The sequence below is a fragment of the Bradyrhizobium viridifuturi genome (assembly GCF_001238275.1).
Lineage (GTDB): Bacteria > Pseudomonadota > Alphaproteobacteria > Rhizobiales > Xanthobacteraceae > Bradyrhizobium > Bradyrhizobium viridifuturi.
This window is the reverse complement of record NZ_LGTB01000035.1, coordinates 1-57,440: the sequence shown is the minus strand read 5'-3', so window position 1 is coordinate 57,440 and position 57,440 is coordinate 1. Positions and strand designations below refer to the sequence as shown.

The following is a 57,440-nucleotide window of genomic DNA, read 5'->3' as shown; positions in this document are numbered from 1 at the left end:
TGACAGCCGATCGAGCTTCTCGATGGCGGTCGGGCCGAAGGTGAGCGGATAGCGCGCGAATTTCTCCAGCATTCTGGCATCCTCGTGTCTTGAAACTTGGTGTCTGGAACGGCGCCACACCTATCACTACCCGCGCGAAAGGTGCTCTCTAATTTGGTCTATCAGATTATCTAAGTTTGCTTGGTTTGCTTCAGGTGTTATGGTTTCTCTCGCTAAATTGGCTAATGACGAAAGATTCTTCCATGTCATCCCGGCTCGACCGCATCGACCTCAAGATGTTGAGATTGCTGCAAAAGAACGGCCGGCTCAGCAATGCCGAGCTGGCCGATCAGGTCGGCGTCAGCCCTGCGACCTGCCATCGCCGGACCCAGGCGCTGTTCGACGAGGGTTATGTCAGTAGTGTCCGCGCCATGGTGGCGCCGCGCAAGCTCGGCAAGGGCACGCTGGTCATGGTCGGCGTCGTGCTCGACCGCTCGACGCCGGAAAGCTTTGCGAGCTTCGAGCAGGCGGTGGCGAAGCTGAAATGCGTGCTCGACTGTCACCTCGTTGCCGGCGACTTCGACTACTTCCTCAAGATCCGCGCCGGCGACATGGAGGATTTCAATCGCATCCATGGCGACCAGCTGATCGCGCTGCCCGGCGTGCGGCAGACCCGCACCTTCTTCGTCATGAAGGAGGTGGTGGACAATGCGGCGCTGGAGTTTTGAGCCGACGCAAGCGAGCGGAGGTTTCGCATCGCGCGTCAACCACCCGCCGTCCCTTCCGCCGCCCCCTCGCGCCCATCCCTCGCCTTGCCGCGCAGCGCGACCTTGTCGCCGTCATAGGTGAGCGTCCAGGTCCAGGCGTCGCCGAGCCCGACATATTGGAGATCGACGACGAGGGTTCGCTCGTCCGTCCACGCGCCCTTGACGGCGCGCACACCGAGGAAGGTCGGAGCGCTCTTGCGATAGAGGCCGTCGAGGCCGATCGGTCCGTCGAAGTGACGCCGTGCGGGATCGCCGACGTTGGTCTCCACGACGTAGCGCGGGTTCTCGTCGGCAAGGAACAGCGTCAGTGTCTTGATACCGAGGTTGTTGTCGGGGAATCTGTAGGTGCGGCCCGAGATCGTGGATGCGATCGCGGGCGTCGCACCGACCTGTGTCGGCTTCTCCGTGGCGACGTCGGCGATCGCCTTTGCCAATTGCTCGGCCGCGGCCGCATCGACCGGCAGGGCCTGGTCGGATTTGACAGTGCCGGAAATCTCTTCGGCCAGCTTGCCGAACGGGCAGAAATTGCTCGCCGTCATGACCGCAACGATATCGCGCTCCGGCAGGACCATGATCACCTGGCAATGATAGCCAACCGTCATGAAGATGTGCCTGTCGGGAATGGTCCAGAACTGGTTGGCATAGCGCAGCCGCGGATCAAACCGGGCATTCATGTTCACGGTGGCATGGTTGACGGCATCGAGGAAATCCGCGGGCAGCAGCTGCTTGCCGGCCCACTCGCCGTTGCGCAGATAGAGATAGCCGATCTTCGCCATGTCGCGCGGCCGCATCATCAGGCCGAACCCGCCAATCGGGATCCGTTGCGGATCCCGCCGCCAGAACGGCTTGGTAATGCCGAGCGGGCCGAACAGCCGCTCCTCGGCATAGTCGGCGGTGTTCTTGCCGGTGAGCTTGCTGACGATCGCGGACAGCAGATGCGAGCCGCCGCTGTTGTAATAGAAGATCTCTCCGGGAGCATGCGCCATCGGGCGGTCCAGAATGAACTGGACCCAGTCCGGGCTCTTTCCCATATCGCGAAGCGACTGCTCGCGGCCGCCCTCGAACCCCTCGTCCCAGTCGAGGCCCGACGTCATGTTGAGCAGATGCTGGACCGTGATAGCCTTCTTGCGCTCGTCGACATTGGCCATGCCGCTGCGATCGGAAAAGAAATCCAGCATCGGATGATCCAGGCGGTCCAGCAGACCATCCTTGTAGGCCATCGCCAGCAGCGTCGACACCACCGCCTTTGTGGAGGAGTTGATGACGTGCGGCATGTCGGCGGTGAAGGGCGCGTAATAGGCATCGAGCACGATGCGGCCATGGCGCGTCACCAGCAGGCTGTCGAAGCTGCGCGCGGTGCCGGCCGCCACCAGCTTGGCCAGGACAGCCGAATCCATGCCCTGCTGCTCCGGCGTCGAGGCTTGCCATTGTTCCGTCGGCCAGACCGGCTCGGCGCTCTGCCCGTTTGCCGCGCCGGAATAAGCAGATGCGAGCAGGATGAGCGCGCCCAGCGCCGCAGCCCCGATCCGTGACGAAAGCCCAACGACGCGATCGACTGCCTGCATGGTCCGCCCCTGCCAGTGACCAACTCGCGCAAGGCATATACCACGAGCGGCAGCGGTCTTGTCTCACAACTTGCGGACACCGGATGACCGCGCAGCGAGAGCCGGCCCCCCCAATTCCATGTGTGATACGGCTCACGAATTCGTGGCAGAACGCCACAGCCCATAGGCGTGCGCGCGTGTTTCCGGGAGGCGCATGATGCCGTAGACTGTCCGCAGCCAACCTCGCGTCCAGCGGAGTGCCAGGCCGCCCCATTCAGACCATTGCAACGCTGCGAACGGCCCGACGTTGGTAACAAGCCGACAAAACCGGGAGTACGTCATGACGATGCGACCCGACCCCACGTTTCACGCCTCGCCCAAGCTTGCGATGGAGGCGCCGCCGGAGCAGTACGCCTATACGCTGCTGCTCAGCCCCGACTTCAAGAAGCCCGATGCGCTCGCGGTGATCGACGTCAAGCCCGGCTCCAAGACCTATGGCAAGATCGTCCATACCGTGACGATGCCGAACAAGGGCGACGAATTCCATCACTTCGGCTGGAACGCCTGCTCCTCCGCATTGTCACCGCTCACCGGGCATGCGTTCATCGAGCGGCGCTATCTCATCATTCCCGGCCTGCGATCGTCGCGCATCTACATCATCGACACCAAACCCTCGCCGCTCGAGGCCAAGATCCACAAGATCATCGAGCCGGAGGAAGTGTTCAAGAAGACCGGCTACTCGCGGCCGCACACGATCCATTGCGGCCCGGACGGCATTTACGTCTCCACCCTCGGCGGCGGCGGCAAGGACGGCACGCAAGGCCCGCCCGGCATCTTCATCATGGATTGCGAGACCTTCGACGTGCTCGGCCGCTGGGAGATCGACCGCGGACCGCAGACGCTGCACTATGATTTCTGGTGGAATCTGCCGCGCGACTACATGGTGTCAAGCGAGTGGGCGCTGCCGCCGCAATTCGAGAACGGCATCGTGCCTGAGGACCTGCTGTCGAACAAATACGGTCACCGGCTGCACTTCTGGGATCTGCGCGCGCGGCGCAACGTGCAGACCATCGACCTCGGCGCCAATCACCAGATGGCGCTCGAGGTCAGGCCTGCGCACGATCCGATCCGCGAATACGGCTTTGTCGGCGTCGTCGTCGACACCACCAACCTCGAAGCCTCGATCTGGACCTGGTGGCGCGACGGCGGAAAATTCCACGCCGAGAAGACCGCGACCATCCCGCCCGAGCCGGCGCCGAAGGAGAAGCTGCCGCCGCTGTTGCAGGGCTTCGGCGCCGTGCCGCCGCTGGTGACCGATATCGACCTGTCGATGGACGACCGCTTCCTCTACGTCTCCTGCTGGGGCACCGGCGAAATGCGCCAATACGACGTCCGCGATCCAAGGAAGCCGAAGCTTGCAGGGTCGGTGCATATCGGCGGCATCGCGCGCCGCACGCCGCATCCGAACGGCAAGGCGTTTGCCGGCGGCCCGCAGATGGTCGAGATCAGCCGCGACGGCAAGCGGGTGTACTGGACCAACTCGCTGTATTCGACCTGGGACGACCAGTTCTATCCCGACGGAATGCCGGGCGCCGAGGTCATGGCCAATGTCGGCGCCAACGGCGGGCTGGAGCTCGCCAAGGACTATTTCGTCGATTTCCCGGAGGGCTATCGCCCGCATCAGATCCGCCTCGAAGGCGGTGACTGTTCGACGGATTCGTTCTGCTATCCGTCGGTATGAGTGACGTCGATACGACGGCGATCTGGCTGTGGCTCGCGATCATCGCAAGCGGCCTCTATCACGGGATCAACCCGGGCATGGGCTGGCCGCTCGCGGTCTCCGCGGGGCTGATGGACAAATCCCCGCGCGCCGTCGTCGGCGCGCTGCTGCCGCTGTCGACCGGCCACCTTGCGGCGATGCTGCTCGTGCTGCTGCCGTTTGCGCTGCTGATCGCGCTGGCGGAATGGCAGCGCCCGATCCAGATCGCAGCTGCCATCATCATCATCGGCTTCGGCCTCACGCGTCTCGTCATTCGCCGTCACCCGCGCGCGCTGGCGCGGATACCGCCAACCAGACTGGCGCTCTGGTCGTTCGCGGTGGCGATTGCGCATGGCGCAGGGCTGATGCTGCTGCCGATCTATCTCGGCCTCTGTGCGACGTCATCAGCGCATGATGGCCACGCGGCGGCGCAACGCGTGATCGATCAGAATCTCGCGATGGCGCTTCTGGTCGCGCTCGTCCACACCGCCGCCATGCTCGCTGCCGGCGGCCTGCTGGCATGGCTGGTCTATCGCTACCTCGGCGTCAAATTCGTCGCGCGGAGCTGGTTCAATCTGGAGACGGTCTGGGCGGTCAGCCTGGTCCTTGTGGGCGCTGCAGCACTTGCCGTCAATTTCGTGGAATGGCGGTGAACTGCCCGGTCGGCCCCGTGCCCGAGGTGAGTAATCCTTTCATCCGACTTGATGGCGTGCACAAAGGGGCGCAGTCTCTCTTAACCCTTCACCGGCTGCGGGGTGGCGCGCGCGGACGCGCGGGGACGTTGATCCGCGGATGACGGTCATGAACGCCACGGCGATGAAACTGGTTGTACCGTTGCTGGCACTAGCCGCCGGCGGCACGGCGGCATTCGTGTTCGGCATCCACCGAACCCAGCTGATTCTGGGCGCGAACACGCCTCTGATGGCGACAGCACCATCCGCGCCGGCCGCTTCCGCACAGGACCAGCGCCAGACTGCGCTGGCGAAGGCACAAACCGAGACAGCGGCCCTGACCGACGCGCTCGCTGGTCCGTCGCCGGCACCCGGCGGCGATGCACTGCCGCAGTTCGACGTCGTCAATGTCGAGCCGACCGGCGAGACCGTGGTCGCCGGCAGGGCAGTACCGGGCGCAACGGTGGAATTGCTGCGCAATGGCGAGGTGCACGATCGCGCCGTGGCGGACAAGTCCGGCCAGTTCGTCATGGTGCCGCGCCCGCTCCCACCGGGAAACCACGACCTGACGCTGCGCATGACGCGTGACGGCAAGCAGGTCACCTCGAAGCAGAGTGTGGCGGTGGCGCTCGAGGCTGCGGCAAGGGAGCGGCCGATGGTGGCGCTGATGGCGCCCGACAAGCCGGTCAAGGTGCTGTCGCAACCCCCGGCCGCAGCGTCTGTTGCCGGGAAGGTGGCGATCGAGGCGGTCGAGGCCGAACCGGGTGGCAAGCTCCATGTGAGCGGCCAGGCAGCTCCCGGTGCGACCGTCCGGCTCTATCTGAACGGCAGCTTGATCACGTCGGCTGCGGCCGACCAGGCAGGGCACCTCTCGGTCACCATCAACAAGGGCGTGACGGCGGGCGACTACCAGATCCGGCTCGACGAGGTCGACCCCGGATCCGGCAAGGTCCGCGCGCGTGCCGAGGTGCCGTTCAACGTCCAGGACACGACGACCACGGCATCGATCCCGGCGCCCGCAGCGTCGTCCACGCGTGCAGGCGTGGCCACGCCACAGCTCGCGGCCGCGGCGGCTGCCACCGCATCTGACGTGAGCTCCCCCTCAGCGGTGATCGTGCCGAAGATCACGACGACCACCGTGAGCCGCGGCGACAGCCTGTGGCGGATCAGCCAACGCGCATTTGGCGCCGGCCAGCGCTACGCGGTGATCTATCGGGCCAACTCGCAGCAGATCCGCAATCCGAATTTGATCTATCCCGGCCAGGTGTTCATCCTGCCGGCACGGTAGGCCGGAACACCCCGGGCAAGCGCCGCAACACCATTTCACCGATGCCATGCCGCCATTGCAGGGGCCGCGTGAACGTCCCGCGCGCGGCAGGCCCGACATCTGGCGCAAGCGACGCGCCGCACTAGATGTGCTCGCATGCAACACCCCGCCCTTGAGGATTTCGTCGCCGGCCACCAGCGCCTGTTTGTCCTGACCGGGGCCGGCTGCAGCACCAATTCCGGCATTCCCGATTATCGCGACAGCGACGGCAACTGGAAGCGGACCCGGCCGGTCACCATCCAGGCATTTCTGGGCGAGGCGGCAACGCGGCAGCGCTACTGGGCGCGCAGCATGGTCGGTTGGCGACGGTTCGGCCGCGCGATGCCGAACGGGGCGCATCGCGCACTGGCGAAGCTCGAACAGCAAGGCCGCTGCGAGCTGCTGTTGACCCAGAACGTCGACCGCTTGCACCAGGCCGCCGGCAGCGAGCGCGTGATCGACCTGCACGGCCGGCTCGACGTGGTGCGCTGCCTCGGCTGCGGCGCCACGACCCCGCGTGAGCAGTTTCAGGGCGAGCTGGCGCGGCTGAACCCTGCCTGGCTCGCGCTCGATGCCACTGACGCGCCCGATGGCGATGCCGATCTCGAACAGGATTTTTCGTCATTCGTGGTGCCGGCCTGCGAGGCCTGCGGCGGCGTGCTGAAACCCGATGTGGTGTTCTTCGGCGAGAACGTGCCGCGCGATACCGTTGCGTCCGCGCAGGCGCATCTCGAGCAGGCCGACGCCTTGCTCGTCGTCGGCTCCTCGCTGATGGTCTATTCCGGCTTTCGCTTCGTCCGGATGGCGGAGCAGCGCGGCCTGCCGATCGCCGCCGTCAACCTCGGCCGCACCCGCGCCGACGAGCTGCTCACGCTCAAGGTCGAGGACCAGTGCGAAAGCGCACTGGCGTTCTTGCTGTAAGCAGCCGACCTCTCCACGTCATTGCGAGTCAACGGGTCGCGCGAACGCGCCCCCGATGACAGGCTCCGCGAAGCAATCCATCGTGCCGCACACGTTGAAGCATGGATTGCTTCGTCGCTGTCGCGCCTCGCAATGACGACAGGCTGGATGGTCAGCTCACGCGCGATGGCGCGGCGACTTGGCCATCGGCAAATTGGCGTTCCAGTGCGTCCAGCTGACGCTGGCGAGGCTACCGAGATCCGTCGCCAGCGGGCGGCGGGTGCGGCGCTCGTACTCGGCGATGCAGCGACCGGACTCGCCGATCTTACGCTGCAATTCGTCGATCGTCATCTGCGTCGCGCGGCCGCAATTGGCCTTGCCGAGCTGATCGACCTCGATCTGCTTCAGCGCCGCGCGCAGCTTCTTCAGCTGCGCGCGCTGCCAGGCAATGTGACTGTTGCTGTCTGCCGTCATGTGGCTGCCACCATCTTTGATCGTTGCACGCCGTTGGGAACCTCGATGTCGACCTCGAGCATCGAGACGAACTTGCCGCGATCCATCCGGACCACGACCTTGTCGGGATCGACGTCGATATGCTTGGACACCACGCTCAGGATTTCCGAGCGAAGCGTCTCCAGAAGATCGGGCGCACCGCTCCGGCCGCGCTCATGCGACAGCAGGATCTGCAACCGCTCCCGCGCGACGGGCGCCGATGCAGCGCGGCCGCCGAACAGCCGCATTACGTTCATCATGCCGCCCTCCGTCGCAGAAGCCTGTCCATCAGCCCCTTGCGCTCGACCGGCACCACCATCTCGACCGCCTCGCCCATCAGGCGGCGCACCGCGTCGGTATAGGCCCGCGCCGGCGCGCTGTTGGCAGCGTTCAGCGTGACCGGGCAGCCGACATTGGAGGCGCGCAGCACGTCCTGGCTTTCCGGGACGATGCCGAGCAGCGGCGTCGCAAGGATCTCCAGGATATCGTCGATCGACAGCATCTCGCCGCGCGCGGCGCGGCCGGCATCATACCGGGTGACCAGCAGATGCTTCTCGACCCGCTCGCCTCGCTCGGCGCGGACCGTCTTGGAGTCCAGCATGCCGATGATGCGATCGGAGTCGCGCACCGACGACACTTCCGGATTGGTGACGATGATGGCCTCGTCGGCGTAGCGCATCGCCAGCGTGGCGCCGCGTTCGATGCCGGCCGGGCTGTCGCACAGGATCCAGTCGAACTTGGTCTTGAGGTCGGCGATCACGCGCTTGACGCCCTCTTCGGTCAGCGCATCCTTGTCGCGGGTCTGCGACGCCGGAAGCAGCCAGAGGTTTTCCAGCCGCTTGTCGCGGATCAGCGCCTGCGGCAGCTTGGCGACGCCCTGCACCACGTTGATCAGATCGAACACGACCCGCCGTTCCGCGCCCATCACCAGATCGAGGTTGCGCAGGCCGACGTCAAAATCGATGACGACGACGTTCTGGCCCAATTGCGCGAGCGCCGCGCCGAGCGCGGCGGTTGAGGTCGTCTTGCCGACCCCGCCCTTCCCAGACGTCACGACCAAAACCTTGGCCATTCTCTCTCTCCTTGTAGTCAGTCGGTCAGTTCAATGGTGTGATGCGCAGCATTTCGCCCTCGAGCCACGCCTGGGCGGGCCGGTTGCGCAGGCTGTCGGAAATGTCATCCGCGGTCTGGTAGTAACCGTCGATGGCGAGCAGCTCGGCCTCGATCCTCTGGCAGAAGATCCGCGCCGCCGAGTTGCCGTTGATGCCGGCCATCGCACGGCCGCGCAGCGTGCCGTAGACATGGATCGAACCGCCGGCGACGATCTCGGCGCCGGAGCCGACCGAGCCGAGCACGGTGACATCGCCCTCGGCGAACACGATCGACTGGCCGGAGCGCACCGGGCTCTCCAGCAGCAGCGACGGCAGCTTGCTTTTGTCCTTGTTTTTTTCCTGCGCCGGCGGCGCCTTCGGCTCGACATGGGTGATCGCGCAGGCGCGGCCGCCGGTCAGAAGCGGCGGCATGTTGGCCCCGAGCTTCGATTCGTCGACGCCCTCGATACCGAGAATCCGGATATTGCGTTCACCGAGGCTGCCGATCAGATGCGCGATCGCGGCCTGGCTGAGGTCGACCGCCGAGAGGTCGAGCACGACAGGTTTACCGGTGAAGAAGCCCGGAGACTTCTCCAGCGTCGCGTCGATCTCGGCGAGCCAGGACACGACAGGCACCACCGGCGAGAAAACGAACGCAACATAGGAGCGCCCGCGCATGCGGACCTGCTGACGTGCGACCTGTTGAGTTGCGTCCATCGCCCCTGACTCGGTTGTCTTGTCGAATGGTTAACAATCGGCCCGCATGGTTAACCAAAGGTTAACGGAAGGGGGTGTTTTCACGGATTTGAAACAGGTGGCCGTTTGGCAACGCTCCCCCAGGCTGTGAGGCGCCGACGAACACAACTGCAAATGTGCGCCGCCGAAGCTCGAGCAGGTGGAGGCTCGAGAAGACCCGGGGATCCGCGAGCCCAATTTGAGCTGAATCAAATTTTCATCGGGCCGGATCACGGACAATGACGCCCCGCGTTCGCAGGATCATTTCATGGCCAAGTCCCGCTGGACCGAGATTTTGCGCTGCCCGAAGTGCCCGCGCACGGGGTACGCCGAGCTGTGCGAGATCGGTCCCTTCCGCAATCGAATCGTGCGGGTCTCGGAGGATTTCGAGATTCGCACCGACGAACGGGGCAATGATTTCCAATGCAAGTTTTGCAAATTGCCAGCCCTGCCATGACGGCGGATGCCTTGGCTGGCATCCGCCGTTTCGGCATTCGGGGCCGACTTTCAGTCGAGCGATGCCGATCAACGCCGGGCTGACGGCGCTCGCTCGGTCTGCATGGATGCATCGAACACCGCGCGGCATGACGGGCTGAGCTGCTCGACCTGGGCGGCCATGCAATCCCTGATTCTGCTGCGGTTCGGAATGTAGGCGCCGCACAGGCGGACTGCGTCGCCCATGCACGCCTGACGCTGCATCGATTCGTCCGGTCCGGACTGAGCCAGGGCGGGCGTCATGGCTGACGCGATCGTTGCAGCGACAAACACGAGGGCAAGGCGAAGTTTCATGGATCACTCTCTCACTGGCAGTTGAAGTGTCGTCGAGACCGGATGTCACGACTGCGGTTTGCGGCCATTGCCGGCGGCGGATTCGCCGTCGGCTTGCGACGGCGGAAGATGCAGAAGGGTTGCGATCGTGGTGTCGAGCAGTTCGGTCCAGGCCGTCGCGGGATCGATCTCGGGCGCGAACCGGCTGAGCAGCATCGGAAAGGCCGGCGGCTGGTTGAGCGCCGCATTGAGCAAGGCAAAGAACAGCGCCGGATGGCTGCTGCGGATGATGCCTGCCGCGATGCCGGCCTGGAAAAGCTCGCGCGCGCTCTCATAGGCCGGACGCAGCAGCTTTTCGGTCACCAGCGTGGAGCGCTCAGGCGCTTCCGCGCCATGGCGAACCACGAAATTCCTCACCTGCGGATGCGCGGCATAGAACGTCGCGACCTTGACGATGAGATCGCGCAGCCGGTCGCCGAGCGACCGGCTCGTGTCGGTCGCGATCGCATGCACCTCGGCCATCACCGGCATCGCAAGCACGACGATGCGCTCTAGGCAGGCCTCCCAAAGCGCGGCCTTGTTGCCGAAATGGACGCGCACGAGATTCGGCGCGACCCCCGCCGCCGCCGCGACGCTGCGCAGGTCGGCGCCGTCGAAGCCTTGGGCGGCAAAGGCCTCGGTTGCCGCAATCAGCAGCGCCTGACGGCCGTCAGGCATGTCCTTGCTGCGGCGCCCCTTGGGCCGGGCGACCGGCGCGGTCGGTGTTTTGCTCGTCTCGGCCATCTTGTCCATATATGTTCAGTTGGACATATATGGACAAGATCTGACTATTCAAGGGGACACGCGCAACGAATCTCCGGCAGAAAACCCTTTTATCTCAGCCCATTACGCGAAACCCGGAGCAAATTTGCATTCCGCGCGCCCGCGTGAGGTCACGCTGGCCAAACAAAAGAGCCGGCGTCGATCGACGCCGGCTCTTGCGATTGCGCGTGCCTGCAGGAGCGTCTCAGCTCTTCACGTCGGCAGCCCAGGTCTTCTCGATCTGCTTCACGACGCTGTCGGGCATCGGGATGTAGTCGAGCTCCTCGGCGCTCTTGGCACCCTTCTCGAAGGCAAACTTGAAGAACTTGAGCGCTTCCTTCGAGGCCGCCTTGTCGCTCCCGTCCTTGTGCAACAGGATGAAGGTCGATGCGACGATCGGCCAGGACTTGTCGCCCGGCTGGTCGGTCAGGATCAGGTAGTAGCCGGGCGCGTTGGTCCAGTCGGCATTCGACGCAGCCGCCTGGAACGCTTCGTTGGTCGGCTGGATGGTCTTGCCGGCCTTGTTGATCAAGGCGGTGTAGGTCAGCTTGTTCTGCTTGGCATAGGCATATTCGACGTAACCGATCGAGTTCTTGGCCTGCGCGATGTTGCCCGCGACGCCTTCGTTGCCCTTGGCGCCGACGCCGACCGGCCACTCGACGGCGGTGCCGGAACCGACCTTGCTCTTCCAGTCCGGGCTGACCTTGCTCAGATAGTCGGTGAAGTTGAAGGTCGTTCCCGAACCGTCGGCGCGATGCACGACCGCGATCGCTTCGGACGGCAGCTTGGCCTTCGGGTTAAGCTTCTTGATCGCCGCATCATCCCATTTGGTGATCTTGCCGAGGAAGATGTTGGCAAGCGTCGGACCGTCGAGCACCAGATCGCCGGCCTTCACGCCTTCGAGGTTCACCACCGGCACGATCGCGCCCATGATCATCGGCCACTGCGCAAGGCCGTCCTTCTGCAGCTGGTCGGACTTCAGCGGCGCGTCGGTCGCACCGAAGGTCACGGTATTGGCTTCGATCTGCTTGATGCCGGCACCCGAGCCGATCGCTGGTAGTTCACGCTGCTGCCGGCATCCTTCTTGTAGGCGTCAGCCCACTTGGACAGCACAGGGAAGATGAAGGTCGAACCGGCACCGGTGATGTCGGCTGCGAAGCTGGGCGTAGCCATGACCACCAGACCGGCGGCCACGATCGACTTGACGAATTTCATGTTGATCTCCGTAGAAAGGCGAGAGGTCTCGCGCACTCGATGCACTCGTTAACGGCGGCACCGTTTTTCCGAACGCCGATGACGATGGGATGACAGAGACGCCTGACCTTCGACCTACGCCAAAAGTTTGAAACGGCAGGGGATACCGCTGATCCCGGTCCGCTTTCGAGCTTACGGAATGTCGTGGCGGAATCTATTCCGCCTTAATGTTGGCCGACTTGACGATCGGCCACCATTTCTCGATCTCGGCGGCCTGATGGTCGCGCAGCGCGGCGGGGGCCTGTTTGTCCGGCGGCGGGATCTCCTGCCCGAGTTCGGCGAAACGTTGCCTGACGGCGGGTTCGGCGAGCGCCGACATGACAGCCTTCGACAGCGTCGACACGATATCGGCGGGTGTGCCCTTCGGTGCCCAGATGCCGTGCCAATAGGCGATGTAGAGCCCCGGCAATCCGGCTTCATCGACCGTTGGAATATCGGGAGCCGATGCAAGCCGTGACGGCGCCGTCACCGCGAAGGCCTTCACGGTTCCGCTGCCCACTTGCGGCAGCGAGTTGGAGGCCTGATCGAACATGATGTCGATATGCCCGGCCATCAGATCGTTCAGCGCGGGACCGGCGCCGCGATAAGGCACGAAAGAGAAGTTCGTGTTCGTCAACTGCTGAAAGAACACGCCGGCGACATGCGCGCCCGATCCGGGACCTGCGGTGCCTGCCGTCGCCTTGTCGCCATTCGCCTTGAGCCAGGCGATCAGCTCCTTGAGATTCTTCGCGGGCAGATCCGGGCGGCCGATGATGAGCTGCGGCCCGCTCGCGATCAGCGCGACCGGCGCGAACTCGCGCACGTCATACTGCAGCTGATAGACCGCGCCATTGAGGCAATGCGTGCCCCAATGTCCGATCGTGATCGTTGATCCGTCTGGCGCCGCACGCGAGGCGCGCAGCCCCGCCACGGTGCCGGAAGCGCCGGTGATATTTTCGATGATGACGGGATGGCCGACCGCGTTGCGCATGTATTCGGCGAGGATCCGCGCCAGCACATCGGTCGGCCGCCGGCGGCGAACGGCACGATCATGGTGATCGGGCGCGCCATGGTTTCGCGCCCGCGCCGCGCAAAGCCAGCGGCAGCGTCGCGGCACCGAGCGCGAATTGCAGGAATGGCCGGCGAGACATGTTGGGCATGCGCGTTCCCCCTGATGCTGTCATAGAGCCGCCTGGCTAGAAGCTCCAGCCCTTCGACGCGCCCCAATCCATCATGAATTGCTCGGTCTCGCGCCCGGCGTCGGCGAGCCATGCGGTGAAGTCGGCGATCGCGCCGGCGCTTTCATTGTCGGCGAGATAGAACGAGCGGTACTCGCGCTTGCGCAATCCGAGATCGCCGAACGGCAGGCAGAGCTGGCCGGCCATCAATTCGTCGATCACCAGGAACAGCGGAAACAGCCCGATGCCGATGCGCTCGATCGTTGCCTGCAGCGCGAAGAACATCTGCTCGAACCGCAGCGTCTCCTGATCCGCGCTCATCTCGCCGCCGGCCTGCGCCAGCCAGCGCGGCCAATCATAGGGCTCGGTCAGATAGGTGATGAGGGTGTGATGCCGCAGGTCATCCGGGGTAGCGAGCCGCCCGCGCGTCAGCAGGTCGACATGGCAGACTGGCGCGATCAGCTCGGTCATGAAGTGCTGCGACATCCAGCCGACCGGCTCGCCGACATTGCCGCGGATCGCGACGTCGAACGAGCGGTCGTTGACGTTGAGCGGCCCGATCGAGGTCAACAGTCGCAGCTCGACATCGGCGCGCATGCGCTGAAACGAGGCGATGCGGCGGATCAGCCAGCGCATCGCAAAGGTCGGCGGTGCACTGACGCGCAGCACCGACGGCGAGCCGTACTGCTTCATGTCCATCGAGGCGAGCGCGAGGCGATCGAGAATCGCCGTGACCTCGCGATAATAGATCTGCCCGGCCGCGGTCAGCGTCAGTTGCGAAGGCGCGCGGCGAAACAGCTTGACGCCGAACCAGTCCTCCAGAAGCGCGACCTGGCGGCTGACGGCGCCATGGGTCACGAGCAGCTCTTCGGCGGCCTTGGTGAAACTGACATGCCGTGCGGCCGCCTCGAATGTTCGCACCGCGTTGAGCGGTGGCAACTTTCTCATGATCCTGTCGCCTCTCCGGAAGGCTCAGGAGGATAGCGTCGCGGCGTCCGGATTGTCGAGGGCGCGGACGAATTGGGCGCGGTCGAGGTCACCTTCCCAGCGCGCCACCACCACGGTCGCGACCGCGGTTCCGATGAAGTTGGTCAGCGCACGCGCCTCCGACATGAAGCGGTCGATGCCGAGCAGCAGCGCGATGCTTGCCACCGGCACATGGCCGATCGAGCCCAGCGTCGCAGCGAGCACGATGAAGCCGCTGCCCGGCACGGCAGCCGCGCCCTTCGACGTCAGCAGGCACACCACGACGAGACCGATCTGCTGCACGAGCGACATCGGCGTGTCGGTGGCCTGGGCGAGGAATACGGCAGCCATGGTCAGATAGATGCAGGTGCCGTCGAGATTGAAGGTGTAGCCGGTCGGGATCACGAGGCCGACGGTCGATTCGGCGCAGCCGGCGGCCTTCATCTTGTCGATGAAGCGCGGCATCACCGATTCCGAACCCGACAGCCCGAGCACCAGCAGCAGCTCTTCGCGGAGATAACGGATCAGCTTGAAGATGCTGAAACCCGCAAGACGCGAGACGATGCCGAGCCCGAGGACCACGAACAGCACGCAGGTGAGATAGAATACCAGCATGAAGTGCGACAGCGCGACGATCGAGCCGACGCCATATTTGCCGATGGTGAAGGCCATGGCGCCGAATGCGCCAATCGGCGCGATCCGCATGATCATGCCGATCAGGATGAACAGGATCTTCGACAGCTTCTCGATCGCCACCAGCACCGGCTTGCCGTTCTCGCCATAGCGTTGCAGGGCGATGCCGAACAGCACCGCAAAAAACAGCACCTGCAGCGTGTCGCCGCTGGTGAACGCACCACCGATCGTCGACGGGATCACGTTGATCAGGAAGCCGACCACGGTCTGCTCGTGCGATTGCGTGACGTAGGAAGCGACAAGCCGGGAATCCAGCGATTCCGGCGAGACGTGCATGCCGGCGCCGGGCCGTGCCAGATTGATCACGATCAGGCCGAGGATCAGCGCCGCCGTGGTGGCCACCTCGAAATAGATCAGGGTCTTGACGCCAATCCGTCCGGCCTTGCGCATGTCGCCGAGGCTCGCAATGCCGTGCACCACGGTGAGGAAGACGATCGGCGCGATCGCCATCTTGATCATCTTGATCAGCGCGTCGCCGAGCGGCTTCAGCGCCGCGCCAGCATCCGGCCAGAGATAGCCGACCAGCACGCCGAGCGCGATGCCGATCAGCACCTGGACATAGAGACGCGTATGCCAGGGGGCTGCTGCGACGTCGAGACGGGCAGCACCGTCATTGGTGATCGTGGACATGGGCGGCGATCCTCGGAAGTCTTGATGTTGGCCGCGCAGCAGGCAGCGTCGGCAGACGCGCCGTTGCAGCAGCGGCGCGACGTTGGCGGGCGATGGCGCGAAGCGCAAACGAGTTAAGCTCAGGCAGCGTGACCTCAGCTCACAGGCCGGTGCCGGCCGCGTGAGCCCACCTCACGCTCCGTCAGCATTACTCGTTTGCGGGCGCCTCCCCTTTGGCCGACAAGGACGGGGAAGCCGGTCCGTCAACCGGCGCTAGCTGTGAGGAACGACAATGAGCAGACTTTCGGTGGCGGTGATCGGCGCCGGCATGGGCGGACTGGCCTCGGCCGCGGCGCTGAGCCGCGCAGGCATCGATGTCACGGTGTACGAACAGGCCCAGCGCTTCACCCGGCTCGGCGCCGGCATCCAGATCGGCTGCAACGCCATGAAGGTGATGCGGGCGTGGGACCTCGAGCCGATGCTGCGCCGCGAGGCGTTCTATCCGCGCTCCTGGAACAACAAGGAATACGACACCGGCGAGGTGCGCTTCGACATGGTGTTCGGGCCGTCCGCCGAGGAGCGCTATGGCACGCCCTATCTGCTCGGACATCGCGGCGACCTGCATGCGGCACTCGCCAGCGCCGTGCCCGGCAACCTCATCCGCCTCGATCACAAGCTGACCGCAATCGAACATCGCGCCGACAGCGCGGTGGCGCTGACCTTCGCCAACGGCCATGCCACAATCGTGGATGCCGTGGTCGCCGCCGACGGCGTGCATTCCTTTGTCAAGGAGCGGCTGTTCGGCCGCGATGAGCCAAACTTCACCGGTCGCATCGCCTACCGCACCGTGTTCCCGGCATCGCTGCTCAACGGCTATCCGATCGACGACTGCACCAAATGGTGGGGGCCGGATCGCCACATCGTCATCTATTACGTCAAGCCCGATCGCAGCGAGGTCTACTTCGTCACCAGCCAGCCGGAGCCCGGCTTCACCGTGGAATCCTGGTCGGCGACCGGCGACGTCAACGAACTGCGCAAGGCGTTCGAGGGCTTCCATCCCCAGGTCCGCAAGGTGCTGGAGGCTTGCCCGTCGGTGCACAAATGGGCGCTGGTCGATCGCGACCCGCTGCCGCGCTGGAGCGAGGGCAATATCACGCTGCTCGGCGACGCCTGCCATCCGATGACGCCTTACATGGCGCAGGGCGCGGCAATGGCGATCGAGGACGCGGCGGTGCTGTCGCGCTGCCTCAGTGGCGTCGAACGCGACGGCGTCACCGAGGCCTTCCGCCGCTTCGAGGCGACCCGCAAGCCCAGAACCTCGCGCGTGCAGGCGAGTTCGCGCACCAACACCTGGCTCAAGAACCCGACCGATCCGGACTGGGTCTACGGCTACGACGCCTGGACCACGCCGCTTGCCGAGCCGGCACTGGCGTAACCGCAAGTCGAAATGGAGACAATGATGACCGACGCAAACCCCCGCGGCGAGAAGTTCGAACGCGGCCTGCAGACCCGCCGCACCGTGCTTGGCGACGCCTATGTCGAGCGCTCGCTGAAGTCGGCCGACGATTTCAACTGGCCGATCCAGAAGCTCGCCACCGAATATTGCTGGGATGAGATCTGGAATCGCCCCGACCTCGACAAGCGCAGCCGCAGCCTGCTCAACCTCGGCATGATCGCCGCGCTCAACCGGCCGCACGAGCTGAAGGTGCATATCCGCGGCGCGCTCAACAACGGGCTGAGCAAGACCGAGCTGCGCGAGGTGTTCCTGCAGATCGCGGTCTATTGCGGCATGCCCGCCGGGCTCGACAGCTTCCGCATCGCCAAGGACGTGTTCGCGGAGATGGGCCTTGTCGACTGAGGTGGCCCCGATCGTAACCGCCGCATGGCAGGACTTTGTCCGGCACGATGTGCAGGGGCCGCACGGACGGCTTAGCGTCCGTGTCGGCGGAGCGGAGCACGGCGCGCCGGCGCTGCTGTGCCATTCGATCCTGACCAGCAGCGCGATCTGGCACCGCCAGGCCCTCGCGCTTGCCGCTCGCGGCCATCGTGTGCTCGCGCTCGACAGCCGGGGTCACGGACAATCCGAGGCGCCGCGCGGGCCCTATGCCATGGATGATCTGGTCGCGGATGCGATCGCCGTGCTTGATCATTTCAGCATCGCGCGGGCGCACGTGATCGGCGTCTCGCAGGGCGGCATGACGGCGTTCGGCCTCGGCGTGCGCCATCCGGGCCGTCTCCTCAGCCTGTGCGTGATCGCAGCAAGGGCCGATGCGCCGCCGCCGTTCGCCGTCGCATGGGACGACCGCATCGCGCTGGTGCAGGCGCGGGGCATTGCGCCGCTGGCGGCGCCGACTGCGGAGCGCTGGTTCGGAGGCGCCTTTCTCGATGCGCATCCGGCGATCGCCACCGCACTGCTCGACTGCATCAACGAGACCAATCCGGAAGGTTTCGTCGGCTGTGCCCGCGCCATCCAGTCGCTCGCCTATCTCGATGGCGTGAGGACGCTGCAGGTGCCGCTGACGATGATCGTAGGCGCAAACGACCAGTTGCTGGTGCAGCCGATGACGGATCTCGCGGCGTTGCTCGATTGCCGGCTGGCCATCATTGCCGGCGCCGGCCACCTGCCCCAAGTGGACCATCCCGACGAGGTCGACGCCACGATCGAGCGGCATTTGCGCGAAGCCGCTCGGTCCGGGTGACCTCGTCCGCCGGCTCCCGGTAAAAATATCGAAAACAACCCCATGCAAAGGAGCCGGCAGCCGCCGCGATCAAATTCCGCGAACATTGGATAGTGGTCGGCCCCGGCCACGGTCATCGAACTCGCACGAAAGCGTCATCCCACCGTCAACTGGCCGCGACAAGTTGTCGCGGCCAGCGCAGGCGAATCCAATCCTACCGGAAACAGAGAGGGGCGAACTCATGAGTGGTTTTCGTGACTATTTCTCGTCGACTGCCGCGATCGCGGCGGCCATGCTCGCTTGCGGCGTCGCTGTCGCGCATGCCGATGATGACGACGGGCATTCGCAGCGACACGGCTACAAGCATGTCCTGCTGATCAGCGTCGACGGCATGCACGCCGTCGACTTGAAGCGTTGGGTCGAAAGCCGTCCCGGCGGCAACTTCGCTCAACTCACCGGCAAGGGCGTCGTCTATCCGAACGCCTACACCACCGCTCCGTCCGACAGCTATCCGGGCATGCTCGCGCAGGTCACCGGCGCCACGCCGAAGGGCGGCGGCCTGTTCTATGACGACAGCTATGATCGCACCGAGTATCCGGCCAAGGCCTTCTACACCAGCCAGGGCCTCAACGACCCCGGCTGCGTGAGCCCGGCAGGAACCGAGCTGACCAACTTCGAGGCGCTCGACAAGACCTTTGATTATTCCAGCGGACTGGTCGCCGACTACACCGCCGGCGGCACGCTCGGTCAGGTCTATACGCAGCTCGATCCCGACCACATGCAGCGCAGGCTGGTGAATGGCCAGTGCGTCCCGGCCTTTCCGCACGACTACGTGCGCACCAACACGATCTTCGAGGTCATCAAGCAGGCCGGAAGGCGCACGGCGTGGTCCGACAAGCATCCGGCCTATGAGGACCTCGCCGGCCCGTCGGGCAAGGGCCTCGACGAGCTCTTCACGCCGGAGATCAATTCGCAGGACACGATCGACATAGGCGCCCAGCCCGGCGACGACTACACCACCAGCTACACTGGCGTTCGTTCATACGATTCGCTGAAGGTGAAGGCGGTACTGAACTGGATCGACGGCTACGACGGCACGCGAACGCAGCGTCAGCCGGTCCCGGCGATCTTCGGCATGAACTTCCAGGCGGTCAGCGTCGGCCAGAAGCTCGCCAAGGCCGGCCACGCGGACAGCGACAAGTCGCTGGTCGGCGGATACGCCGACGCCAACGCGACGCCGGGCAATGCGCTCACGCTGCAGTTCCAATTCGTGGACGACGCACTCGGTAAGTTCGTCAACGAGCTCAAGGCGCAAAACCTCTACGATTCGACGCTGATCATCGTCAGCGCCAAGCATGGCCAGTCGCCGATCAACCTCGCGGATCGCGTGGCGATCTCGGATGCCCTGTACAGCAAGGCGCCCGGTTTCGGCGCCAACGGCTTCGAGATCTGCGATGACGAGGCGCTGGTCTGGTTGTCGCCGGAGCTGCAACAGGCGACCAACCCGGCGACCGGCAATCCCTATTATGCCGACGCCAAGGCCTATATTCTGGCTCACGCCGCCGATCTGCATATCCAGAAGCTGCTCGACCGCGACGAGTTGACCAAGCTCTACGAAGATCCGTTCCACAACAGCCGGGTGCCGGACTTCATCGCCATCACCGACCATGGCGTCATCTGCACGGGCGGCAGCAAGCTCGCCGAGCATGGCGGCTTCTCCAAGGACGATCGCAATGTCCTGCTGCTGGTCTCCTCGTCTCGCATCAAGCATGCGAGGACGAACGAGGAGACTACCTTCACCACCCAGATCGCTCCGACGATCCTGCGTGCGCTCGACCTCGACCCGCGCAGCCTCCAGGCGGTTCGCGAAGAGGGCGTCGAGGCCCTCAAGCTGAATGAAGACGCAGAGCGGTTCTGACCGCCGCGCACCCAAGGCCTGCCCCGGCCCATCGTGACCGGGCTGGCCGGACGGCCTCGGCCACCATATCGGCGCCCCACGGGGCGCCGATTTTTTGGATCCTGCTCTAGGCAGGAAAGCAGGCTGCCGCCGTCAGCGTGAACGGAGCCAGATTGAGGATCTGGGGAAACTGGAATTGATAATTTGCGCTCACCTGGCTGCCGCACGCCGCGGCGCTGTAGCTGAACGTCGACGACGGCAAGCTCAGTCCAAACGCCTGCTGGGTTGCGTAAGCGGCGATTGCGCTCGGGTTGTCGGTCGGACAAAGCGCGGGGTTGACGCTGGCGCATCGCGCCGTGACCGCCACAGCGTGCTGCATTCCCACCTGCGTCCACATCAATAGCCCGAACTCGATCACACCGAACAGGAACGCGAAGAAGAGCGGCGCGATCAGGCCGAATTCCAGTGCCGACGCGCCGCTCCGGTCACGCCAGAATGCGCGTTTCACTGCAACCTCGCCGTCGACTGCGTGCTGATCACATAGCTGTTCGGAACGATCTGATAGTTGATGATGGTCGAGTAGCTGCCTTGCGCAGAGACGATGGTGTATGTACCCGCCGTTCCGCCTCCGGGACACGTTCCGCCGCAGGTCATGCTGCTGACGCCCGAGTTGGTCGCGCAGCCGCAGAATTTGATCGGAACAGGCGAGGCGCTGATCACACTGGAGTTCGTCGCAGCCGCCACGGCCGTCGAGATCGCATTGGCGTCGAACCCATGCGCGATGGCATATTCGAGGCCCGCCTGCGACGAGCCCTCCACCTGCATCTTGCGGTAGATCGCAAGGCCGATATCGGTCACCGAAACCACCATCAGCGAGAGCAGCGGAACCAGCACGCCGAATTCGATCGCCGCCACGCCGCGTGAGTCATGTGCGAACCTGCGACGGAGAAATAAGCCACGCCGTTGAGAACAGCGCTCACCACCTGCCCTGCCCGTTTTCATCGTATCGCTCCAGCTTACTCGACAAGCTGCGCCGTCGCCGTACCGATGGCATTACCGCCCATCGCAGCGCAATTGACCTGGACATTGGAATTTCCGACGATCGAGATCGTATCTGCGATGATTTGCGTACAATTCGCGCTTGTGCCGTTGCCGCCACTGAAGCTCAGCGCCGCCTTCGGCAGGTAGATCGCGCCCTGCAGATTTTGCGTGCCGCCGCCCGTCAGGTTGAAGCTGCTTCCGACCGGCATCCTGCGGTCGCCATAGATTGCGATTCCCGCGGTCGTTCCGCTCGTCGGCGCCGTGAGGCTGACATTGGCGTTGCTCCCGATCGTCGCCGAGCCCCAGTTGCCGCTCGAGCCGGTAAACACCAGGGTGACGCCCGTTCCCGTGATCGTGGCGTTGCCGGCCACCGACAGGTTGGCGCCGTTGAAATAGAAGACCCCAGGATTGAACGTCAGCGTCGCGCCCGCGGCGACGGAGATGTCGCCGCAATAGCTGCCCGGGCTGAGAGTCGTCGTTCCCTTCACATTGAACTTGTTCGAGTAGTCACACCATGTCGGCATCGTGGGCGTGACGTTGGCATAGGGATCGGCGATCGCCCTGATGCCGGTCCGAATGCCGTTGGTCGCCGTGATGCTGCTGGTGCCGGAAACTCCGCCGACCACGCCAACCATGGCCGCAGATATCGTTGCCGTCCCGCTGACATTGAGCGCCGAGCTGCCGTTGGAATCGTCATAGAGGTTGCAGTTGATCAGGTTGAGCTGGGTGTTGCCCTTCACGGTCGCCGCAGGATTGGCGGTCGGATCGAGCGCCAGCACGCAGCCCGTTCCGACATTACCGAGTGCAACGGCGCGGGCCGTGACCGGTACCGCCCCGGAGCCGAACAACGCCGACAACAGCCGCGCTTGCGGCTGGCTGATGATCACCTCGACCGCCTGCGGGCTGGAGGCGAAGCTGCCCGAGGTCGGCGGCTGGTTCACAGTGACGGTGACGTTGCCGATCCCGTTCGCATAGCCGTAGAATGTCGTGACGGCGTTGGCCTCGGTGACGAGATTGGTGCCGGCGGTGGCTGCACTGACGGCCGCCGAGTCGGCCGCGCTCATCATGTTCTTGTGCTTGTAGAACCACCACGCGACCTCGGTGCCGAGCCCTGCGGTCCCGACCAGGACTGGCATCAGCAAGGCGATGATGATCGCGTAACTGCCGGATCGGTCGCGCGCAAAGCGCTTCAGGAGACCGTCCTGGCGAACTCGGCACTCATCCGGTGCCGGCCTCATTTGCGAGGATATTCCAACTTCCGCCTTCCAAATGATGAAGGCCGTCATGTTGTCCTCACGCCGCTTGTAGCAAGCTCCTCCGATTCCTACGGCATGACAGTTTAATGTCAGTTCTGCGCGATCGACGAAAATCGGGCGTGGCGCTTAACACTCCTTTAGCCAATCCGGAGGTGCCGCAGCGCGAACGACGGTGAAAGATCGCCGCGCCGTCCATGCGCGCTCAGGAGCCGAACTTCGTCCGCAGCATGGGGCCAAGGAGATTCGAGTAATCGTCCGTCCAGAGTGCGCTGGTCGGATCCGGCGACATGGCGGTCCAGTGCCGCGCCGCCTCGCCGGTATCCTCGGGCGCGCGCGCCAGCATCACCACCCGTGACGCCGTCCTGAGCGTGGTCATGACGTCGCCGGCGGGATGCCCTTCCTTGAACAGCGCGGTCAACCCCTCGGAGCGCGCGACATTAGCCAGGATCGGCGCCAGATCGAGATGACGGTTGGAGAAATGCACGAGAATACTGCCGTGCGGCGTCAGCTTCGACAGATAGCCGGCAATCGCTTCACGCGTGAGCAGGTGGACGGGAATGCCGTCGGACGAAAAGGCGTCCAGCACGATCAGGTCGTAGCGATCGGGTGAAGCCTGCAACGTCAGCCGCGCATCGCCGAGCACGAGCCTCGCCTTCGGCGCGCAGCGCGAGAGGAACGTGAACAAGGAGGGATTGCTCGCGATCCTGATCACCTCGGGATCGATCTCGAAAAAGGTCCAGCTCTCTCCACCGCGAAGATAGCAGGCGAGCGAGCCGGTCCCGAGACCGACCACCGCAACCCGTTCGAAGCTGTCCTTGCGGAGCTCGCCGGCGCCGCGCGCCGCCGCGATCCCGTCGGCCAGCGGGCTGCCCGGGTAGTAATAGCTCTGGGGCTCGGGCGCTCCTTCGACCGGCGTACCGTCCGCGTTGCGCAGCCGCTCGGCGCCATGCATCGTGTTGCCGTGGAACAGCAGCCGCGCGCTGCCGTCCGCGAGGTCGACCACCGTATGCACCCCGAAGAAGCTGCGTGCGGTCTCGATCGGGGCGAGGCCCGGACGCCAGAACGTCGTCAGCATCAGGCCCGTGATTGCCAGTCCAGCGAATGCCACCGGCCGCTGCCGCAGAAACAGCATGCAGGCCGTCAGCACGACCAGCAGGGCGCTGAACGGCAGCTCGAGGGCGGCCGGCAGCCGCAACTGAGTCACGTACCAGACCATGGCAAGCGCGATCGCTACCGCCAGCCATGGCGAGGCCTTCACCAGCGCCCGGCGCGCGCCGCCGGCGAACATGCCCGGCAGTGCCAGCAATGCGAGCGCGATCAGGATCGGATATTCGTAGTTGCCGGAAAAGATCTGCGGCGCAAGCAATCCCGCGAAGGCGCCACCCAGCACGCCGCCGAACGAGGTGCACAGGAAGAACTCCGTCAGCCGCTCCGGGTGCGGGCGCCTGGCATAGAGCTCGCCGTGGCAAAGCAGCGCCAGCAGCGCGAACACGACGAGGTGGAGCACGATCGTCGTGAGCCAGAACACCTTGGCGCCGACCAGACTGATCGCAAGCGGAGCCACGGCGAACGGCACGAGCCGTACCACGGTTGCGTGGCTGATCCACGGCCGATCGCGGAACACGACGACGAAGGTGAACAGATAGAGCGCGAGCGGAATGACCCACAGGAACGGCGCGGCCGCGACATCCGTCGTCAGATGCGCGGTGACCGCGATGACCAGCCCGGATGGAACGGCCGCAAGCGCGATCCAGCGCAGCCGGTCGGCCGCATTGACGTTCGATGTCGGCGGCGTCGGCGCCGCAATCGCAACGCCATTGCCGCGTCCGAGCACGAAGGCGACCGCCGTGACGAGGAGCGTGAGGACCGCGAATCCGACCGACCAGGCGCTCGCCTGCGTTTTCAACGTCAGCAACGGTTCGACGACGGTGGGATAGGCAAACAGGGCCGCGAACGAGCCGAGATTCGACGCGGCATAGAGCACGTAGGGATTGCTGGCCTCGCGATGGCCGCTCGCGGCGAACCAGCTCTGCAGCAAGGGCGCGCTGGCCGACAACGTGAAGAACGGCAGGCCGATCGACGCAGCGAACAGCCCGAACAGCCACAGCGCCGTTCCATCCGCCGGCGGGGCCCCCAATTCGGCGCGATCGCGATCGGCAAGGTCATCGCCGTGACGGCGAGCAGGAGCAGATGGACCAGCCCCGCGCGCTGCGGCCCAAACAACCGGCCGAGCAGATGGGCATAAGCATAGCCGGCCAGCAGCACGGCCTGGAAGAACACCATCGCCACCGACCAGACCGAAGGCGCGCCACCGAGCCTCGGCAGCACCATCTTTGCGAACATCGGTTGAATCAGGAACAGCAGCAGCGCGGACACCAGCAGTGTCGCCATACTGAGGAATGGCAGTACGCGCGTATCATCGACGGAACGCGCCGCCGCGGGCAGCGTTTGATCTGGCGAGTTCTCGACGACTGACATCCGCTGCTTCCCGCAATCCCGCCTTGCAGGGTAGCTTCGCCGCGCCTAAGCAAGCGTTAAGCGACGTTCAGGAGCGGTATCAAGCCATTGACAGTGTTCGCGCTCCGCCGGCACGCGCAGGCGCCCGTCGGCACACGGGCACGCCGCGTACGGTGTGGCGCCGACGGCCGCGGGAGACGACAGGAGACCGAACGGCCGCGCGGCGGGTCATTCATTGGGCGGCGGGCGATCTCGCAACCACCGAACCGATATTGGCCGCTACCGCTCTTGCGCCACAAGGCCCGGTGCCGCTTCGCAAGCCTGTTCGGCAAGGCCGACGGCGCCGGATGCAGGCCGCGCCAACTGCAGGCTTTGCCCGAGCTCGATGTCGAGCTCGGCCTCGTCCTTGCCGATCTCGATGCGACGCCCCTGGCTCGGAAAGCACTGCCGTGAACCCAGCTGAGCGCGGATGCTCACAATCTGCCCGTTCGGCTGTCCGGGGAAGAAGTAATACCCATCCTGATCGGTCGCGGTAGAGACGATGTGGCCGGATCCCGTCGCCGCGCGAACTTGCGCGCCCGGCACCGGCATCGAGCCGTCCAGGGTGACACGGCCGGCGATCAGCTTGGTGCCATCAGCAGCCTGCCCGTTCCCGGAGGGCCGCAAAGCCTTGAAGTTCTGTACATCGAGCGTCGTGCCCGCAGGCGCGTTCGTCAGCGATACCCTCACCTCTTTGACCTTCCCGACCGGGAGGGGAGGACGACGCCAGTCGTCGCTCTCGTCGATGAACTTTGGCCAGATCAACTGCGCCACATCGAGCGTATGCGATACCCATGTATCGAGCTTTTTCAGCCGCGGGACGGACCATGCGCTGGACGACACATGTTCGCCCGCAGGCTGGTCTTCCCGAATGGAAACCGTACCGCCATCCTCCATCAACAATTCGATCTTGAGGCGGGACCCAAGGCAGCTCTCAGCATCGTTGCCGGAGCAGCGTTTGCGAACAGCGAGTTGCAGGTGGCTCGTGTTCCAGAGCTCGAGCCGCCAGGGCTTGATGACGACGGATGCGTCGCCGGACGTCTCGGTTCCCAGGCTGATGTAGGGATCGCTCGCCGATGCGTCGGTGAATTGTCCCGATATGGCTTCGATGCTTGCGCGATCCTTCAGGGCGACCTGGCCGATGATCGGGGTCGGCGCGTGGTCGTCGACCAATGTGATCGACGTCTTGCCGGTTTCATCGGGCGGGTTGCGGGTGAATGATTGCGTTTCTTTCCCGCCGATCTTCACGGAGGCATGTTCGGGATCCGGAACGTACACCGTGAGCCCGTGAAGGTCTCGCGTCCCGGCGCGCATATCGGGCCAGGTCGTTTGCGTGACCGGATCAGTCCAGGGCGTGATCGAGATCGCGGACCCGTCAACGGCAATATGCGAAGCGATTCCGGAATGCATCACCTGGTATCGAACCCAGGTATTCGCCGGCGGCGACCAGATGCGTCGGTCGACACCGATCGAGCCGTCGAAGTCATAGACGTAGTTTGCGAACCGTCGCATCCATTTCGCGACGGCCGGCGTCACCGGCTGCTCGAGCGAGGATCGAAAAACCGCAGTTCCTTCCTCGGAGCCGAAATGGGTGTAGATCAGGCCCTTCACCTTCTTGCCGCGGTTGATCGACTGCAGGTGAGAGGCGATCAGCATCGCGAGCGCGTTGCCCTGGGACAGGTTGCAGCTCGGTCCGCAATAGAGTTCTTTCCGTTCCGCCTCGGGTATATCTGCGAGCAAAACGCGCGCCGATGCATCAAACTTGTCTTGGCTACTGGTGTCCAGCGGCGGGGGCGATGCGCGAGGCAGTTCATAGAGCTGCTGGTAGGTCGATGAGAGCGGCAACAGGCCGTGCTGAACTTCAGGTCCGTCAGGCGCGGCGAATATGTCCTTCGCGTCGGCAGCAAAATAGGACCAGACCGCGAGCACACCAAGCTTCCTCAAAAGATCGGAATGGTAGGCATGGCTCTGCTTCTGGTCTGCAAGCGCCTCATGCGTATCGACGAGCGCGGGGTTGTCGAACGCGACAAACTTCGCAAACTTTCCCGGAACGCCGAAATCCTGAATGAGCGTGTTGCCGCCGTGGGACGTCAGGATTGCCGGACGAATGTTCCAGGCTGCCAGCCAGGGAATTTCGGATAGCACCGTTTGCCGACTGAAATGATCACGTTCCACTCTTGTCAGCGAAGCGGAACACCCAGCCGCGCAGGAAGGTGCGATGAACTCGATCCTGTCGATTGACATCGCATCTACAGGACGCGCAACCCCGTTCGATCGTCGCGGGACAATCACCTCGACGATCCAGCCGAGCGATCCCACTTCAAACTGAATGTCCTGCCCGCGAGCGATGTCTCCGGGACCAAAAATGGTCAATCCACCTTTGCTGTCGTGCAACATAATTGAAAGATCGGCAGGTGGGGCCGCCGAGAAGTAAAATCTCACATTGCGGCTTGGCTGAGGAGGCAGGCCGATAGAAGACGCTGCCATGTCCAGACGCGATCGTGCCGCGGACAACTCAAGCGGTGGCTGGATCTCGGTCCGGAGGGCCAACGGACCATCCTCGTGCCAGCTATGGAAATGATCGATGTTTCCGCGGTGCCACTCCCGCAAGAGCAGGGCAAAAGTGGGTTCGGAGCCAATGCCCGAAGGAGACCGATTGAATTGTCCCGGTCCAACAAAAAAGGACGAGGACCCCTCGCTACCTTGCGGCCAAAGCGAATCCGATATCGTGAGGCCGAGTTCTTCATTGAAAAAACGATGAATGGCCGCGCCGTGCCAGGGGCGAAGCGCGTCGGTGTCCGCAGCAAAACTGACGATATGCGAAAACGGATACGGCAGCAGGCGAACCGGAGCATCCGGTTTGCCTGCATCAGCAAGCGCCGACGCCGAGCCAAGCGCACAGCATCCGACCGCGACAATCACGCGCAGAGCAAGGAGATAGGCGCCAGCCTTTTTCATCTCGGCGTATCGGACAGGATCTTGGCCAATGGCGCCGTCAGCTCCTGCGCGAGCCATTGATGTCCAAGCTTCGAGTAATGTCCGTCGAACTGAAACGTCAGCAGTCGCGGCACCTGGCCATATCGCTCGGAGAAGTTGGGGTTCACGCAGGTGTACCCATTCTTGGCGCAGTACTCGGTCACGTTCCTGACGAAGCCCTTTGCGCCCGCGGCAACCTTGGTGCCGTCGGCCAGGGTCAGCGTGGACTCACAATTGTTCCGGCACTGCGCCTGGTCCACTCCGGTATGGAATATGAAATTCTGACCGGGGTGGTGCTTCTCGATATAGGAGACAATTTCGGTCCAGTACTGGAATGCTTCCTTGCCGGGTTGCGGCATGACGTCGAAGGGCACCCTGAGCGTCTCGCCGAACGGGATTCCTTTGACGTATTCCGGGAACGTCGGCTTGGCCATGAAGACGGAAAACACCGGCGAAGCCGTCCTGAAGGTCAAGGCGCCGCTGGCGTCGTGGAGAAAATTCGGAATGGCACTGTTCTCCGGATCGAATCCCAATCCGTCGTGCAGCATCGTCGGACTGACCTGAGAGACCAGTCCCGCAAGCATCGATACCAAAGTGGCCTGAACGCCGAACTTCGAGGTATAATCTCGAATTCTCGGATAGTTCGTGCCGATGTCGCCATTGTCGGTCGCAGCGGAGATCACCTCGACACAGCGATGCAGGGCGACGCCGAGACTTTCCTCGAGAAGAATATTGACCTTCTCGAAGGGACGGACTTGCAGGGCAACCATGTCGCTGCCGCCCGTACTGGCAAGACGGACACAGTTGTCGGGATTGTCGAAAAAGCGGTCCCGATCGACGTATCCCATATTGTTCACGAATGTGGTCGAGTCGTACTCCTGCACCGTGCCGGCGCCTGGCCAGTATTGCCGGCTATGCGGCTCGTAGAACGCGGCATAGGGAGACGGCTTGCGGGCGCCATTGAACTTTGCGCGGGCTGAATCAGGAGCATGGCCGTCCTCGTTGACGTAGATCGGACGCACGTCGATGACGAGATCGTCGCGATCATAGAAAGGGACGAACCATCGGCCGAGCGTTGCGGAATGCTCGAACTCTTCGCGTCGCAGGCGAAGGGATACCGGCTTGGTCGGATCGACTGCAGTGAAGGCGAAGCTGCCGTCGGTCGCCAGCACAGTTTTCTTCGTGGCGCCCGATTCCTCCAGCAATTCGACCGACGTGTTCGGGGCAATGTCGCCCCCGACGACCTTGCCCGCCAAGGCGACACCCGTGCTGGTCGCCGGCGGCGCCGGCCGAACCAGCGCAAGCGCCTGGAAGCGCATCGTCGTCCCAGCCGCACCATCGACCTTCACGAACCATTGCGAGATCGCCTTGGTCCGGCCGCTTCTCAGGTTGAGCAGGAGGCTGGGAGGCAACGGGACGGTCACCTGATTACCGGCCAGCTTGATATCTCCGACCACCTGCGCGTTGTTGGCGCGCGTAACGATGTCATCGGGAAGGATCGGCGGAAGCAGACCTGCCGGCTCCGCGCTCTTGGCGGCCAGGTCCAATGTCCAGGCCAGGGACTGTCCGTCGTCGAGGACAAACCCGACGGTCATCTTGCCCGTCGTCGGAGGCGCCGCGAACTTGATCTGGAGATGGGTCGCGTCCTTTGCCGGCGTGAAGTCGGGGGACCAGATCAGCCATGCCTGTCCATGGGTGATCTCGAAATCCGCCTCGCTGACGCTGATCGGGCCGGAGCGCCGTTCGCGAAAATTGCCGCCGTAAATCTCGAAAAGCCCGTTCTTGCGATAGGGCCCCACGGCATCAAGCATCGCAAAGACCGGCGCGCCTTGCCCGCGATAATCACTCGCAACCGGGGCATGGTCGACGAGCGTGCCTCCGGCGCCGGCCAGCAACGACTCGAGCGTCGCGACGCGCCCGGACAGTTGCTGGAGCTCGATCTGCGCCCTCTTGTCGAGAGACGATTGCGCTGGAGCAGGCTGGGGTGGAGGTGGAGGTGGAGGCGGAATTTCCGGCTTCGGCGGGGCGCGTTCAGCCAACATGCGATCAATTCGCTGATTGATGTATCTGCGCGTCTTCTCGACCGTTGCCGCTATGCCGCCGCAAATCGCGACGACCAAGATGATCCCAGCAACCGTCCTTCTAAGCTTCGAACTCGTCATGTTGAGCAGGCGATATCCCGGGGAAAGACCCGAAGGCCTATGGGCCAATAAGGACTATGGGCTAAAGGAGAGCTTGTCTTCGGTCAGCACGACCTCGTCACCCTTTTTCTCGAAGGCGATGGTGCCATACCGCTTCATGCCGTCGAATTTGGCGCGGTTGTATTCGTCCATGCTCTCGACTGAAATCAAATAGACGACAACTTTTGGGCTCGAGCTGAATTCAGGTTGCGCGAGATAATCCTTGGCGTAGCGGGCGGCCGTCGCTCTGATCAGATCGGAAGCCTCGGCGCCGGATTTTCGCAAATCGTCGAGGTTCGGCTTCAAGTCCAACACAAGAATGAGATAGGTGTCCTTGGCCGCGGCTACCCGATGGTCCTTCTCTACTACAAGTGGCGCGGCGGCCGCGAAGGCGGAGGAAATTCCTGCCAGCGACAATGTCCCTATCATGACGGCCTGGCGCAGCAGACCAAATGCGCTCGGGAGGCGGCTTTTCATGTTCCTGGCCCTTGACCTCGCGGCTATCTGGCTGAGCTTTTTGGCTCCGTCAAGTTATCAATTGGCCGACGGCTCCGCTGGCCTCGCCGGATGCCCCCGCCCTGTTGCCGGGAAGAATTATCGCTGTTCAAGGCCTTGCACGGCCAAGCCCGGCTGTGTCAGAAGGGCGATATTTTCAACCAAAGGATGGTCAGGGTGACGGGTTCCACGAACATCGTGCGGCGGTCGAAAATTGCAGAGATCGACATTGCCGCGTACCCCTACCTGTCAGCGTTGGTTGCGCGACAGATCGCCGCGTGGCCCCAGCACGAGCCCACCTTGGCGACCAGCCTCGGCAACAGGTCGCTCGAGGTGATGCGCGACACCGAGGCGTCGTCGGAGCTCGTCACCAAGATCGCGCTCCATCACTTCGGGACCATCGACAAGATTTGCCACGACTACCGGTATTTCTGCGAGAACATGATCCTGGAAGCCGAATTGTTCTTCCGGCGCCATGGGCGCTACGAGCGCTCCAAGTTCAGCGAGGCGGTTCGCGACGTCTACTCGAAGCCCGACGTCATGGAAAAATACATGAACGGGCTGCTGCTGTCGGGCGTGTTCTGGCACAACCACGCCTGCGCGCTGACCTTCTATCGAAGCCAGTATCTGCCGATGCTTCCGGAAGGATATCGCCATCTCGAAGTAGGGCCCGGCCACGGCGCGCTGCTCTATCTGACGGCGACGGATCCCCGATCCGGCTCGATCGTCGGCTGGGACGTCAGCGAAGGCGCCATCGCGGCCACGCGGCGCACCCTGGAAGTGATCGGCGTCAGCGATGAAGTCGAGCTGGTCCGCCAGGACATGTTCGACGCCCCCGATCAGCGCGACAGCTTCGACAGCATCGTCGTGAGTGAGCTGCTGGAGCATCTCGAGGACCCGCTCAAGGCGCTGCGATCCCTGATCCGCTATCTGAAGCCCGGCGGACGGATCCTCGTGAACATGCCCGCCAACAGTCCCGCTCCCGATCACCTCTACCTCATCGACAAGCCGTCGGAGATGACCGACCTGATGAAGTCGGCGGGTTTCGAGATCGAGAAGAACGAGCTGTTCCCGATGACGGGGTACGGCCTCGAGCGGTGCCTGAAGGACCGCCTGACGATCAATTGCGTGGCTGTTGGACGTCGGCCCGACTAGGGACTCGCTGCGTCGAGAAGGGATGCGATGCTTTTCCAATCAGCAGCCGCCGTCGTCGGCGGGCCTTCCCTGAACAGCTTCGAGTTTCTGTACATATCGGCAGCGGCCGTCATCATATGCTGCGCCGTCAACCTTCAGATGGCGCGCAACGTCGCCCTGCTGCTGCTGAGCTTCGCGTTCTTCATCAGCTTCGGATTCGATCCGGCGTCGATCATCGTCCTGGCCGGCTTCCTTGCCGTTTCATACGGGATCGGACTGTACCGCAAGCAACGCGGTGCGCGCTTTACTATGGAAGCGCAACTGCTCGTCGTCGCGCTGCTCTGGATCTTCCTGTTTCTCGCGCGAGACCCCCGGCTGCTGGGAGCGGCCAACCCGTTCCACTACATGCCGGTCCACATCATCGGCATTTCCTACATGGTATTCCGCTGCGTCAGTTACCTGATGGAGGTGGAATTCATCGAACGGCCGAGCTTCCTTCGATTTTGTACCTACGTGCTGTTTTTCCCGGCATTGCTGGCCGGCCCGATCGAGCGTTACCGGAGCTTCGAGCAGCAGCTGGCGTCCCCGGTCTTCGATTCCAAGACGGTCATCCCTGCGCTTCACCGCATCGCCAACGGGATGATCAAGAAGTTCGTCCTGGCCGACAACCTGTCGGCGTTCGGCATCTTCTCGTTCGACAACGCGACGCAGATGTCGGGGCCGATGTTGTGGGTAGGTGCGCTGGCCCAGCTCGGCCTGATCTATCTCGATTTCAGCGGCTATTGCGACATCGTGATCGGCACGGCCTCGCTGATGGGCTTCAGGCTGATCGAGAACTTCAATCGGCCATTCGATTCGACGACGATCCAGGAATTCTGGAATCGGTGGCATATCTCGCTCAGCACGCTGGTCAGGGACTACGTCTTCACGCCGCTCAACTTCATCGTCATCAAGAAGGCGCCGCGCCGCATCCAGTTTGCGCTGATATCGGCGGTGTACTTCGCCTCGATGATCCTGATCGCGCTTTGGCACGGGGTGACGTGGGGCTTCCTGGCGTTCGGCACTGTTCACGGCGGCGCGTTGGTCGCAAGCCAGGTTTTCCGCAAATATGTCGGCGTCAAGAAGGGGCCGGCCATCACCGGGCCCTCGATCTATCTCCGTCGCTTTCTCGTCTACGCGTTCGTGTCGACCACACTGATCCTTTGGCTCAAGTCCTACTCGGAGTGGGGCGCGATCTACGGCAAAATGCTGGGGCTATACCGATGACATTGGGGCGCGACGATATTCTCAAGATTGTCTGGCTGGCGGCGAAGATCGCCATCATCGTGCTGCTGTCGAACACCGGCCAGGCGCTGTTCGTTTACCAGAACTTCTGAACGCTGATGGTCGAGGCTGAAAAAACCAGGGGATTCCGGGGGCGCGACGTTCTCTCGCGTCTGGCTGTGACGATTGCGGTGCTGGTCGCGGTGCTGGCGTGTGTGGACATTGCCTTGCGCATCGTCGCGCCGGCCAGCGGCATCTTTCGGGCAACGATCGACGTCCAGTCACCGGCCGCGCTCTACACCAAGCTGGAAGAATTTCGGAAGTTTGACGGATTGAAGGTCGCCGTTCTGGGCGACTCCCTGATCTTCGGTCGCGCGATGCGGGACAAGGGCGATACCGCCTGGCAGTCGCATACCCTGTCGAACCAGTTGCAGAACTGGCTGGCCGAAAAGCACCCCGGTCAAAAGGCATATGTCGCCAATTTCGGCATGAACGGGACTCTTCCGACCGATCTTGAGAACCTTGTGCGCATCGTTCTGCCCACAAAGCCCGACGTCATCGTGTTCGATCTGAGCCTGCGCTCCTTCTCGCGCGACTTCGACCGGGAAGGCGAAAGCAAAACCCGCGCATGGCTCGACACCCTGTCCGTGGATGCCAACGGCACCTATTCCACCGGCAAGGAAGCAGGCGGGATCGCAAGATGGAGCCACGACGCACTGGTCAACTGGTGGTTTCTCTACCGGTCGCGCGACTTTCTCCAGGCCCTGTGGTTCGACGGCAGTCCCTTCAACTTCCTGGTCGGCCTGCGCGATGCCGCAGACAAATGGCTGAAAGGCTCGTCTGAGGCCAAGGGCGACGACCTTGACGACATTGTCCTGCTGATGCGGGCGCGATCACGGTACGAGAAGATCGACCTCGCCCCGGACAACCCGCAACGACAGGCCCTGGAGCGGACGCTGCGGCGCGTGTCGGAGGCAAAACAGCCCACGCTGATCTTTTACGCGACCGAGAATCCGAAGGTATTGCCGGACCTGCTTCCGCAGCAGAAATTTGCCGAGCTGCAGGCTCAGCTCGTGCAGATCATCTCGCCGCGGCCTCCGGACAGAGTTTACGTTGGACCGCTCACGTCCCTCCCGGCATCCGAATTCCTCGATCACGTCCATCTCGACAAGGCCGGCTACGGCCAGCTGAGCGCGGAACTTGGCCCGCGCCTGGACGCCATGATCGGGAGACGCTGAGGGAGCCTTGTGAATGCCGGTGCCATCTGATAGTCCTCGCGCCGAAAACGTGAATTTTACGGCACTTGCTTGGCCATTTCGGCGCTGCCGGCTTACCCAAATCGTGGGATGATTGTGATGACTGACGAGGAAATCTATTCCCGCCTCACGCCGATTTTCCGGGACGTCTTCGACGACGACACGCTGACGCCCCATCCGGAAATGACCGCGGCGGAAGTACCCGCGTGGGACAGCCTCAGCAACATCCGGCTCGTCGTCGCTGTCGAGGTGGAGTTCAAGATCCAGTTCTCGACTGGCGAGGTTGCCGCCCTGAAGAACGTCGGCGAGTTCGTCAACGTCATCCGTCAAAGGGCTTCGCGTTGAGCGAACAGCCACGAGTGCTGGTCTGGAGCGAGCTCAAGGAGGGCATGACCGTCTCGCTTCCGTTCCGGATCGGCCAAAGTGAGATGGATACCTTCCGCAAGCTGTCGGGCGACTCGAGCCGCATTCATATCGATGCCGAATTCGCGCGGAGCCGCGGATTCTCCGGCCCCGTCGTCTACGGCGCGCTCACCGTCGCCAGGCTTTCGCATCTGGTCGGAATGCACTTGCCGGGTGACCTCGGGCTGGCGACGAGCTGGCGGATCGACTTCAATCAGCCGCTCTATATCGACGAGGAAGCGACGTTCAACGGCGAGCTCACTCACGTGTCGCAATCCACCCATACCGTCAGCCTGAAGTTTCGGGTGTATGCGGGTGAGAAGCTGATCGCCAGCGGTACCGCCGGATCCAAACTTCTAGACGAATGACACCATCCTGGGTCAAGACGCCATGACGTTTCAGCTTCAAGAACTGCCCTGGTTAGAAGCGCCGCCCGCGGATTTCAAATCGCTCTGCAACGCGCTCGATGCCTCCGATGCACCTGATGGCGCCGAGATCGTCGGGCTTGCCACCAAGGCGCTCAATACGGATCAGCTCACGCGCCTTTCGAAGACCATCGAACGCGCGCGAACCAAGACGAAGGCGCTGTCGCCGCTTCGCGGGTTTCACCTGGGATTGCTCGGCAACGGCACGACCTGCCTGTTCGCCCCTGCGCTTGCTGCCGGCGCTGCGCGCCATGGCGTGCTGCTCCGCGTCACCCAGGCGGACTACGATCAGGTCGCGCAGGAAGCGCTCGATGCCTCCTCGACGATCAACGCGTCCAAGCCAGATGCCGTTCTGCTCGCGCTCGATTTCCACGGACTGCCCTTCAACGGCGGCGGCAGTCCGTCGGGCCAGTCCGCACTCGACTACGTCGGCATGATCCGTGAAGGTCTCGAGCGCGGCGCCGGGGTGCCGGTGATTTTTCAGACCGTTGCCTGCCCGCCACAGCCGCTGTTCGGAAGCATGGACGCGCAAGTGTCGATGTCGCTGCGCCGCCAGATTCAGGATTTCAACGACGGGCTTCGCGAGCTCGCCGCGAAGCGCGGCGACTACATCCTCGACGTCGCCGCCCTGGCGGAATCGATCGGTACCCAGAACTGGCACAATCCGGTCCAGTGGAATCTCTACAAGCTGCCATTCGCGCAGACGATGGTGCCGATCTACGTTGAATATGTCGGACGCCTGCTCGGCGCGATCCGCGGCAACGCCCGCAAATGCCTCGTGCTTGATCTCGATAACACGCTCTGGGGCGGCACGATCGGCGACGACGGGCTGGAAGGGATCGTCCTCGGACAGGGCGATGGGGTCGGAGAAGCCTTCACCGAGATTCAGCGGACGGCGCTTCAGCTGCGCGATCGCGGCGTCATCCTGGCGGTATCGTCGAAGAACACCGATGAAGTCGCCCGACAGCCCTTCCGCGAACATCCCGAGATGACGCTGAAGCTGGACCACATTGCGGTCTTCCAGGCCAACTGGAGCGACAAGGCGTCCAACATCGAGCGATCGCCAAGACGCTGAACATCGGGCTGGATTCCCTCGTGCTGCTCGATGACAACCCCGCCGAGCGAAGCCAGGTGCGCAAGGCGCTGCCGATGGTGGCCGTGCCCGAGCTGCCCGCCGACCCTTCGCTCTACGCGCGCACGCTGTTGAACGCGGGCTATTTCGAAGCCGTCACGTTCTCCGAAGAGGACCGTCAGCGCGGCGAGCAATATCAGGCCAATGCGCAACGCGCGGAGCTGTCGGCGAAGTCCCGCGACATGGATGAATTCCTGACGTCGCTCGGCATGACCATCGAATTCCACGCGTTCGATGCCGTCAATCTGGGACGGGTGGCGCAGCTCATCAACAAGACCAATCAGTTCAACCTGACGACGCGGCGCTACACGCAATCCGAAGTCGAGACCTTGTCTCGCTCGCCGGATTGCCTGACTTTCCAGATCAGGCTGCGCGACCGCTTCGGCGACAACGGGGTGATCGGCGTCGTCATTGCGCGAAAGAAGGACGCGACCTTCGACATCGACACCTGGTTGATGAGCTGCCGGGTTCTCGGCAGACGGGTCGAGGAAGCTATCATCGCCGAACTCGTCCGCCATTGCCGTTTGAACGGCGTCGACACGCTGGAGGGAAGCTACCTCCCCACCGCCAAGAACGGGATGGTGCGCGACCTGTACAAGAAGCTCGGATTTGCGTCGGCCGGCGGCACGGACGAGCAGCACATCTGGAAGCTGGATATCTCCGAATACAACGTACCCGCACTGCCGTTCGAGGTTATTCGCGACAGCGCCGCGAGTGCGTGAGAAGGGCCGCAAGGCCCGGAACGGCACACCCGCCGGCGCGATCCCGCGCAGGCGGGCGGCAGCGGGCTTTGCCGACTAGAGCCGGCCGGCACCGAACCGCCATCTCAACTCATGGTTTGACGTTGCTCGCGAGGGCCGGATTTGAGAACGCGGCCGGCGAGCCACGAAGCTGCGCCTCGCATTGTCGGAGCGGTCGGCTGGCGGAGGGAGAGAATCTAGAAAAAAATTATCTCGTGTGCTGCGGCTCAGGTCCTCTCGCTAGGAGAGAATAGCGAAATTCCAGGGGTTCTCCGTGCCCTGTGGACCATAAAAAGCTCCCGAATTCCGAGGTTTGCCCGCCTGGGGATTTCGCCCGGGGGCAATCTGTCTGCCCCCGCGACCGGGTTCGTCCTCATCACGGCGCTAAGGCAGCCCAGACCGCGCAAAGCTGAACTTTTGGGCCATTTCTCAAAGGTGAAGCACTCGCAAAAGCGCAAAGGCTCGTCGAATTGAGATTTTTCGAGGAGCGCGGCATGCACGAAGATCCGACGTTCTGGACGCCATTTCGCTACCGCAGCGCTCAAAAAACCATACAGGGTCGGACCAAATAATGACGACCATACCGGCGAGGCCGGTCCACCAGCCTGGCCTATTCGCCGGATATCCATCAGACCGTTTGGGTTTTAGGGCCGAGCGTCAGCACATCTACTGTTTGCAGTTAGATTGATAGTCCGAGACGGCGCTCTCGAAATCGCTCTGAGCTGAGCGGAGCCGGCGAAACTCTGAAGAACAATCATCGGTGCCGTTGCTGCTGCTGAGGCAGTTCGTGTACCGTTTGAGATAAGTGGCGATCTCGCTGAGGGACGAATTGTAAGCGGAGACTGCATCATCGCAATCAGCTCTCGCGGGTATTGTGAACTCGCCAATTCCGAAAGGGAGCACTAAAATACCGATGTAAAGTCGTCTCACGATTATTCCCACTCCGTTGCAGATGGAAGCGAAAGCAAGCGAGCTATTGGCCAGACTGAAATTCTGCGCTGCGCATCTCGCGCTTCACCTTCTCCCATTCCCCCTTGAGTACCGCTCGTCCGGCATCCATCAGAGGGCCATCTAGCGCTTGGCGATCCGCGCTCCTTTCCAGATTGTAACCCTCATCTGTGATGTCCCATAGTTTCCTTTGGAGCACATCGTCTTTGCTCAGGAGGAGGTCCAGTTGTGTCCCTAGCAAGACGAGCTTGGCTAGGCCCTCATTGTAGGTCTTCTGCCGCGCCTTTCGATCGTCGATATCCAGGACAGCCTCGATAGCTTCCTTGTCTTCCAAGTTCATCAGGAGGGCGTGATATTCGGCAAGCGTATTCCTCAAGGTATCCATCCAAGAGATCCGAAGCTTGGCGATCTCGCGAAATCCTGCGGTTTTTGCCGTCAACATGGCTGCGTCCGCCGAAGTTTGACTCGCTGCTGCCTGCTTTCGGCCGATCAATAGCGCGACCAGCGGGCCCCCAACACCACTTATCAAGGCAAGGACGGCCGCCACGATCGCGGCAATGGCTTGCGGGGTATTGAGTATATCCGCCAAGACGTGATCAGCGCCCAGCGCATCATCGTAGCACTGGAGCCGCTTTGCAGCTTCGGAAATGCCTCTGCAGCTTTCAGCGTACGAAGCCGTGGTCCAACACATCATCAGCAGTAAGCTGGCCGATCTGAGTAGCTCGGCGGGGCGCCAGAACCTGACCATTTGCTCAGGTCGCCCCGCCCGGCGGCTTTTGAAACTGGATGTTGCACTTCTTGGCGATCGAGGCCTGCTCGATTGCGACCATCTGTCCCTTCATCTGACCGAGCTCAGCCGCTGTCTGCTTGTCCCCGCCGACCAAGAACGCCGCAGGCCAGAAGACGATGACGGCGGCTGTCGTCGCGATCGTGTCCTTTGTGCGCTGGCTGTCCTGGGCGCCAGATAAAGCCGCCGCGCGCGCAGACACGCCCTGCGCCTCGAGGGCGAGCTGCTGGCACGTGTAGGACTGATACATGACAGGTGAAACGTAGTTCGGCGTGATGTCCGCCGACGACGACGCACAGCCGCCCAACGCGGCGGCGAGCGCCACCGCTCCAAAATTTCTCATCAAAAAGCCTCCCCAGCCGCTCGTTACTAAGCGCAACCACTGGTGGAGGGCAACCCCGTGGGCGCCCGGATAGCCAAAAGTAGTACGTGACGAGTTGTGAAAGACCATCGCTGGGAACGGCGGCGGCGAGCTATCGAGCCTCGCGGGTTGTGGAGCAGCCGTCAGTTGCGGCGGGCAAGCAGCTTGTTCAGCTCAAATTCCAGCGTATTCGGTAAGTACCTTCAGTACCCCGTTCCTGTAGACCAGCTTGTATCGGCAGGGGCGTGCCTGATCGATGACAGCACGGGCGCTTCAGTCGTCGGGTTATGGCTCATGCTCGTAATGAGGACACGCCTAATACTTGGTATCAACTGGCTCGATCAAATCCGAAAGGAGCGTCGCGGTTTCCCGTAGGCTATCTCTGACATGGACAAGCTTTCGATCGGAAACAATTAGTCGACGTCCCGATGCTCTCAGAACGCATTCAAAGACTCCATCGGAGTATCTCATAAGCCTCAGCAAGTGCTCGCCGCTCGGGCCATTGACCGCGGCCATCCAGTTTTTCGCTGTTCGCTCGTTAGCGCCGGTCCATCGAATGAGCAATTTCAGCGCTTGGTGGGTATCACCCAGTTCAGCACGAAGAACCTCTGCAATCAGCAGGGCGTAATCAGCCTCAAAAACTTCGGCATCGGCTGGAAGAGATCTACCCGCTTTAGGAAGCATTTTTCCGCCCAGCAAGCTTATAGTTCCTTCTCGTGCACCTCATCATCGCTTCTTGACGTTAGTGGGGCAGTCAATGACCACACATGAACTTTCGAACCGGGCTGCAGTTACATGCACACTTGCGGCCGAATACGTGCGTATGTCCACTGACCATCAACAATATTCGACAGCCAATCAGACGCAGGCAATTCGCGAATATGCGACGCGTCACGGCTTCAGTGTCGAGAAGACATATTTAGATAGCGGCAAATCCGGTCTGACCCTAGACGATCGAGATTCGCTCAAAGAACTTATCGAAGACGTTCAGAACGGAAATGCGACCTACTCCACTATTCTCGTCTACGACGTCAGTCGCTGGGGTCGCTTTCAGGATGCTGACGAAAGCGCCTATTACGAATACATCTGCAAAAGAGCCGGCATCTCGGTACGCTATTGCGCCGAACAGTTCGAGAATGATGGCAGCCCTGTTTCGACCATTGTGAAGGGTGTCAAGCGGGCGATGGCCGGCGAATACAGCCGCGAGCTATCCGTTAAGGTTTTTGCTGGGCAGCGCCGATTGATCGAACTTGGCTATCGTCAAGGCGGGCCGGCCGGCTTCGGGCTGCGGCGACAATTGATCGATCAGAATGGTGTACCAAAAGGAGAACTAGTTCGCGGTGAACACAAAAGCATCCAGACCGATCGAATCATCCTTATTCCTGGCCCGGATGAAGAAATCGAGACTATCCGCTTTATCTACGATAGCTTCGTGCATCACGCCAAACCCGAGCGCGAGATCGCGACCGTCCTCAACGACAGAAGAATCCTGACTGATCTCGGTCGCCCTTGGAGTAGGGCCACGGTGCACCAAATCCTGATCAACGAAAAATATGTCGGCAACAATGTCTGGAACCACTGCTCCTGCAAGCTGAAGGGGCACCGGGTCCATAACCCACCCGAGCACTGGGTTCGGCACGACAAGGCGTTCGACTCGATCGTCGATGACGAGACCTTTCAGGCAGCACAAGCGATCATCAACGATCGCGCCAAGACCTACTCGGATGAAGAATTGCTGGACCTGCTGCGGGGCCTGCTCGAGAAGCACGGCTATCTGTCCGGCATCATCATCGATGAGTTAGAGTTGGGGCCGTCGAGCAGCGCCTACCGCTCCCGTTTCGGAAGCCTTATCCGGGCATATGAATTGATCGGTTTCAGCCCAGAGCGGGACTACCGCTATATTGAGATCAACCGGGCACTGCGGCGGATGTATCCCGGCCTGATCGAGAGAGCGATTCGCGGCATCGAAGAGATTGGCGGCACAGTCGAGCAGAACGCAGAATCCGACCTGCTGTCGGTCAATGACGAGTTCACAACATCATTATGCCTGGTCCGGGCTCAGGAGACGATGGCCGGCTCGCATCGCTGGAAAATCCGGTTCGATGCCGGCCTACGCCCCGACATCACTGTCGCGATACGCATGAACCAGATGAACAGCGCCATCCTCGACTACTATCTGCTGCCGCGCTTTGAAATCGAGCACTCACGTGCGGCACTCGCCGAGGACAATGGCTTGGCGCTGGATGCATACCGCTTCGACACCCTGGAGATGCTGTTTGAACTCGCCGCGCGCTCGCAACTGATGGAGGTCAGCTATGGGCTCGGTTCAATCCATTGAGATGGTTTCGATCGGCGCGATTGATGTGGTGAACCCGCGGGCTCGCAACCGGCGCGTCTTCAAGGAGATTGTCACGAGCGTCGCTGAACTCGGGTTAAAGCGGCCGATCACGGTTAAGCGAAAGGCAGGTGACGGCGAGCCGCGCTACGACCTTGTCTGTGGTCAGGGGCGGCTCGAGGCCTACCAGGCGCTTGGGCAGCGCGAGATCCCGGCAATCGTCATCGATGCGACCAGTGAGGACAGCGCGATCATGAGCCTGGTTGAGAATTGCGCCAGGCGCCAACATCGCTCGATCGACCTGCTGCACGACATCGAAGGTCTGCGGCAGAGAGGATACGAGTTCGATGACATCGCCCGCAAGACCGGCCTGACCGTCGAATATGTGAGGGGCGTCAGCAACTTGTTGGAGAATGGCGAACAGCGGTTGTTGCGCGCAGTCGAGGCCGGGCAACTGCCGGTCAGCATCGCCGTCTTGATCTCTCAGGCCGAAGACAATGACGTTCAAAACGTCTTGCAACACGCATACGAGGAAAAGCTGTTGCGGGGCCAGCGCTTGCTTGCGGCCAAGAAATTGATCGAGCAGCGGCGGCGCCGCGGCAAGGGATACAAGACCGGCCCACGCCGGGGCGACGACGCCCCGATCAGCTCGAACGCCTTGCTCCGTGCCTATCGGCAGGACGTCGACCGCAAGCGGGTCTTGGTCCGCAAATCCAACAGCACGAAGGCGCGGCTGGTCTTCATTCTGGAGGCTTTGCGGAAGCTCCTGACCGAGCCGGACTTTCTATCCATCCTGGAAGGTGAAAAGCTCGATACCTTGCCGAAGAACCTTGCGGTTCGCCTGCACGGCCAGGGCTGAGCCATGGCGCGCCGGCCTCATATTGCAGTGCGAATGAGCTTTGAGGAGCGCACGCTCACCGTCCGACTGGCCGATATCCAGCCCCTCAAACTGGTGTCGGAGGAGATCAAGCGCTCGGCAAAATACCGCCAAATTGCCGCCTCGATCGCCGAAATCGGACTGGTTGAGCCGCCGGTCGTGGCGCGGAGCCGGGACGCAAGTGGCAAATTTCTGCTGCTCGATGGTCATCTCCGGCTGGAGGTCTTGAAGGATTCCGGCCTGGTGGAGATCGATTGTCTGGTGTCGACCGAAGACGAGGCCTTCACCTACAACAAGCGGGTCAACCGCATTGCGATCATTCAGGAACATCGGATGATCCTCAAAGCGATCGAGAAAGGGGTCTCGGAGGCGCGGATCGCAAAAGCACTCAATGTCGACGTTGCGAGCATCCGTCGCCGGCGCAAACTCTTGGATGGTATCTGCGCCGAGGCGGTTGAGCTGCTCAAGGAAAAACATCTGACCCTCAATACGTTTTCAGAGCTGCGCAAACTGGCGCCGATCAGGCAGATCGAGGCCGCGGAGCTGATGATCGCGATGAACAATTTCTCGAATAGCTATGTGCGTTCGCTGGTGGTGGCGACCCCACGCGGTCAATTAGCGGCCGGCTACACACCGCGCCAGCCCAAGGGGCTGTCGGACGAGCAGGTTGCATTGATGGAACGGGAATCCGCGTCGCTCGCCCGTGAGTTCAAGGTCGCCGAACAAACCTATGGCACCGACCATCTCGATCTGGTGTTGGCGGTTGGCTACGTCTCAAAACTCCTGCGCAACGGCAAGGTCGTTGGCTATCTGGCAAAGCACTTCCAGGAGCTGCTGTTTGAATTCCAGCGGATCACGGAATCCGAGTCGACCGCGGCCTAACGGCTGCCCCGTTCGATAGCCCTTGAATCAAATTGGTCACCTTCGCGTATTGAGAATTATGGCACTCTGCAAAGCAGATCTGCAATTAAGTTCTACAATGGATCTGAACGTCACATTCAGAGCGATCCAGTAGACAGTTTCGAGATTTGCGGCGACGTTTGTTACGTCGACTGCGGTGCTGTCCGCGGCGAGACCACGACGTCCACTGGCCCAATCGCTTCGCCACTCACTAAGGAGCGGCACGCCAATTCCGATTACGGACCGGGACCGCGCGCTCGGATGTCAAGTATCGTGAGCGCACACTAGTAGTGGGGTCACTCTAGGCAGTCCCCGAAGTTTGTTTAGGTCGCTTCTTGCAAATGTGCTACTGCCGCGAACGTCGCGAACTCCGGCGCAACGTCGCTTAGTTGAGCAATATATGTGGCATAGTCCGACGAATTCTGATGCACAAATCCCATTTGGGGAACAACGTCGCTCAATCGCCGCAAAACAACCGGCGCGGTGGCCGGAATGAAGTGCACGCCGCCAGGATTTGCCAGCGTAAGCATCAGACCGCGGGCAATTCCAACGTGGTCCGGCCGAGTCACCATAATTAGACGGACAGCCCCCTTGTCTACGGTCACCAAATTCATAAATGGCCTCCCGTCGGGTATGTGCACCTGTCCGATCTGAGAATGACTGCTGTCAGTCCGATTGCGCTCCTCGAATACAAGGCACGCGCGTTTATCGTCCCAATGGATTGAAATCTCATAGGCGTTCACAACCGCCGCATTGGTGAACGTAGGCCGGAAACAAACGTACCGTCCCTCAAGATCCGCGATACTGTCGCGGCTATAACTTCCCAGTTCCCTCGACGCGCCCCGGGGCCCCATCCGTCCGGCGCCTCCGCTCGATATTTCAGCTGGCTGATCAGTGGTGTCGGCGGCTCCTAGTCTTACCTTCGTCAAGAACGGGCGTGATGGATCGAACATCGTGACCATTTGGCTCGAACGGATCGATCGTGGAAAGATCGCGAGTACGATCGCTCCCAACACGAAACCTGCGATGCCTAACGATGTAAGCAGTTTGGTAAGGTTCGGAGTACCCTGAATTCTCTCCAAGAACTCACCGCTTAAGAGCTGAGCAATCAGAAGCGCTGTAACGACAAATGTCGCCGCATTCAGGGCTCCCCCCAGGAGGGCCAACCGAAACCAGTTCCAGTTCTGCGTACCGAGGTGAGCACACATCAGCCCGATCGAAAAAGTGCAGACAAAAGGTAGAAGAACAAACGGCCATCGATCAGAAAATTCGGAAAGGGATTGAGCTAAGGAGATACTCCCCGTGTTGAGTAAGTCCGGCACTAATGGCCAGCCGATGCGCAGCACGATACACAGCCCAACCACGACGAGCGCCGCAATTGTGAGTTCTGCCAGAGGTGGAAACTGCCAGACATTCTCCTCCTCTCGACGAATGAACCGCTGGGCTACCGCCGTACCTGCGATGACGGCCATACCCAATTGGATCGCCATCAGCACGGAGTACATAAAGGTCTGGCCGAACGGTTGTTTTCCCGGCACCGCGATAGACATAAACAAGAAAAGAACAATGATCACCAATATCGAGGCGACCCACTGATCGCGGCCAAACGCGGGAGAGTGATCGCGCGGATTGAGACCCATGCTCGAAAGGCGCTTACGTCGTCGATTTTCAGTCACCTCAAGATAGAGCACCCATCTCGCGATCAATCTGCAAACCGTCAATGAAAGATCTTGGATACTCTTCTTGAGCGCGTCTTCCATTGCCCGTGTCGACTTTGACGACGTAAAGCAGGCCAAACCATTTTCCATGAGACTGTCGTAGAGACCAAGCGACTGCTCAACGGCTCTCTCGTTGAGCCGCATTATGCGTGTGTAGGTCGAGCGTCCGCTAATATTCGTCGGGAACGGGAGCGGAGTGCCGGCATTATCCGGCATGATGAACAACCAATAAAGTGATACTGCACGAGTAAAACGGGATGCAAGCGACCCGTCGTTAGTCAGATGAAGGGCATTCTCACCAATGTTCAGTGTAATCTCGCGCGAGACGTTCTCAATAAGAGTTGGATCCATGAGCTGCAGCTGGCCGTGCGCCAACTCTACAGCGAGTTGCTCCGCTTCTGCGGGGATTGCAGCGAGCTGAATGCAGAACTGCCGAGCACCTGTATCCAGCCTTCCTACAAGCTTAAACTGCGATGCCACCGTAATGACTAGAAAGCCGATTACGGGAAGAGATGGACTTAACCACTCATTGGCTTTTAGTGATTGGGCGATGGGAATTCCATCAAAGCCATAACCGCCCGCGCTAACGAGTATGATGACCAGAAGCCAAAGACCGATCAGCAACGCGTAGTAGAATAAGACCCCAGTATAGAATAGGAGAAATGTCGTTCCCGTTCGGTTCGTTGGAGGTCTGCTGAAACGGATTAGTGCGACGACAAACAACAAGAGACCGGATGCGATCCACAATCCATGATTGACGACCGTGTGCATTGGCCACTCCCTAAAATAAGAATTACTTACGAATAATTTTAGATCCCTCTTCCAAGCCTGCCGAACTTCAGGATGGACAAATGACCATCGTTCCGACCAGGCACCAACACGATCAACAACAATAACGGCGCGCCAGCGAACCAAATGTAAGCTACTTCACATCCAACCATTGGTTGCACCGAATATCAATCCGGTATACTCTAAACTTCTGGACGTCTCGTCTTCGACGGTCCGGCTCGGCCATATTTTGCCGGGGATGCCCATGGCGGCGCCCTGAACGTTTGTGCTTGGCATCTTCTCCACTCCTAAGATCGATCGCTCGAGCGTTCAGCAACCTCCATCCATCACGGATTTTCTTAAATCCATTTGGCGACGCGAATTGTTCTATCGGCCTTGTAAGGTCCAACCGATGGCCAAGAGAATTGTTGTTCTTTCAGACGGTACCGGTAACTCTTCGGCGGCGATTTGGCGGACGAATGTCTGGCGCACATTTGAGGCACTTGACCTGTCCCAATCAGATCAAGTTGCGTTTTACGATGATGGGGTTGGTACCTCGAGCTTTAAGCCGCTTGCAATTCTTGGCGGCGCGTTTGGCTATGGACTGAAGCGGAACGTAATAGATATCTACAAATTCATTTGCCGAAATCACCATCACGACGACGACGAGATCTTCGGCTTTGGCTTCAGTCGTGGCGCGTTTACCATCCGCGTGGTGATAGGGCTTATCCTCGACCAAGGCCTTGTTCAGGCGGGCAACGAGATCGAGCTCGACCGCCTAGCAAAGGTCTCGTTTGAGGACTACCGACGACGCAAGTACCACACCGTTTGGTGGGAGATGTTTCACAAGAACTATAGCATCCCTCCTCCAACAGCAGCAGCTCGCAACAGACAGATAAAGAGCATTCGTTTTCTCGGGCTATGGGATACCGTGGCGGCCTACGGATTGCCTGTTGATGAAATGACACGGGGGGTTAGCAAGTGGATCTGGCCACTTGAACTGCCAAGTCGTGTGCTTGATCCGCGCGTGCAGCGCGCTTGCCACGCTCTCGCGCTTGACGACGAGCGAACGACGTTTCATCCCGTCTTATGGGACGAGTCCACACAGCGACCACCCACCACCGATCAAGAGCGCAGTATATCAAGCGAAAGGATCAGCCAGGTTTGGTTCTCTGGGATGCACTCCAATGTCGGTGGCGGATATCCGGACGATTCGCTGGCGCATATCCCCCAGTATTGGATTATGAGAGAGGCGGAAAAGTGCGGATTGCGATTTAAGTCAGCCCCCGACGCTGATCCCGATAGCCTGATCAATACAAAATCTGGCAGGGACAAGGATGGCCGCCTTTACGACTCCCGCAGCGGCCTCGGCAGTTACTACCGTTATGGACCGCGGAAACTCGCCGAGTTATGCAACGAGAAGTTCTCGAATCGACCAGGTGACGGGGTCTTCATTCAAACACCCAAAATTCACGAGAGTGTATTCAAGCGTATCGAGAACAACGCTCATCCTTGCGCTCCGTTGGGTATTCCGGCCGGATATGAGGTTGTCACAGACACGGGCACCATTCTTGCCTCTGATAGCAATCCCTATGAATCAGTGAGCGCGAGTCAAGCGCGAGCAAAAGCGCAGGAAGCCGTTTGGAACAGAGTCTGGCTCCGTCGTATCGTTTATTTTCTGACTGTATTGACTTCCGCGGCGCTTTTTATCTTTCCGCTGCTAAAGAGCCTTCCAGCGTCCGATGAATTTTCAAGTCCGGTGCGATGGCTCTCTGATCTAATCCGCCTAGCGGGCTCGTTTCTGCCGTCGTCTGCAAAGCCATGGTTGAACGGCTATGCGCGAAGTCCCCTGACTTTCATTACCATCATTATTCTCCTAGCGGCCTTTTCGGCGCTCAGCGCAAGACTATCAGCGCTCGTCAGGAGCGATATGAGCGCGATCTGGCAGAACTCTGTGGCTAGGCGCCTCGCGGTCAGCGGATCTCCTGAGAGCTGGATATATCGGCTACGAACCAGCGGGCCATACGTATCCGCGAAGCGCTTCTGGAAATTTCAGCTCGGACCGGGATTGTCTGCTCTCTTCTTCGTTTATGTGGGGATCATGTTAGCCAATCATCTTGCCTATATTGCCCTTGACGACGCAGGATTCGCCTGCAGCGGATCCGCAGCCTCTAGTATGGCCAGAGGGGAAAAGCGCACGCTAGTTTTTGATTCCTCGTCTATTTGCGCAGCGACAGGGGTGCTCCTGCAGGAAGGGGGCCGATACGCAATTTCGGTAAAAGCGCACGAATCCCATTGGTACGACGGCACTATTCAAACAAGTCCGGCCGGATACTACAGCCTTGACGCACCAACCGTCTGGCATAAAGGTCTCATGGTTCTCTCCCTCCCTATGCGTCGCGAACTAATAAGACCTTGGTTTCGCATTGTTGCGCGCACCGGTAGCGTTGGTGGTGAAGAAAGCTTTCTGGACCCTGATCCAAAGGACCATTCTATCGATGAGGTCTTGCGTGCGACCCGTGATGGAGAGCTATTTCTCTTCGTGAATGATGCAGTAGTTGGGATTCCGGGTTTGACGGGCATCTTCTACTTCAACAATAGAGGAACCGCCGACATAACGATATCTCGTCGATGAGGATCCGAAGATGCTCGCTCAGCTAAGGCGGAGAGGATAGCGCCTGGGCTGAAGAAGCTTTTCGGAGTTGACCGGCTCCGAATGCGCCATGATCGCATATCCAATGTTAAAGGGTGCAAACGCGCTCATACTCAGGTCCAGCCTTGTATCGAGGACCAGGTTTGAAGATATGAATGCATACCGTTTGAGTAACGCGAGTACGTGAGATTTAGCCTACAACAAACGTGCACGCATGCTGCGTTCGGCGACGATCAACAAGGCGCGCTCAACGGCGGATTGCGTTGCGACGCTCGAGGAGCGCAGCAAATTATGTTCGAACCCGAGCTCTTTGGCCTAGGTAGCGCTCAGTATCAACAAGCTGTCGTCTCGCTTGTTACACCAGTCCTCGGCTTCCTGTTTTTGTATGCGCTTGGCTTACCGCTCAAAAGGATCCCTTTTATTGATGCGATCGAAGGCTATAGCCCACCGACCTGGCTTCTGCCTCTCTTCGCGCTGGGCTCAACATTCATTTTATCGCTTTGCTTATCGATAAGCACTCTTCTCAATCTCCTTCATGCATACCCCGACGAGGGTGAATTCGCACAAGGCTTCGCAAAGGAACGTCGTTTTGAACAACTAGACAACCTCGGCTCTCTGCAATCAGCTGGCATTGAGCTGCGCGATTTCGATGGCCTAAGCAATTTTGAGATTCTGGTGAATGGCTACCGGGTGCTTGGGAGCGCATCGGACTGCTTGCTTAGCTATCAATGTAGACCTGGAGACAGCGTAGCAGCAGCAAGAGAATTCGAAGCGGTCCAAGATCTCCATCTTAGAGACAAGTCATTTCACCATATTCACTCTCTAAATTCGCTTCCGCACTCGGTAGACATCCTGCCCTATGTTGCGAGTGGAGATAATTTCATCGATGTAATCTCAGGAAATTCCGGAGTAGGCGATTGTCGCCTCGTTGTGGCGATCTCGTTGGCCTTCCTAGAAGCGACACCTAGCTACAAAGTGATCATTTCGCCTGAGCAGGGCGACGACACCGTGCAACAGCAAGCAGCAGAGACTATAAGCACGTTCTTCGCGGGGGGACCGCTCGTAAAAGCCAACGAGGAGCCGCCCAAATTCATCAAGCCCTACGGCACCCTTTGGACCGAGGGTACCAATCGTCTGTGCGAACGCATTCGGATTAGATTCAAGTTGGCTCAAGAATTAATATCACGTCAAATGCGTGAACGCATTCTCTTCGCTAGACACCGCGCTGCGTTGTGCGAGGTTCTTAACAATGAGCGACCGTACTGCCAAAGGGAGCCGGGCAAATAAGAGGCCCGCGCGGCGCGACACCATTCAGCGCTGCACTCATATTGCGGCTTCTCTGGCAATTGGCGCCTTGCTAGGCGCGGCGCTTTCTTACGAGTTTGGAAAGGGGTTCAAGCCTGCTCAGCCAAGATCTATCGAAGCTCTTGGATTAGGCCGGATAGAAATGCTCAGGTTGCCCACACACCAGAGGCAACATTCTGATCTTCGCACGTTTGAAATAACTATGGGCGGAGCAGACGACTATGGCCGCGTCTATGTGAACAATCAGCTCGTACTCAATACCGAAAACCCCGCTCAAGTGTTTTACGGTAACGTTCTCGATGCGGAAAAACGGGCAAAGGTTGAAAAGCTTGCGATAGATAGAGCTGATTTCATCGTCGGGAAAATTGACGTACGCGGATTTCTGAAGCCGGGCAAAAACTATATTGTGGTGGAACTGGAAAATTCATTGCTCGGAAGTTGCGTTACCAGCATAGATATTGTTGTAAACGGGAAGGAGCTCGAATCTTTTCCGCAGATTCTTCCAGAGGCACTCGCAGTCGATCCGGATGCTGTCAACCAACAACTTCTCGCTGAACTGAGGAAAATCGAAAGAATCCCGACATCGCGCCAACTCAGTGAGGATGAAAGCAGGACTTATTCGGCTTCAGAGAAGAGTGAGCTTGCAGTGAGTTCGCTTGAAGACGCCGTGTGCGCAAGACGGGTCTTTGAAGTGTATCTAGATTAGACACGCCATACAACGCGCCGACATCACCCTGATGCTCGCCATGTAAAAAGGGAGTGCGAAGCAACAAGCGACCATTCGCATTTTGTGGCCCTCGATTCCAAATCCGGCCGAAAACTCCTCTGCTCGCGTATCCATTGTTATGAAAGAAGTCGGCCTTTGGCTGATTGGACAGGTACTCGGAGAGTGTGCCGCAGTAGAGAATGCTCGGTTTGCGTTGGCCCTAGTCTGGGACTAGAGCCGCCTATCCGTAAGTCCGCAAAAGGAAAATTCCAAACGTTGACTATCGAGCGCCCGATGATGGCGCTTAAGCAGCAGATAGCGCACGCCGACATTAAAGCGCGTATGGCGTGCAAACGTTTTTAGTATCGGTCGTTCCTAGGCATTGACGAGAAAACCGCCTCAAGATCGCTCTTTAGCAAACTGCAGACATCGTGGATTGCGGGCGTCGCCCCGTCAAAATAGCCGCTCGATTGCTGCCCGGAGAAATCCGCGAGCTGTGTGAAACCGCGATATCGAGGAAGCTGCGCATTAGGTCGGCCGAGCGCGGCGAGGGCCGCACGCGTTTGCTCGATATCCTCACGTACTTGCTCGACGCTTTCGGACGACGGAGCTTGCCCGCTAAACACCACATCTGCACCGGCCTGTTGCCACATCGCAACTGGCGACCAACCGAAATAGATCGTTGCACCTCCGTGAGGTGGCGCGCGCCGTACGACGGTTAGCTTCCATCGCACCGGGAGCAGAGGAAAGAAGGACATGCCACGGGCGATCTCCGGGAAAGTGCCTTTGACAATTTCCGTATAGATGACTTGCACACGGCGGTATTGCTCGTCCAGGACGCGGCGAATCACGTCTTCTGTTTCAACATCCGCCTTGTCCTCCCATCCAAGACGGATCCACCATGGATCGAGCGCAGATTCTCCACTCCCACGTAGAATTGCGATGTCATCGAGCAACTCCCTAATCAGAAATCGCTCATCGTGGGAAACCGCTGCCGGGCTCACGCTTTTGTCTTTGTGAGGCAGAAGGAGCTGCTCGAGGGTATCGAGGTCCATGTTTAGAGTAAGCGGGAAATCATATTCTTTCGCGAGGAATCGACACCGGCCCAGAAGTCGATCCCGGGCTAACGCTGCGCCGCCCTTGACCGCCACTAAATTCACCGCCTCCACCACACTCTCTTTGAGCAGAGCAATGGCTACCAGACGCGCACTATCCAAGCGATAATGTGACAAGTCTAGGCTTACACCACGTAGAATCCCCGGCGCGGAGGGGATTTGTACTTTGACAGGGTGGGCCTCACTTGGCTGCCTCAAATACAGCTTGTAGGAGAGCACGCTCGAAGAGGCATTCAAATTACCTATTACGGCCAGATCACTTCCCCGCTCGCCTGTGACTGCTTCGATGACGGTCTCACGCAAGGCGGGGAAGAAGTGCTCGACGGGTTGCTCTATTCCCTCAAGTAGTTCCGTCAAGTATTCCTCTGAGAGATTTGCTGGATCGAGCTTATTCAATTCTGACGAAACGTCGAAGCGGTACCTTAGTGCGTCAAAATATACATGGGGGCCCACTTCAGTTAAGCGTCTCCACAATGCTGATTGAAGTCGACGAGATGGGAGTTGAGCCATCAACAAGACAGCAAAAAACGAATCCGCAGGCATCGATAGGATCGGAATTTTCGCAAGCAACTCGAGTTCACTTCCAGACGCCATCTTCTTAGCACGCAAATAATCTGCGAGCGCTTCGTGTTGGACTTCGATCGCTGAACCATTGGCCCGAGCCGCATCGCATGCGACGAGTTCGTTTAGGACTCCAGGCGATATACCATCTTGTTGCATTAGTGCGATCACTTGCTCGCCGGTGATCGGCCCATCTAGCGTTGCATCTGCGATTAGTGTCAGCGCCCTTTCACGATAAATGGATGACACAAAGTCCGTTGCATTGGCCCTCAGCACGTTTTTGAGCCAAGACTCGAACAACGGCACAAGCTGGTTAGGAAATACGTCCTCACGTTTCCAGTAATCTAATGCCAGTTGCAGCAGGAGTGGATTCTCGCAAAGCGCCGACAGCGTTGGAGGCATCATTCCAATGATCGAAAAGAAGTCGCCACTACCGTCATCTAAGATGGTCTTCTCCAGCTCACGCTTCTCGGTTTCTGTCAATGGCGCTAGTTTGAATAAAGGAAGCACCACGTCTGGCCGTGCCGCTTCGCGGGAGAACACAAAAACTTTAGTGAGTGGATAGTCGCGGAGAAGATTGGTTATCTCCGTGCTCACATGCCGTTGAAATCCTAGTGACGCGTTATCAAAGCCATCGCAAACGATTGTCGTTCCAGCGGTACGCATGCGATCCGTTAGCACGGATTCGGTTACGCTTGGTTGGTGCGCCGACAACCGGCGCTGCATAAACTCCACGATCGAAACGCCTGTTTCTTCAAGGTCGACTATGGGGATGTCGAACGGGACGCTGGCGTTGCTATTTCGCCAGCGATTTTCGATAGCCTGCCGGAACAGCCGGTTTGAGAGCGTCGTTTTTCCATAGCCTGAGGGCGCGACTACAACGCAGCCGGACGGGCATTCCGCAAGCAGCCTGCCTGTACCCAATTCATCGGTTGCGCCCGCACGATGGACCGTCCGATCGATGGAAGCGGCATACCGCATTGTTCGCTTCAGTTCTGCCGTCTCATATCGGCCGAAGTCGGCGGAAGCATCGAGAATCGTCTTGACTTGGAAGGTGCGGCAGTAATCGACCACGGCCGTCTTAGCTAGAAATTGCTCAGCCGTTCCTCGCTTTGCCGCCAGATCTGCAATCAATGTTTCGAAAACGCGTTCGCTGTCCTGCGTCGCCTTGAGTTGCCAGATTTCAATCTGTTCACCGTTGGTGAGCAGTAGAGTGGTGCTCTCAGATTGGCCGCGTAAGACTCCCCTTGTAGTTTGCCATTTGGCAGGGCTTCGCCGGGCGCCTTGGCCTCAACTACAATAAGCGACGTGTCGCGGGTATGCAGCGGACCATTGAAACAGACGAAATCCGCTTCGGGCTTGCGCCCCACACGGCCTTCCCGGAATTCCACCGGATGCTTCGATGCAACATCGTCCGGCTCATAGCCAAGAGCGCGTAATAGTGGGACGACCAAACGAAGCTCTACATCAGCCTCATTGGTGAAATTAGTGGGTATATTACTCCAAAATTCAGTCATTTTATACACAATCACGAGCTGCGATAAGCGAATACTTGCCTGACCCGACATCAGCTGTCGTTATCAGTTTGATCGACAGCTTGGTTGCTGTTCCAAGCACAGGCTTTTGAAGCCTAGATATCGGAATGTAGCGGCCCGTCCGGGGTCTTCGAACTGGGCCCGTTCATGCGCAGAACACCGCGCTGCCATAGCTTCCTTCCAGCACTCGTTACGGTGCCATTGTGAATTGGGAGTGTCGAGGGCTCGCCTCGTTCGACCACCCCGCATTTGCCTCCGAGGCCTCGTTCTTTCTCGGCCACATTCGCCCCAAGCTTTCGTATTTATCAAGCTTGCCGCGCGATTCAGCTGGCAAGACATACGATTACACGAGCAAACAAGAAAATCGCGCCGAAAGCTGCGGCGCTCATCAGTAGAATGGCCAACCTATTAGTGAATTGACGTACAAACGCCGGTGCAGGTGCCCAGGTTTCTGGCTCAAATCGCGCCGGGTCCGAGAAGGTCGCCAGCGGCTCGCGCAAGAATCGATCCCACACGCCGCCGTGGGCGAGATTGCGGGAAAGCTCTTCTTCGACTAACGCCGTCGAGTGGCCATACTCTTCATTGCGGATGTTGATAACAGCAGTATCAGCAAAGCCAAACCGCCCCCCAGGACCAGTGTTCGGGATGAAGAATTGTGAGAACGGCACTGCCTGATCCTGGCCTCCGCATTGGCAAAGCAGAGCTTCGATTCGACCCTCACGAATAAGTCCGGACCAGTCGAAATCAGGCTGAATGACACTACCCACGCTATCACACGCCCGAACCGAAGGCCGGAGTATGCCGGCATCTCCAATACTAAGCGAAAGAGCTGGCTGCCGAAGCTGTGAATGATGACGTCGGGCGGCTCTTCAATCTGATTCTCGCGCGCGTGAATGACAGCCTTCTGTATGCGTTGAGCGAGCTGCCGCGCCAGCATCCAATGTCGCCAGCGAAACAACACTCCGACGCGCACAAGCCCATACTTATAGATCAGCACTGGCGCGTGATACTTAAATCGGTTGGCAATGCGCCAGCTGAACTCCTCCTGCCACGCAGCATGTGTGTTGAAACCGTGAATTGCGATAAGCCAAGGAACGCTGCGACTTGTTTCCGTTGAGCTTCGATAAATGATCGTCTGAACTGGATTCTCGCCGAGCTCTCGGAAGTCGCAACCGCAGTAAGGACATTGATGATTGGCAAGAGCGTCCGCGTCGATCACTCTACGGCAATTCGGCGCGGGACACTGCGAGACTGATAAACGTGTGACGAGGGAGTCTTCCGCCGCGGCATTTAGTAACGAGAGCACGTCGACCTCGATCCCAGCTTCGGCAAGCTTTGCGCCAAATAGCCGAGGATCAATTTCAGGCGCTTCACCCGCTTGCAGTGTCGCAAGAAGCGCGTCGACAGCCTTTTCTCCGAAACTCCTGCGAAGCTCGGCTTCGGTCATGTTTGATTATTATTCCAGATGATGGACAGAACGGTGTAAACGTCTTCACGCTTACACTGCACCCAAATTCTCAACCGGCTCTCACCCCCGTAACCTTCCATCTTGATGCTTCGGCTCAACTGCTGGTATTTCTCCGCCGTGAAGTTGAACATACCATCCGCGGCCAGAAAACTCGCGTCGTCAACGCCACGACGGACCTCGCGCACGGCTTCGACGCTGTCGATTCCACCTTCGCTTAACGTCGACACCAGTTCGACGTGTCCGCCTTGAGCCACCAGACGCGTAGATTGAACCGTCGCCTGAGCGTTACGGCTTAGTCTCTTTAATGCAGGGCTAAGCCGAACTCTACCTGGTGGTCCGGACACTAGTCCCAATTCTGTAAGGTCTAGCCATACTCGGCCCAAAGCCTGTGCATGTTCCTCGCCTTCGTTCGGCAATTGTATCATAGCCGCGCAGTAAGGGTCAGCGAGCCGCCACTCGAAGCGAACCACAGCTCGATCAAAACGCTCGCGATAAGCGCGATACTCATAGCTATCGCCCCCCTCCTCGCGACGAAAGTCTTTTGATTTGGCGCGCTCCCAGGCTCCGCGGCTGCGGTGCCACGCAATTGAGAGATGATCGCCCGAGAAATTGACTGTGCTCAACGTTAGCTTTTCTGGAAACTCGTAGCTCACCTTGCGGTCCAGCAACTTAGAATATCTGGATGCTTCAATGGCCGGACGGATTCTCCTTCCCGAAATTGAGAGCGGCTCGAACAGGTAGACATGCTGGTTTCCCCAGCCTTCGATCTCGTCCAACCAAGACTCGATCGCGGCCTGGCTGAGCGTGCCTGAGTCGATTGCGGCATCAAGATGCTCGGCGAAATCTGCCTTCGTATTTCCAACCGGGATCCTATTCGAGCGAAGTAGGTCTTTGATAAAGATATTGCCCTGCGCTAGTACGATCTGCGCTACTACCTTCTTTAGCCGGCTCTTGCCGTGCCCTTCAGTCTCCCGGTCGCGGCTTCTCTTTTTCATGGCCAGATCGACTGTGATGCGGATCTGTCCTGCTTTTTGCTTAGCTGGACAGCCACCGAAGAATCGGCAAAAGATAACACGCTGTAATTGCATAGTCTAACGCTTTAGCTTTTCCTGTTCGCCAACACACCGCTAATCTCCCGCTCGCTCAGCACCTAGGCCCTAGCAACAAGGGACTTTTGATGTTCAAGACTGTCGGTCTTGCCTTGAACAAATATGCTTCTGTTCCACTTTCGCTGCGCGAAGATTCCGCTAGTGGCTTACCCATGGGCGAAATGGCGGTGGATCCTGCGAGGCTCTTCCACCATTACTACCTGGACACCCGCGGATATGCTCCACCGAACCCGGACCCCGCCCAGTTCGAACATCTCGCGCTCTTCTTGCCCTGCGCCGAGCTTCGTGTACGCGGCGACGGATTCGGCATCGGCACCGCCTTTCGCCGGAGCACCTCGAATCAGCTGGGCCAAGCATTCTGTCGCTGGTTCTTGCACGAACACCTGAACCTTACCTACTTCGCTCACATCGAAGCAGTTCTCAATCGCAAGCCGCATCCCAGCTTTGGAGGGCATTCCGTCTCGCGCGTGTTGAAGGGAGACGGTCCCGACTATCTTTGCGCAGAAGACAATTTCACGGTGTGCCTCGCCGAGGCGAAGGGCCGAACGAGTCCCATCAGCTTTGGGAGCGCGGATTTCAAGAGCTGGCGGAAACAGTTCGACCGCGTCGCGGTCAAAGACCCGGCAGGGAACTTGTGTTCGGTTAAGGGCCATATCGTGGCGACGCGCTTTGCGACTGAAGTCGATAACGATAGGATAAAGTCGCGGCTTCTTGCCGAGGATCCGGCATCTCCTGGTGAGACTCCGCTGCACGAAGCGCCTGGACTTGGCGCCGCCGTCATCGCGTTGCACTATTCCGATCTTGTCGCGAAGATCAGGCAGCCCATACTCTCGGCTGCGTTGGCATTGGGTGTAACGGTGCCGGAAGAAATTCAATTCCCGGCCATGGCTTGGGAATTTAACGGGCCGCCACTCCACGGAAAGCGGTTCGTCGGTGGCTACTTTCCCAGTAGGGGCGCCGATCCGGTACAGGTCAGATTGGATAGCGGCCGGGTGGCCATTCTGAACAACAACCCATGGCGCTTAGACGTTGGGCCCGCGACATTCTTCGGACTCGAGGAGAGCATTTTCAAGGGCGTATGCGGTATCGCGCGGGACGGCGACCAACAAGCATCGCAGCTTGCCCGATTGCCCGACGTTCCTTTCTTTGACAGTGGTGCTAGTATTCTCCGGGACGGCTCAATCATTGCTCCCGCCCATTATTTCAGCCCCGTTGGGATGCAAATCTATCGATAAGGAGCGACGACGTCTGGACCATCACTTCGACCTCCAGCGCTTTTGCCGCACCGCTGAGCACGGAGTCGATCACGCCGCAATGATGCGTGGGTCACACACCTCAAAATGCCGTGGAAACAAAGTTGCCTAGATGTTGTTGAGCTACCCGCGAACCAGTAACAGCAGCCAGATCGAGAGCCGTCATTCGCAAATGAGA

Annotated in this window: 51 protein-coding genes and 1 pseudogene (1 of these 52 running past the window's edge); 25 read left to right on the top strand and 27 right to left on the bottom strand. The window is 60.6% G+C overall.

Going from position 1 to position 57,440, the window contains the following annotated elements:
- Positions 1-72 carry the beginning of a 1-aminocyclopropane-1-carboxylate deaminase gene (locus ALC15_RS28455; RefSeq protein WP_050630146.1) on the bottom strand. The gene continues 942 nt to the left of window position 1, outside the view, so only the first 72 of its 1,014 coding nucleotides appear in the window; it begins with the start codon at positions 70-72; the stop codon falls past the left edge of the window.
- A gap of 170 nt (positions 73-242) precedes the next feature.
- Between ALC15_RS28455 and ALC15_RS28450 the strand changes: the two genes are divergently transcribed.
- Positions 243-707: an Lrp/AsnC family transcriptional regulator gene (locus ALC15_RS28450; protein WP_050630145.1), complete on the top strand. Its 465-nt coding sequence runs from the start codon at positions 243-245 to the stop codon at positions 705-707.
- 35 nt (positions 708-742) lie between these two features.
- Here ALC15_RS28450 and ALC15_RS28445 read toward each other — a convergent pair whose 3' ends face one another.
- A complete protein-coding gene (locus ALC15_RS28445; protein WP_050630144.1) occupies positions 743-2,311 on the bottom strand; it encodes a serine hydrolase domain-containing protein in 1,569 nt (522 codons plus the stop codon).
- A gap of 319 nt (positions 2,312-2,630) precedes the next feature.
- Here ALC15_RS28445 and ALC15_RS28440 point away from each other — a divergent pair, with 319 nt between their 5' ends.
- From ALC15_RS28440 to ALC15_RS28425, 4 genes are all read left to right on the top strand, one after another.
- Positions 2,631-4,031: a selenium-binding protein SBP56-related protein gene (locus ALC15_RS28440; RefSeq protein WP_050630143.1), complete on the top strand. Its 1,401-nt coding sequence runs from the start codon at positions 2,631-2,633 to the stop codon at positions 4,029-4,031.
- Positions 4,028-4,702 carry a hypothetical protein gene (locus ALC15_RS28435; protein WP_050630142.1) on the top strand — a complete coding sequence of 225 codons (675 nt, stop codon included), beginning with the start codon at positions 4,028-4,030 and terminating at the stop codon, positions 4,700-4,702. The genes ALC15_RS28440 and ALC15_RS28435 overlap by 4 nt, the downstream gene beginning before the upstream one ends.
- 139 nt (positions 4,703-4,841) lie before the next feature.
- The gene (locus tag ALC15_RS28430; protein WP_050630141.1) at positions 4,842-6,008 is read left to right on the top strand and encodes a LysM peptidoglycan-binding domain-containing protein; all 1,167 of its coding nucleotides are present in this window, start codon (positions 4,842-4,844) and stop codon (positions 6,006-6,008) included.
- Positions 6,009-6,107: 99 nt separating this feature from the next.
- Complete coding sequence (locus ALC15_RS28425) at positions 6,108-6,947, top strand: NAD-dependent protein deacetylase (protein WP_283806303.1); 840 nt, start codon at positions 6,108-6,110, stop codon at positions 6,945-6,947.
- Positions 6,948-7,103: 156 nt separating this feature from the next.
- Here ALC15_RS28425 and ALC15_RS28420 read toward each other — a convergent pair whose 3' ends face one another.
- The 4 genes from ALC15_RS28420 to minC are packed head-to-tail and all read right to left on the bottom strand — an operon-like array spanning position 7,104 to position 9,226.
- Positions 7,104-7,400, bottom strand: a complete 297-nt coding sequence (locus ALC15_RS28420) for a hypothetical protein (RefSeq protein ID WP_050630139.1) — start codon at positions 7,398-7,400, stop codon at positions 7,104-7,106.
- Positions 7,397-7,675 carry a cell division topological specificity factor MinE gene (gene minE, locus ALC15_RS28415; protein WP_035650796.1) on the bottom strand — a complete coding sequence of 93 codons (279 nt, stop codon included), beginning with the start codon at positions 7,673-7,675 and terminating at the stop codon, positions 7,397-7,399. Before minE ends, ALC15_RS28420 begins: the two co-directional genes overlap by 4 nt.
- The gene (gene minD / locus ALC15_RS28410; protein ID WP_050630138.1) at positions 7,675-8,490 is read right to left on the bottom strand and encodes a septum site-determining protein MinD; all 816 of its coding nucleotides are present in this window, start codon (positions 8,488-8,490) and stop codon (positions 7,675-7,677) included. Before minD ends, minE begins: the two co-directional genes overlap by 1 nt.
- 25 nt (positions 8,491-8,515) lie before the next feature.
- Entirely contained in the window at positions 8,516-9,226 is a 711-nt protein-coding gene (gene minC / locus ALC15_RS28405; RefSeq protein ID WP_050630137.1) for a septum site-determining protein MinC, read from the bottom strand.
- A 286-nt stretch (positions 9,227-9,512) separates the two neighbouring features.
- On the opposite strand from minC, the gene ALC15_RS28400 reads away from it, so the two are divergent.
- Positions 9,513-9,701: a hypothetical protein gene (locus ALC15_RS28400; RefSeq protein ID WP_050630136.1), complete on the top strand. Its 189-nt coding sequence runs from the start codon at positions 9,513-9,515 to the stop codon at positions 9,699-9,701.
- A 68-nt stretch (positions 9,702-9,769) separates the two neighbouring features.
- Here the strand turns inward: ALC15_RS28400 and ALC15_RS43555 are convergent, their stop codons facing one another.
- From ALC15_RS43555 to dctA, 6 genes and pseudogenes are all read right to left on the bottom strand, one after another.
- Entirely contained in the window at positions 9,770-10,033 is a 264-nt protein-coding gene (locus tag ALC15_RS43555) for a hypothetical protein (protein ID WP_128089613.1), read from the bottom strand.
- Positions 10,034-10,078: 45 nt separating this feature from the next.
- Positions 10,079-10,795: a TetR/AcrR family transcriptional regulator gene (locus tag ALC15_RS28390; RefSeq protein WP_244486304.1), complete on the bottom strand. Its 717-nt coding sequence runs from the start codon at positions 10,793-10,795 to the stop codon at positions 10,079-10,081.
- Positions 10,796-11,018: 223 nt separating this feature from the next.
- Positions 11,019-12,028: pseudogene (gene pstS / locus ALC15_RS28385) on the bottom strand (phosphate ABC transporter substrate-binding protein PstS).
- Positions 12,029-12,221: 193 nt separating this feature from the next.
- Positions 12,222-13,163, bottom strand: coding sequence for a tripartite tricarboxylate transporter substrate-binding protein (locus tag ALC15_RS28380; protein WP_347336320.1), 942 nt, complete (start codon positions 13,161-13,163; stop codon positions 12,222-12,224).
- 79 nt (positions 13,164-13,242) lie between these two features.
- Positions 13,243-14,172: a LysR substrate-binding domain-containing protein gene (locus tag ALC15_RS28375; protein ID WP_094194161.1), complete on the bottom strand. Its 930-nt coding sequence runs from the start codon at positions 14,170-14,172 to the stop codon at positions 13,243-13,245.
- Between the two features lie 24 nt (positions 14,173-14,196).
- On the bottom strand, positions 14,197-15,513 hold the full coding sequence (gene dctA, locus ALC15_RS28370; protein ID WP_094194160.1) for a C4-dicarboxylate transporter DctA: 1,317 nt from the start codon (positions 15,511-15,513) through the stop codon (positions 14,197-14,199).
- A gap of 271 nt (positions 15,514-15,784) precedes the next feature.
- Between dctA and ALC15_RS28365 the strand changes: the two genes are divergently transcribed.
- The 4 genes from ALC15_RS28365 to ALC15_RS28350 all read left to right on the top strand — a co-directional run bounded on the left by ALC15_RS28365 (position 15,785) and on the right by ALC15_RS28350 (position 20,088).
- Positions 15,785-16,927: an FAD-dependent monooxygenase gene (locus ALC15_RS28365; RefSeq protein ID WP_050630133.1), complete on the top strand. Its 1,143-nt coding sequence runs from the start codon at positions 15,785-15,787 to the stop codon at positions 16,925-16,927.
- A 24-nt stretch (positions 16,928-16,951) separates the two neighbouring features.
- Positions 16,952-17,350 carry a carboxymuconolactone decarboxylase family protein gene (locus ALC15_RS28360; RefSeq protein WP_200914702.1) on the top strand — a complete coding sequence of 133 codons (399 nt, stop codon included), beginning with the start codon at positions 16,952-16,954 and terminating at the stop codon, positions 17,348-17,350.
- On the top strand, positions 17,340-18,191 hold the full coding sequence (locus ALC15_RS28355) for an alpha/beta fold hydrolase (protein WP_157860951.1): 852 nt from the start codon (positions 17,340-17,342) through the stop codon (positions 18,189-18,191). The genes ALC15_RS28360 and ALC15_RS28355 overlap by 11 nt, the downstream gene beginning before the upstream one ends.
- 220 nt (positions 18,192-18,411) lie before the next feature.
- Positions 18,412-20,088 carry an alkaline phosphatase family protein gene (locus ALC15_RS28350; protein WP_050630130.1) on the top strand — a complete coding sequence of 559 codons (1,677 nt, stop codon included), beginning with the start codon at positions 18,412-18,414 and terminating at the stop codon, positions 20,086-20,088.
- 106 nt (positions 20,089-20,194) lie between these two features.
- Here ALC15_RS28350 and ALC15_RS28345 read toward each other — a convergent pair whose 3' ends face one another.
- From ALC15_RS28345 to ALC15_RS44915, 4 genes are all read right to left on the bottom strand, one after another.
- Positions 20,195-20,575 (bottom strand): TadE/TadG family type IV pilus assembly protein, encoded by a 381-nt coding sequence (locus ALC15_RS28345; protein WP_200914701.1) that lies wholly within the window; start codon positions 20,573-20,575, stop codon positions 20,195-20,197.
- A complete protein-coding gene (locus tag ALC15_RS28340) occupies positions 20,572-20,982 on the bottom strand; it encodes a TadE/TadG family type IV pilus assembly protein (RefSeq protein WP_050630129.1) in 411 nt (136 codons plus the stop codon). The genes ALC15_RS28345 and ALC15_RS28340 overlap by 4 nt, the downstream gene beginning before the upstream one ends.
- 101 nt (positions 20,983-21,083) lie before the next feature.
- On the bottom strand, positions 21,084-22,346 hold the full coding sequence (locus tag ALC15_RS28335; RefSeq protein ID WP_094194157.1) for a TadE/TadG family type IV pilus assembly protein: 1,263 nt from the start codon (positions 22,344-22,346) through the stop codon (positions 21,084-21,086).
- Positions 22,347-22,566: 220 nt separating this feature from the next.
- On the bottom strand, positions 22,567-24,501 hold the full coding sequence (locus tag ALC15_RS44915) for a fused MFS/spermidine synthase (RefSeq protein WP_050630128.1): 1,935 nt from the start codon (positions 24,499-24,501) through the stop codon (positions 22,567-22,569).
- 53 nt (positions 24,502-24,554) lie between these two features.
- Here ALC15_RS44915 and ALC15_RS42255 point away from each other — a divergent pair, with 53 nt between their 5' ends.
- On the top strand, positions 24,555-24,839 hold the full coding sequence (locus tag ALC15_RS42255; protein ID WP_050630127.1) for a hypothetical protein: 285 nt from the start codon (positions 24,555-24,557) through the stop codon (positions 24,837-24,839).
- A gap of 261 nt (positions 24,840-25,100) precedes the next feature.
- Here the strand turns inward: ALC15_RS42255 and ALC15_RS28320 are convergent, their stop codons facing one another.
- From ALC15_RS28320 to ALC15_RS28310, 3 genes are all read right to left on the bottom strand, one after another.
- The gene (locus tag ALC15_RS28320) at positions 25,101-27,818 is read right to left on the bottom strand and encodes a carboxypeptidase-like regulatory domain-containing protein (RefSeq protein ID WP_157860950.1); all 2,718 of its coding nucleotides are present in this window, start codon (positions 27,816-27,818) and stop codon (positions 25,101-25,103) included.
- Positions 27,815-29,878: a hypothetical protein gene (locus ALC15_RS28315; RefSeq protein WP_128089610.1), complete on the bottom strand. Its 2,064-nt coding sequence runs from the start codon at positions 29,876-29,878 to the stop codon at positions 27,815-27,817. Before ALC15_RS28315 ends, ALC15_RS28320 begins: the two co-directional genes overlap by 4 nt.
- A 174-nt stretch (positions 29,879-30,052) precedes the next feature.
- Positions 30,053-30,493: a hypothetical protein gene (locus ALC15_RS28310; protein WP_128089609.1), complete on the bottom strand. Its 441-nt coding sequence runs from the start codon at positions 30,491-30,493 to the stop codon at positions 30,053-30,055.
- 318 nt (positions 30,494-30,811) lie between these two features.
- Between ALC15_RS28310 and ALC15_RS28305 the strand changes: the two genes are divergently transcribed.
- The 7 genes from ALC15_RS28305 to ALC15_RS42245 all read left to right on the top strand — a co-directional run bounded on the left by ALC15_RS28305 (position 30,812) and on the right by ALC15_RS42245 (position 36,845).
- Complete coding sequence (locus ALC15_RS28305; protein ID WP_157860949.1) at positions 30,812-31,666, top strand: class I SAM-dependent methyltransferase; 855 nt, start codon at positions 30,812-30,814, stop codon at positions 31,664-31,666.
- Between the two features lie 138 nt (positions 31,667-31,804).
- A complete protein-coding gene (locus tag ALC15_RS28300; RefSeq protein WP_157860948.1) occupies positions 31,805-32,911 on the top strand; it encodes an MBOAT family O-acyltransferase in 1,107 nt (368 codons plus the stop codon).
- 116 nt (positions 32,912-33,027) lie between these two features.
- A complete protein-coding gene (locus ALC15_RS28295) occupies positions 33,028-34,146 on the top strand; it encodes an SGNH/GDSL hydrolase family protein (protein WP_128089608.1) in 1,119 nt (372 codons plus the stop codon).
- A gap of 69 nt (positions 34,147-34,215) precedes the next feature.
- Positions 34,216-34,509 carry an acyl carrier protein gene (locus ALC15_RS28290; RefSeq protein ID WP_244486303.1) on the top strand — a complete coding sequence of 98 codons (294 nt, stop codon included), beginning with the start codon at positions 34,216-34,218 and terminating at the stop codon, positions 34,507-34,509.
- Positions 34,510-34,523: 14 nt separating this feature from the next.
- Positions 34,524-34,934 carry a MaoC/PaaZ C-terminal domain-containing protein gene (locus ALC15_RS28285; protein ID WP_050630120.1) on the top strand — a complete coding sequence of 137 codons (411 nt, stop codon included), beginning with the start codon at positions 34,524-34,526 and terminating at the stop codon, positions 34,932-34,934.
- A gap of 22 nt (positions 34,935-34,956) precedes the next feature.
- Positions 34,957-36,066: an HAD-IIIC family phosphatase gene (locus ALC15_RS42250; RefSeq protein WP_050630119.1), complete on the top strand. Its 1,110-nt coding sequence runs from the start codon at positions 34,957-34,959 to the stop codon at positions 36,064-36,066.
- Positions 36,067-36,086: 20 nt separating this feature from the next.
- Positions 36,087-36,845 (top strand): HAD-IIIC family phosphatase, encoded by a 759-nt coding sequence (locus ALC15_RS42245; RefSeq protein ID WP_050630118.1) that lies wholly within the window; start codon positions 36,087-36,089, stop codon positions 36,843-36,845.
- Between the two features lie 991 nt (positions 36,846-37,836).
- Here ALC15_RS42245 and ALC15_RS28270 read toward each other — a convergent pair.
- From ALC15_RS28270 to ALC15_RS42235, 3 genes are all read right to left on the bottom strand, one after another.
- A complete protein-coding gene (locus ALC15_RS28270) occupies positions 37,837-38,559 on the bottom strand; it encodes a hypothetical protein (RefSeq protein WP_050630117.1) in 723 nt (240 codons plus the stop codon).
- Between the two features lie 4 nt (positions 38,560-38,563).
- Complete coding sequence (locus tag ALC15_RS28265) at positions 38,564-38,941, bottom strand: hypothetical protein (protein WP_050630116.1); 378 nt, start codon at positions 38,939-38,941, stop codon at positions 38,564-38,566.
- A gap of 333 nt (positions 38,942-39,274) precedes the next feature.
- The gene (locus ALC15_RS42235; protein WP_244486302.1) at positions 39,275-39,658 is read right to left on the bottom strand and encodes a hypothetical protein; all 384 of its coding nucleotides are present in this window, start codon (positions 39,656-39,658) and stop codon (positions 39,275-39,277) included.
- Between the two features lie 58 nt (positions 39,659-39,716).
- On the opposite strand from ALC15_RS42235, the gene ALC15_RS28260 reads away from it, so the two are divergent.
- The 3 genes from ALC15_RS28260 to ALC15_RS28250 are packed head-to-tail and all read left to right on the top strand — an operon-like array spanning position 39,717 to position 43,053.
- Positions 39,717-41,297 (top strand): recombinase family protein, encoded by a 1,581-nt coding sequence (locus ALC15_RS28260; protein ID WP_244486301.1) that lies wholly within the window; start codon positions 39,717-39,719, stop codon positions 41,295-41,297.
- A complete protein-coding gene (locus ALC15_RS28255) occupies positions 41,275-42,153 on the top strand; it encodes a ParB/RepB/Spo0J family partition protein (RefSeq protein ID WP_050630114.1) in 879 nt (292 codons plus the stop codon). The genes ALC15_RS28260 and ALC15_RS28255 overlap by 23 nt, the downstream gene beginning before the upstream one ends.
- 3 nt (positions 42,154-42,156) lie before the next feature.
- The gene (locus ALC15_RS28250; RefSeq protein WP_050630113.1) at positions 42,157-43,053 is read left to right on the top strand and encodes a plasmid partitioning protein RepB C-terminal domain-containing protein; all 897 of its coding nucleotides are present in this window, start codon (positions 42,157-42,159) and stop codon (positions 43,051-43,053) included.
- A gap of 341 nt (positions 43,054-43,394) precedes the next feature.
- Here the strand turns inward: ALC15_RS28250 and ALC15_RS28245 are convergent, their stop codons facing one another.
- Complete coding sequence (locus tag ALC15_RS28245; RefSeq protein ID WP_050630112.1) at positions 43,395-45,560, bottom strand: hypothetical protein; 2,166 nt, start codon at positions 45,558-45,560, stop codon at positions 43,395-43,397.
- A 409-nt stretch (positions 45,561-45,969) separates the two neighbouring features.
- Between ALC15_RS28245 and ALC15_RS28240 the strand changes: the two genes are divergently transcribed.
- From ALC15_RS28240 to ALC15_RS28230, 3 genes are all read left to right on the top strand, one after another.
- Positions 45,970-48,192, top strand: a complete 2,223-nt coding sequence (locus tag ALC15_RS28240; RefSeq protein WP_050630111.1) for a T6SS phospholipase effector Tle1-like catalytic domain-containing protein — start codon at positions 45,970-45,972, stop codon at positions 48,190-48,192.
- Positions 48,193-48,501: 309 nt separating this feature from the next.
- Positions 48,502-49,497, top strand: coding sequence for a hypothetical protein (locus ALC15_RS28235; RefSeq protein WP_050630110.1), 996 nt, complete (start codon positions 48,502-48,504; stop codon positions 49,495-49,497).
- Positions 49,460-50,221 (top strand): hypothetical protein, encoded by a 762-nt coding sequence (locus ALC15_RS28230; protein ID WP_128089606.1) that lies wholly within the window; start codon positions 49,460-49,462, stop codon positions 50,219-50,221. The genes ALC15_RS28235 and ALC15_RS28230 overlap by 38 nt, the downstream gene beginning before the upstream one ends.
- Before the next feature lie 359 nt (positions 50,222-50,580).
- Here the strand turns inward: ALC15_RS28230 and ALC15_RS28225 are convergent, their stop codons facing one another.
- The 4 genes from ALC15_RS28225 to ALC15_RS28215 all read right to left on the bottom strand — a co-directional run bounded on the left by ALC15_RS28225 (position 50,581) and on the right by ALC15_RS28215 (position 55,988).
- A complete protein-coding gene (locus tag ALC15_RS28225) occupies positions 50,581-53,031 on the bottom strand; it encodes an NACHT domain-containing protein (protein WP_128089605.1) in 2,451 nt (816 codons plus the stop codon).
- Entirely contained in the window at positions 53,028-53,465 is a 438-nt protein-coding gene (locus ALC15_RS43545) for a type I restriction enzyme HsdR N-terminal domain-containing protein (protein WP_128089604.1), read from the bottom strand. The genes ALC15_RS28225 and ALC15_RS43545 overlap by 4 nt, the downstream gene beginning before the upstream one ends.
- A 520-nt stretch (positions 53,466-53,985) precedes the next feature.
- A complete protein-coding gene (locus ALC15_RS28220) occupies positions 53,986-54,879 on the bottom strand; it encodes an IBR domain-containing protein (RefSeq protein WP_050630107.1) in 894 nt (297 codons plus the stop codon).
- Complete coding sequence (locus tag ALC15_RS28215) at positions 54,876-55,988, bottom strand: hypothetical protein (RefSeq protein WP_128089603.1); 1,113 nt, start codon at positions 55,986-55,988, stop codon at positions 54,876-54,878. The genes ALC15_RS28220 and ALC15_RS28215 overlap by 4 nt, the downstream gene beginning before the upstream one ends.
- A gap of 89 nt (positions 55,989-56,077) precedes the next feature.
- Here ALC15_RS28215 and ALC15_RS28210 point away from each other — a divergent pair, with 89 nt between their 5' ends.
- On the top strand, positions 56,078-57,244 hold the full coding sequence (locus ALC15_RS28210) for a hypothetical protein (RefSeq protein WP_128089602.1): 1,167 nt from the start codon (positions 56,078-56,080) through the stop codon (positions 57,242-57,244).
- Positions 57,245-57,440 lie beyond the last annotated feature (196 nt).

Bases quoted from the DNA above. Each gene is read 5' to 3' on its own strand.
- ALC15_RS28450 (WP_050630145.1), top strand. From the start codon at position 243: ATGTCATCCCGGCTCGACCGCATCGACCTCAAGATGTTGAGATTGCTG.
- ALC15_RS28445 (WP_050630144.1), bottom strand. From the start codon at position 2,311: ATGCAGGCAGTCGATCGCGTCGTTGGGCTTTCGTCACGGATCGGGGCT.
- ALC15_RS28440 (WP_050630143.1), top strand. From the start codon at position 2,631: ATGACGATGCGACCCGACCCCACGTTTCACGCCTCGCCCAAGCTTGCG.
- ALC15_RS28435 (WP_050630142.1), top strand. From the start codon at position 4,028: ATGAGTGACGTCGATACGACGGCGATCTGGCTGTGGCTCGCGATCATC.
- ALC15_RS28430 (WP_050630141.1), top strand. From the start codon at position 4,842: ATGACGGTCATGAACGCCACGGCGATGAAACTGGTTGTACCGTTGCTG.
- ALC15_RS28420 (WP_050630139.1), bottom strand. From the start codon at position 7,400: ATGACGGCAGACAGCAACAGTCACATTGCCTGGCAGCGCGCGCAGCTG.
- minE (WP_035650796.1), bottom strand. From the start codon at position 7,675: ATGAACGTAATGCGGCTGTTCGGCGGCCGCGCTGCATCGGCGCCCGTC.
- minD (WP_050630138.1), bottom strand. From the start codon at position 8,490: ATGGCCAAGGTTTTGGTCGTGACGTCTGGGAAGGGCGGGGTCGGCAAG.
- minC (WP_050630137.1), bottom strand. From the start codon at position 9,226: ATGGACGCAACTCAACAGGTCGCACGTCAGCAGGTCCGCATGCGCGGG.
- ALC15_RS28400 (WP_050630136.1), top strand. From the start codon at position 9,513: ATGGCCAAGTCCCGCTGGACCGAGATTTTGCGCTGCCCGAAGTGCCCG.
- ALC15_RS43555 (WP_128089613.1), bottom strand. From the start codon at position 10,033: ATGAAACTTCGCCTTGCCCTCGTGTTTGTCGCTGCAACGATCGCGTCA.
- ALC15_RS28390 (WP_244486304.1), bottom strand. From the start codon at position 10,795: ATGGCCGAGACGAGCAAAACACCGACCGCGCCGGTCGCCCGGCCCAAG.
- ALC15_RS28375 (WP_094194161.1), bottom strand. From the start codon at position 14,172: ATGAGAAAGTTGCCACCGCTCAACGCGGTGCGAACATTCGAGGCGGCC.
- dctA (WP_094194160.1), bottom strand. From the start codon at position 15,513: ATGTCCACGATCACCAATGACGGTGCTGCCCGTCTCGACGTCGCAGCA.
- ALC15_RS28365 (WP_050630133.1), top strand. From the start codon at position 15,785: ATGAGCAGACTTTCGGTGGCGGTGATCGGCGCCGGCATGGGCGGACTG.
- ALC15_RS28360 (WP_200914702.1), top strand. From the start codon at position 16,952: ATGACCGACGCAAACCCCCGCGGCGAGAAGTTCGAACGCGGCCTGCAG.
- ALC15_RS28350 (WP_050630130.1), top strand. From the start codon at position 18,412: ATGAGTGGTTTTCGTGACTATTTCTCGTCGACTGCCGCGATCGCGGCG.
- ALC15_RS28335 (WP_094194157.1), bottom strand. From the start codon at position 22,346: ATGAGGCCGGCACCGGATGAGTGCCGAGTTCGCCAGGACGGTCTCCTG.
- ALC15_RS42255 (WP_050630127.1), top strand. From the start codon at position 24,555: ATGGACCAGCCCCGCGCGCTGCGGCCCAAACAACCGGCCGAGCAGATG.
- ALC15_RS28320 (WP_157860950.1), bottom strand. From the start codon at position 27,818: ATGAAAAAGGCTGGCGCCTATCTCCTTGCTCTGCGCGTGATTGTCGCG.
- ALC15_RS28315 (WP_128089610.1), bottom strand. From the start codon at position 29,878: ATGTTGGCTGAACGCGCCCCGCCGAAGCCGGAAATTCCGCCTCCACCT.
- ALC15_RS28310 (WP_128089609.1), bottom strand. From the start codon at position 30,493: ATGAAAAGCCGCCTCCCGAGCGCATTTGGTCTGCTGCGCCAGGCCGTC.
- ALC15_RS28300 (WP_157860948.1), top strand. From the start codon at position 31,805: ATGGCGCGCAACGTCGCCCTGCTGCTGCTGAGCTTCGCGTTCTTCATC.
- ALC15_RS28295 (WP_128089608.1), top strand. From the start codon at position 33,028: ATGGTCGAGGCTGAAAAAACCAGGGGATTCCGGGGGCGCGACGTTCTC.
- ALC15_RS42250 (WP_050630119.1), top strand. From the start codon at position 34,957: ATGACGTTTCAGCTTCAAGAACTGCCCTGGTTAGAAGCGCCGCCCGCG.
- ALC15_RS28270 (WP_050630117.1), bottom strand. From the start codon at position 38,559: ATGGTCAGGTTCTGGCGCCCCGCCGAGCTACTCAGATCGGCCAGCTTA.
- ALC15_RS28265 (WP_050630116.1), bottom strand. From the start codon at position 38,941: ATGAGAAATTTTGGAGCGGTGGCGCTCGCCGCCGCGTTGGGCGGCTGT.
- ALC15_RS28260 (WP_244486301.1), top strand. From the start codon at position 39,717: ATGACCACACATGAACTTTCGAACCGGGCTGCAGTTACATGCACACTT.
- ALC15_RS28255 (WP_050630114.1), top strand. From the start codon at position 41,275: ATGGGCTCGGTTCAATCCATTGAGATGGTTTCGATCGGCGCGATTGAT.
- ALC15_RS28250 (WP_050630113.1), top strand. From the start codon at position 42,157: ATGGCGCGCCGGCCTCATATTGCAGTGCGAATGAGCTTTGAGGAGCGC.
- ALC15_RS28245 (WP_050630112.1), bottom strand. From the start codon at position 45,560: ATGCACACGGTCGTCAATCATGGATTGTGGATCGCATCCGGTCTCTTG.
- ALC15_RS28240 (WP_050630111.1), top strand. From the start codon at position 45,970: ATGGCCAAGAGAATTGTTGTTCTTTCAGACGGTACCGGTAACTCTTCG.
- ALC15_RS28235 (WP_050630110.1), top strand. From the start codon at position 48,502: ATGTTCGAACCCGAGCTCTTTGGCCTAGGTAGCGCTCAGTATCAACAA.
- ALC15_RS28230 (WP_128089606.1), top strand. From the start codon at position 49,460: ATGAGCGACCGTACTGCCAAAGGGAGCCGGGCAAATAAGAGGCCCGCG.
- ALC15_RS43545 (WP_128089604.1), bottom strand. From the start codon at position 53,465: ATGTCGGGTCAGGCAAGTATTCGCTTATCGCAGCTCGTGATTGTGTAT.
- ALC15_RS28220 (WP_050630107.1), bottom strand. From the start codon at position 54,879: ATGACCGAAGCCGAGCTTCGCAGGAGTTTCGGAGAAAAGGCTGTCGAC.
- ALC15_RS28215 (WP_128089603.1), bottom strand. From the start codon at position 55,988: ATGCAATTACAGCGTGTTATCTTTTGCCGATTCTTCGGTGGCTGTCCA.
- ALC15_RS28210 (WP_128089602.1), top strand. From the start codon at position 56,078: ATGTTCAAGACTGTCGGTCTTGCCTTGAACAAATATGCTTCTGTTCCA.